The organism is Streptomyces shenzhenensis (genome assembly GCF_003688995.1).
GTDB classification, from domain to species: Bacteria; Actinomycetota; Actinomycetes; order Streptomycetales; family Streptomycetaceae; genus Streptomyces; species Streptomyces shenzhenensis_A.
The window spans coordinates 1-46179 of the sequence record NZ_PENI01000054.1; the positions used below are offsets into that span (position 1 = coordinate 1).

At 69.0% G+C, this 46179-nt stretch carries 38 protein-coding genes and 4 pseudogenes; 19 read left to right on the plus strand and 23 right to left on the minus strand.

Features of this window, described 5'->3' with window-relative positions; genetic code table 11:
• Both CTZ28_RS44035 and CTZ28_RS44040 read right to left on the minus strand, forming a co-directional pair.
• On the minus strand, positions 1-416 hold a 416-nt coding region (locus CTZ28_RS44035), incomplete at its 3' end, for an anthranilate synthase component II (protein WP_147481289.1).
• Between the two features lie 29 nt (positions 417-445).
• Positions 446-1024 (minus strand): putative antibiotic biosynthesis monooxygenase, encoded by a 579-nt coding sequence (locus CTZ28_RS44040; RefSeq protein ID WP_121895382.1) that lies wholly within the window; start codon positions 1022-1024, stop codon positions 446-448.
• Between the two features lie 208 nt (positions 1025-1232).
• Here CTZ28_RS44040 and CTZ28_RS44045 point away from each other — a divergent pair, with 208 nt between their 5' ends.
• Positions 1233-2012, plus strand: coding sequence for a DUF3050 domain-containing protein (locus tag CTZ28_RS44045; RefSeq protein WP_183154883.1), 780 nt, complete (start codon positions 1233-1235; stop codon positions 2010-2012).
• Between the two features lie 73 nt (positions 2013-2085).
• Here the strand turns inward: CTZ28_RS44045 and CTZ28_RS44050 are convergent.
• From CTZ28_RS44050 to CTZ28_RS44080, 7 genes and pseudogenes are all read right to left on the minus strand, one after another.
• A pseudogene (locus tag CTZ28_RS44050) lies at positions 2086-2688 on the minus strand (ion transporter); the annotation flags it as partial.
• Positions 2689-2947: 259 nt separating this feature from the next.
• Entirely contained in the window at positions 2948-4432 is a 1485-nt protein-coding gene (locus CTZ28_RS44055) for an MFS transporter (protein WP_121895383.1), read from the minus strand.
• Positions 4433-4539: 107 nt separating this feature from the next.
• Entirely contained in the window at positions 4540-5715 is a 1176-nt protein-coding gene (locus CTZ28_RS44060) for an NAD(P)/FAD-dependent oxidoreductase (protein ID WP_121895384.1), read from the minus strand.
• Positions 5716-5723: 8 nt separating this feature from the next.
• Positions 5724-5921, minus strand: coding sequence for a ferredoxin (locus CTZ28_RS44065; protein WP_121895385.1), 198 nt, complete (start codon positions 5919-5921; stop codon positions 5724-5726).
• Between the two features lie 68 nt (positions 5922-5989).
• A complete protein-coding gene (locus CTZ28_RS44070) occupies positions 5990-7216 on the minus strand; it encodes a cytochrome P450 (protein ID WP_121895386.1) in 1227 nt (408 codons plus the stop codon).
• A 121-nt stretch (positions 7217-7337) separates the two neighbouring features.
• A complete protein-coding gene (locus CTZ28_RS44075) occupies positions 7338-8321 on the minus strand; it encodes an SDR family NAD(P)-dependent oxidoreductase (RefSeq protein ID WP_121895387.1) in 984 nt (327 codons plus the stop codon).
• Between the two features lie 79 nt (positions 8322-8400).
• Positions 8401-9606, minus strand: coding sequence for a cytochrome P450 (locus CTZ28_RS44080; RefSeq protein ID WP_121895388.1), 1206 nt, complete (start codon positions 9604-9606; stop codon positions 8401-8403).
• Positions 9607-9781: 175 nt separating this feature from the next.
• On the opposite strand from CTZ28_RS44080, the gene CTZ28_RS44085 reads away from it, so the two are divergent.
• Positions 9782-10405, plus strand: coding sequence for a TetR/AcrR family transcriptional regulator (locus CTZ28_RS44085; protein WP_121895414.1), 624 nt, complete (start codon positions 9782-9784; stop codon positions 10403-10405).
• A 70-nt stretch (positions 10406-10475) separates the two neighbouring features.
• On the opposite strand, the gene CTZ28_RS44090 is transcribed toward CTZ28_RS44085, so the two are convergent.
• Positions 10476-10982: a nitroreductase family deazaflavin-dependent oxidoreductase gene (locus tag CTZ28_RS44090; protein ID WP_121895389.1), complete on the minus strand. Its 507-nt coding sequence runs from the start codon at positions 10980-10982 to the stop codon at positions 10476-10478.
• 701 nt (positions 10983-11683) lie between these two features.
• Between CTZ28_RS44090 and CTZ28_RS44095 the strand changes: the two genes are divergently transcribed.
• From CTZ28_RS44095 to CTZ28_RS49175, 4 genes are all read left to right on the plus strand, one after another.
• A complete protein-coding gene (locus tag CTZ28_RS44095; RefSeq protein ID WP_121895390.1) occupies positions 11684-14176 on the plus strand; it encodes an MMPL family transporter in 2493 nt (830 codons plus the stop codon).
• 105 nt (positions 14177-14281) lie between these two features.
• Positions 14282-15589: a sensor histidine kinase gene (locus CTZ28_RS44100; protein WP_121895391.1), complete on the plus strand. Its 1308-nt coding sequence runs from the start codon at positions 14282-14284 to the stop codon at positions 15587-15589.
• Positions 15586-16242 carry a response regulator gene (locus tag CTZ28_RS44105; RefSeq protein WP_121895392.1) on the plus strand — a complete coding sequence of 219 codons (657 nt, stop codon included), beginning with the start codon at positions 15586-15588 and terminating at the stop codon, positions 16240-16242. The genes CTZ28_RS44100 and CTZ28_RS44105 overlap by 4 nt, the downstream gene beginning before the upstream one ends.
• 270 nt (positions 16243-16512) lie before the next feature.
• A complete protein-coding gene (locus CTZ28_RS49175; protein ID WP_259472093.1) occupies positions 16513-16740 on the plus strand; it encodes a hypothetical protein in 228 nt (75 codons plus the stop codon).
• Positions 16741-17363: 623 nt separating this feature from the next.
• Here the strand turns inward: CTZ28_RS49175 and CTZ28_RS49180 are convergent.
• The 8 genes and pseudogenes from CTZ28_RS49180 to CTZ28_RS44150 all read right to left on the minus strand — a co-directional run bounded on the left by CTZ28_RS49180 (position 17364) and on the right by CTZ28_RS44150 (position 24258).
• Positions 17364-18002: a hypothetical protein gene (locus CTZ28_RS49180; protein WP_259472094.1), complete on the minus strand. Its 639-nt coding sequence runs from the start codon at positions 18000-18002 to the stop codon at positions 17364-17366.
• Positions 17995-18372: pseudogene (locus tag CTZ28_RS44120) on the minus strand (transposase); the annotation flags it as partial. The pseudogene CTZ28_RS44120 and the gene CTZ28_RS49180, both read right to left, overlap by 8 nt.
• A gap of 38 nt (positions 18373-18410) precedes the next feature.
• Positions 18411-18485: a hypothetical protein gene (locus tag CTZ28_RS49845; RefSeq protein WP_398657991.1), complete on the minus strand. Its 75-nt coding sequence runs from the start codon at positions 18483-18485 to the stop codon at positions 18411-18413.
• 241 nt (positions 18486-18726) lie between these two features.
• The gene (locus tag CTZ28_RS44130) at positions 18727-19248 is read right to left on the minus strand and encodes a pyridoxamine 5'-phosphate oxidase family protein (RefSeq protein ID WP_121895393.1); all 522 of its coding nucleotides are present in this window, start codon (positions 19246-19248) and stop codon (positions 18727-18729) included.
• Positions 19249-19512: 264 nt separating this feature from the next.
• Positions 19513-20568 (minus strand): threonine aldolase family protein, encoded by a 1056-nt coding sequence (locus CTZ28_RS44135; RefSeq protein WP_121895394.1) that lies wholly within the window; start codon positions 20566-20568, stop codon positions 19513-19515.
• Positions 20569-20708: 140 nt separating this feature from the next.
• Positions 20709-21155 (minus strand): cupin domain-containing protein, encoded by a 447-nt coding sequence (locus tag CTZ28_RS44140; protein ID WP_121895395.1) that lies wholly within the window; start codon positions 21153-21155, stop codon positions 20709-20711.
• A 17-nt stretch (positions 21156-21172) separates the two neighbouring features.
• Positions 21173-22228 carry a hypothetical protein gene (locus CTZ28_RS44145; protein ID WP_121895396.1) on the minus strand — a complete coding sequence of 352 codons (1056 nt, stop codon included), beginning with the start codon at positions 22226-22228 and terminating at the stop codon, positions 21173-21175.
• 227 nt (positions 22229-22455) lie between these two features.
• A complete protein-coding gene (locus CTZ28_RS44150; protein ID WP_183154884.1) occupies positions 22456-24258 on the minus strand; it encodes a helix-turn-helix domain-containing protein in 1803 nt (600 codons plus the stop codon).
• 146 nt (positions 24259-24404) lie between these two features.
• Here CTZ28_RS44150 and CTZ28_RS44155 point away from each other — a divergent pair, with 146 nt between their 5' ends.
• From CTZ28_RS44155 to CTZ28_RS50080, 3 genes and pseudogenes are all read left to right on the plus strand, one after another.
• On the plus strand, positions 24405-25601 hold the full coding sequence (locus tag CTZ28_RS44155) for an FAD binding domain-containing protein (protein WP_121895398.1): 1197 nt from the start codon (positions 24405-24407) through the stop codon (positions 25599-25601).
• A 67-nt stretch (positions 25602-25668) separates the two neighbouring features.
• Positions 25669-26703 (plus strand): alcohol dehydrogenase catalytic domain-containing protein, encoded by a 1035-nt coding sequence (locus tag CTZ28_RS44160; RefSeq protein ID WP_121895399.1) that lies wholly within the window; start codon positions 25669-25671, stop codon positions 26701-26703.
• 236 nt (positions 26704-26939) lie between these two features.
• A pseudogene (locus CTZ28_RS50080) lies at positions 26940-27392 on the plus strand (transposase); the annotation flags it as partial.
• On the opposite strand, the gene CTZ28_RS44170 reads toward CTZ28_RS50080, so the two are convergent.
• The 3 genes and pseudogenes from CTZ28_RS44170 to CTZ28_RS49860 form a co-directional block, all read right to left on the minus strand.
• The gene (locus CTZ28_RS44170; protein WP_121895400.1) at positions 27382-28503 is read right to left on the minus strand and encodes a DUF4037 domain-containing protein; all 1122 of its coding nucleotides are present in this window, start codon (positions 28501-28503) and stop codon (positions 27382-27384) included. The pseudogene CTZ28_RS50080 and the gene CTZ28_RS44170 sit on opposite strands and share 11 nt — an antisense overlap.
• A gap of 284 nt (positions 28504-28787) precedes the next feature.
• Positions 28788-28970 carry an integrase core domain-containing protein gene (locus CTZ28_RS49855; protein WP_398657993.1) on the minus strand — a complete coding sequence of 61 codons (183 nt, stop codon included), beginning with the start codon at positions 28968-28970 and terminating at the stop codon, positions 28788-28790.
• 25 nt (positions 28971-28995) lie between these two features.
• A pseudogene (locus CTZ28_RS49860) lies at positions 28996-29475 on the minus strand (IS3 family transposase); the annotation flags it as partial.
• A 332-nt stretch (positions 29476-29807) separates the two neighbouring features.
• Here CTZ28_RS49860 and CTZ28_RS49865 point away from each other — a divergent pair.
• From CTZ28_RS49865 to CTZ28_RS44205, 3 genes are all read left to right on the plus strand, one after another.
• Positions 29808-30083: a hypothetical protein gene (locus CTZ28_RS49865; protein WP_398657986.1), complete on the plus strand. Its 276-nt coding sequence runs from the start codon at positions 29808-29810 to the stop codon at positions 30081-30083.
• Between the two features lie 726 nt (positions 30084-30809).
• On the plus strand, positions 30810-31322 hold the full coding sequence (locus CTZ28_RS44195) for a SigE family RNA polymerase sigma factor (protein ID WP_121895403.1): 513 nt from the start codon (positions 30810-30812) through the stop codon (positions 31320-31322).
• A gap of 683 nt (positions 31323-32005) precedes the next feature.
• A complete protein-coding gene (locus CTZ28_RS44205; protein WP_121895405.1) occupies positions 32006-35326 on the plus strand; it encodes a S8 family serine peptidase in 3321 nt (1106 codons plus the stop codon).
• Between the two features lie 803 nt (positions 35327-36129).
• On the opposite strand, the gene CTZ28_RS44210 is transcribed toward CTZ28_RS44205, so the two are convergent.
• On the minus strand, positions 36130-37509 hold the full coding sequence (locus tag CTZ28_RS44210; RefSeq protein WP_183154885.1) for an FAD-dependent oxidoreductase: 1380 nt from the start codon (positions 37507-37509) through the stop codon (positions 36130-36132).
• On the minus strand, positions 37506-38864 hold the full coding sequence (locus tag CTZ28_RS44215) for an MFS transporter (protein WP_121895407.1): 1359 nt from the start codon (positions 38862-38864) through the stop codon (positions 37506-37508). Before CTZ28_RS44215 ends, CTZ28_RS44210 begins: the two co-directional genes overlap by 4 nt.
• A gap of 222 nt (positions 38865-39086) precedes the next feature.
• Here CTZ28_RS44215 and CTZ28_RS44220 point away from each other — a divergent pair, with 222 nt between their 5' ends.
• The 7 genes from CTZ28_RS44220 to CTZ28_RS49870 all read left to right on the plus strand — a co-directional run.
• Entirely contained in the window at positions 39087-40100 is a 1014-nt protein-coding gene (locus tag CTZ28_RS44220) for a LacI family DNA-binding transcriptional regulator (protein WP_121895408.1), read from the plus strand.
• Between the two features lie 419 nt (positions 40101-40519).
• The gene (locus CTZ28_RS44225; RefSeq protein ID WP_121895417.1) at positions 40520-41413 is read left to right on the plus strand and encodes a dihydrodipicolinate synthase family protein; all 894 of its coding nucleotides are present in this window, start codon (positions 40520-40522) and stop codon (positions 41411-41413) included.
• Positions 41414-41500: 87 nt separating this feature from the next.
• On the plus strand, positions 41501-42874 hold the full coding sequence (locus CTZ28_RS44230; protein ID WP_121895409.1) for an FAD-binding oxidoreductase: 1374 nt from the start codon (positions 41501-41503) through the stop codon (positions 42872-42874).
• 83 nt (positions 42875-42957) lie between these two features.
• Complete coding sequence (locus CTZ28_RS44235) at positions 42958-44271, plus strand: MFS transporter (protein ID WP_121895410.1); 1314 nt, start codon at positions 42958-42960, stop codon at positions 44269-44271.
• A gap of 55 nt (positions 44272-44326) precedes the next feature.
• Entirely contained in the window at positions 44327-45331 is a 1005-nt protein-coding gene (locus CTZ28_RS44240) for a dihydroxyacetone kinase subunit DhaK (RefSeq protein ID WP_121895411.1), read from the plus strand.
• Positions 45332-45922 (plus strand): DAK2 domain-containing protein, encoded by a 591-nt coding sequence (locus tag CTZ28_RS44245; RefSeq protein WP_121895412.1) that lies wholly within the window; start codon positions 45332-45334, stop codon positions 45920-45922.
• A 126-nt stretch (positions 45923-46048) separates the two neighbouring features.
• On the plus strand, positions 46049-46179 hold a 131-nt coding region (locus CTZ28_RS49870; protein WP_398657398.1), incomplete at its 3' end, for a transposase.

Consider the following 46179-nt stretch of genomic DNA (forward strand, 5'->3'; position numbering starts at 1 on the left):
GGCAGTGGCTCGGGCACGGCCAGCGAGTGGTAGCGGACGGCGGTGAAGTCCTGCGGCAGGCCGCGGAACAGGTCGCGTCCGTCGTGCCGGACCATGGACAGATGCCCGTGCCGGGGCTGTGGCGCGGCCGTCACCCGGACGCCCTCCCCGAGCGCGATGCCCTGGTGGCCCAGGCAGACCCCGAGCACCGGGAGCGGGGACCGGGCGAGCACGGCGGAGGCGATGCCGAAGTCGCGCGGTTCGCCCGGGTGTCCGGGGCCGGGCGACACCACGACGTTGTCGAATTCCGCGAGATCCGGGATCCCGCCCGGGGCGTCATTGCGGATCACAACCGGTTCCGTGCCGTTGACCTCGGCAATCAGCTGGAACAGGTTGTACGTGTACGAGTCGTAATTGTCGATGAGCAGGGTCTTCACCCGCCCACCTCCCTTGGTTCGCGGCGGACTTATGCGGTCCGTCTTTTATGCCGTCCACGAAATGCCTGGAGTGGCGGATACAGCCATTTCTTGAGGAAACGCTGGAGCCGCGGCATGAGAATCCAGGTGACGAGAGCCGTTACACACAGGCACAACAGGAACGTGCGGACGAGCGGATTGAGACCGTCAAGATAGGGAAGAATTATCAGATTGAACAGGAGTACCGGCGGAAAGACCGCGCTCATGTTCACGAACCACAGCTTCCATTTCGCCGGCGGAGTGAGTGTCTTCGGCGCAGCGGTCTGTGAGTCGAACCACACCTTGGAGCCCCGGACGCTCCGGCGTCCGGTCTGCCGGGCGAAGTCTGCGGCCCGGATGTCCCACTGGGCCCGGGCGGCGGAATCCTCCCAGGCCCGGGCCGTTCCTTCGCTGGCGAAGCGATAGACGACATGCCACTCCGCCTCTCGGTCGACGAGGACGCCACCGCCCATGAAGCCCGGCTGCTGAGCGCTCGCGTTCAGCATCGACCACCCCCACGAATGGAAGTCGGGTTCGCGACCCGACGCCACGTGATAGGCCACGGTGATGGTGACGGGATTACTGCTCACGGGGACAGGTACGCGGCATCTTCACGGCACGTTCAAATCTTCAACGAAGTTTTTTCGATAGCCCGAATCGTGACTTTTTATCAGGCTTTCGACTGCCTTGGGGTGCTCTGTCGAGACCTGCTCCGGGTAAGTTCCCCCAATTTCTTGGAAGCGCTTGCAGGCTCGACTTGAATTGCTGCATGATCGCTCCCCCGACCGGAGGAGGATCATGTCCAGGTACGACTGGGATATACGGAACGAGGGAATCGACAGGGCTCGTTCGGTGATCGAGAAGGCGCGGAAAGAAGTGACGGCGCACTCGATTTACCAGCGCATCGACACCCGCGAGAACATGGCGACGTTCATGGCGCACCACGTCTTCGCGGTATGGGACTTCATGTCCTTGCTCAAGTCCCTGCAACGTGAACTGACCTGTGTCGACGTCCCCTGGGTACCGCGCGGCTCGGAAGTCGGCCGACGGCTCATCAACGACATCGTGCTGGTCGAGGAGAGCGACGAACTGAACGGCGGATTCACCAGTCACTTCGAGCTGTACCGCGCCGGCATGATCGAGGCCGGGGCCGACACGACCCGGATCGACGCGTTCCTCGCCCTGCTGATCGAGGGCCACGGCGTGCCGGCGGCGCTGCGCGGCGCCCAAGTTCCCTCACCCGCCTCAGAGTTCGTGCAAACAACCTTCGGGATCATCGAGGACCGCCCGCTGCACTGCCGGGCCGCGGCCTTCGCCTTCTCCCGCGAGGACCTGATCCCCGACATGTTCGACCAGGTGATCAAGAAGGAGGGCACGGAACGCTTCCCGCTGTTCTGCGACTACCTCGCCCGTCACATCGAGGTGGACGGCGAGGAGCACACTCCCATGGCCATGCAGATGGTCGCCGACCTCTGCGGCACGGACGACACTCGCTGGGAGGAGGCGGCGGAAACGGCGACGCTCGCCCTGGAGGCACGGTCGCTGCTGTGGGACGGGATTCTGAAGGCCCTGGAGTGAACTCTGGGATCCTCCTCTCACGCCGTCGCCGACGCGGCGGAGAGACGTCGGCGGGACGACTCTCACCCGCGCGTCAGGGCGTACCGCTCGGGCCGACCGACTGCACGACATGGCGGCCGCCGGCGTCTTTGCCGGACAGCTCGCTCCGTCCCGCCGGTCCCGACTCCGGCCGGGCGAGGTCCTGTTCGAGGGCGTCCAGTGCCCGGCGGGCCGCGGCGACGCGCTCCAGCAGCAGCCGGCGGTCCTCGTCCTCCACTGCCCCTGGACGTTGATGCGCGGGCTCGTCCCGCTCCGTGGCGCGTGCGTCGTCCAGGGAGGTGAGGACCACCCCGATCAGGACGTTGACCAGGACGAACGAGGCCAGCAGCACGTACGAGGCGTAGTACAGCAGGCTCCAGCGGGAGATCTCCAGGCCCGTGTGGACGGCGTCACCGAAGCCGTCCAGGGTCATCAGCAGGAACAGCGTGAGGACCGCGCGGCCGATCGAGCCGTAGTGCTCGGGGTCGTGGCGGCCGAAGAAGACCCAGCCGGCCATCGCGTAGACGTACAGCACAAGACCACCGACGAGCAGGAAACTCAGCGTGCCGGGCAGGCTGCGGGCCACGGCGACCAGGACGACCCGCAGTTGGGGCAGGAAGCGGGCGGCGCGCAGGACGCGGGCCAGGCGCAGCAGTCGAGCACCGTATCGAGGCCTCAAAACGAGATCACCGAGTGACCGTCAATACACCACTCCAGCGGACGTGACCCTTGCTCTCACCGCTGTCCGCCCACTGATGCGGCACGCGAACCCAGTGCAGTTGCCTCGGGACTGATCGCGGCGGTGCTCCGAACGAGGAGGACACCTCATCGACCGAGAATTGATCGAACCGGAGCACACGGCCCGGCTCAGGTCAGCATCTCGTTCGCGAAGCGGACGACGGGTGGCGCCGTCCTTCCTACTGCGCGCCCTCGACCCGCCCAGCAGCCTGCTCGACGTTCGCGTCCGACGCCGTGTCCCGGGACAACGGCGTACGGCCGCCGGGGATGAGCGTCGCCAACAGGAAGGCGACCGTCGCGGCGCCGGCGCCCAGGACGAGGACGACACGCAAGCCGTTCTCCGTCGGCAGGGGCACGCCATGGAAGTCGGTGGTCATATGAGCCAGGATCAACCCGGCGACCGCGCTGGAGACGGTTGTACCGACGGCACGCATCAGGGCGTTGAACCCGTTGGCGGCCGCCGTTTCCGAGACTGCCACCGCTCCCATGATCAGTGTGGGCAACGCGCCGTAGGCGAAGCTCACACCGGTCGCGATGACGCTGGTGGCGAAGATGACCTCCCAGACACCGGACATCATCACCATGGTCAGCAGATAGCCTGCCGCCACGATCCCCGAGCCGGTCATGAGGGTCACCTTGGCCCCCTTGGCCTTCGTGATGCGGGCGCCGAACGGGGACACGGCCATCATGACCAGACCCTGCGGGGCCATGACGAGTCCGGTGACGACCAGGGACTTACCCAGGCCGTAGCCCGTCGCCTCGGGCATCTGGAGCAGAGACGGCAGTACCAGGTTCATGGAGAACAGGGCGACGCCGAGGGCCAGCGCGGCGAGGTTGGTGAACAGCACCTGGGGACGTGCTGTGGTGCGCAGGTCCAACATCGGTTGTGGGGCTCGGAGTTCGTACCAGCCCCAGAGCGGGAGCACGATGACGGCCGCGGCGAAGAGGCTGAGCACGGTGCCACTCCCCCACCCCCAGTCGGCGCCCTTCGACACGGCGAGCAGCAGACAGATCAGGCCCACGGCCATACCGGCCGCACCGGTCAGGTCGAAACGTCCGCCGGTACGGGTCCCGGACTCGGGCGCCATGACCAGGACCAGTGCGAAAGCCCCGGCACCGAGGGCGGCGGCGACCCAGAACAGCACGTGCCAGTCGAAGTTGTCGGCTATGACCGCCGCCGCGGGCAGCCCCAGTGCCCCGCCGACACCGAGCGAGCCGAGCATCACGGCGGTCGCCGCAGGCAGCTTCTCGGCGGGCAGCAGGTCCCGCATGACGCTCACGCCCAGCGGGACCACACCAGTCGCCAGGCCCTGCAGTACCCGGCCGACGAGCAGCGGCGCGAGAGACTCGCTGATCGCGCAGACGACCGAGCCAACCACCATCAGGGCCACGCCCAGCAGCAGCATCCGCCGCTTGCCGTGCATGTCGCCGAGCCGCCCCATGACCGGGGTGGCGACGGCCCCGCACAGCAGCGTGGCTGTGAGGGCCCATGCCGTGTCCGAGGCCTTGGCATCCAGCAGTTGCGGCAGCAGGGGAACTATCGGGATCACGAGCGTCTGCATCAGTGCGACCACGATCCCGGCGAACGCCAGGACCGCCACGACTGCACCCGGTCGTTGGGACGGGGTCGCGTTCCCGGTGGCCGGGGAATGGGCTTCGGACATGATTGGAACCTCCGTATGTGGGGGTACGGGTGGAGGAACGTCGCTACGGGGTGCGGAGCCCTGGAAGGCGGGGAACCAGGGGGGAGGGCGGGCAAGGCCGCCCTGCCTCAGAGCGCGGCGTGCGCCAGCGCGTCGTGCCAGGAAGTCCGGGCGGCGATGGCCTGCCGCCACGAACGGAGTGCCTTGGGCGGCATGCCGACTGCGAGCACACCGGTCAGCCGGTCTCCGGTGCGGTAGACGGCGGCGAACCGGCGCTCGGCCGGATCGCCGTCCACGACCAGGACCTCGTCGTGGCCGCGCAGGTAGCCGTATGCCTGGATCCGCATGTCGTACTGATCGGACCAGAAGTACGGAACCGGGGAGAACGCCTTGTCGGCCTCGGGCCGCAGCAGATTGCGCGCGGCAGCCACGCCCTGTTCGGACGCGTTGGTCCGGTGCTCGATGCGCATCGTCGTGCCGAACAGCGGGTTGTACCAGCGCGCCACGTCCCCCGCGGCGAACACACCCCTCGCGACCTCCAGGTACTGGTCACAGATGACGCCGTCGCCCAACGGCAGTCCGCTGTCGGCGAGCCATTCGGTGTTGGGCAGCGAGCCGATCGCGATCAGCACCTCGTCCGCGTCGACCAGTTCGCCGCTCGCCAGCCGCACACCGTCCTTGGTCACGGCGTCGACGGCGACGCCGGTGCGCAACGCGACACCGTGGTCGACGTGGGCTCGCGACAGCACATGCCCGACCTTCGCGCCCACCGCGTGGGCCAGCGGTACAGGGGCCGGTTCCAGCAGGACGACCTCCACGCCGAGTGTGCGGGCCACGGCTGCGGCTTCGGCACCCAGGAAACCGGCTCCGACCACGACCAGCCGGCTTGTCGGCTTCAGCTGTTCCCGCAGGGCGAGCGCGTCGTCGAGTGTGCGCAGTACATGGGCTCCGGAATCGCCGGAAAGCCGCTTCGGCCGTACGCCGGTGGCGATGACGAGCCCGTCGTACGGCACGGCCGTACCGTCCGAGAGCCGGACGACGCAGCTCACAGGGTCGAGTCCGGTGGCCGCGACTCCGAGACGGAGGTCGAGGCCCAGTGCATCGATGTCATCCGCCGTGCGCAGGGCCAGGGCGTCGACGTCCCACTCCCTGGCGAGGATCTGCTTGGACAGCGGTGGTCGGTCGTAGGGCAGGTGGGGCTCCTCGCCGACCAGGGTCAGCGTGCCGTCGAAGCCATCCCGGCGCAACGTCTCGACAGCCGCGAGCCCTGCTGCCGAGGCTCCGACGACGACGATCCTCTTCATCCTTCGGCTCATTCTTCGACCAGGCGGATCGCCGCGGCGGGACAGATCGCGACGGCCTCACGGACGCCGTCGAGGAGTTCTGCGCCGGGGTGCTCGTCCAGTACCACGGCGACCCCGTCCTCGTCCCGTTGGTCGAAGACGTCGGGGGCGGCCATCACGCACTGGCCTGCCGCGACACACTTCGGTTCATCCAGTTCCACGCGCATGGTTGGTCCTCGTTCTTCCTTGGATCTGCTTCGGTTCTTGTGTGGTGGGTCGGGTGGGCGGCAACCGGCTACCAGGCGACGGGCAGCACGTACACCCCGTAGGTGGCCGTGTCGTGCCGGAAGCGCACGTCCTGCAGCGGAACTGCTAGGCGCAGATCCGGCAGCCGGCGCAGCAGGGCGGGCAGGGCCTCCTGGAGTTCCACGCGCGCGAGGGACTGGCCGAGACACTGATGCACGCCGTATCCGAAGGCCAGGTGTCCTCGGGTGTCCCGGCCGACGTCCAGGGTGTCGGCGGCCTCGAAGACCGTGTCACGGTTCGCGGAGGGGACACTGACGGTCAGCATCTGCCCTTCTCGGACGAGCTGACCGCCTATGACCAGGTCCTCGGTGGCGACGCGAAACACGAGGTCCTGTGAGATCGACAGGTAGCGCAGCAGTTCCTCGACGGCCCGGGCCACCACCCGGGGATCGTCGGTTTCCCGGATGCGGTCGGCCTGTTGGGGGTTCCGCAACAGGGCAAGTGTTCCCAGGGCTATCAGGTTGGCCGTGGTGTCATGGCCGGCATGCAGGATGACCAGGCTGTTCATAGCCACCTCGCGAGCGGTGAACTCCCCGGTGGCAACCCGCTCCTTCATCAGCCTGCTGATCAGGTCGTCGCCGGGCTCGGTTTCCTTGCGTTCGACCAGGCCGACGAGGTACTGGAACAGCTCGCGGTGCGCGGTCTTCTTGTCCTCTGGTGAGGCCCCCGTGAACTGGAGCGTCGCACTGCGTGTCTGGAAGAAGGCACGGTCGCCGTAGGGCACTCCGAGCAGCAGGGAGATTACCGTCGACGGAATGGGCTGGGCGAAGTGGTGGACGAGGTCTGCCGGCTGTCCCGCCTCGACCAGCTCCGAGAGGAACCGGTCAACCACCGACCGCACGTGCGGTCGCATCGTCTCCACCCGTTTCACGGTGAACTCGCCGGTGAGCGTGAGCCGGATGCGGGCGTGCTCGGGGTCGTCCATCCGAGGGAAGGCCTGTGGCTGCTCCGTCCGGTCGCTGTTCATCAGCTGGGGGTAGCGCCGACCGTCGGCGCTGATGCGCGGATCGCTCAGGATCTTCTTGACGTCGTCGTACCGGGTGACGGCCCAGGCCGTCCGCCCATTGGTCAGCCGGACCTCCCGCAGACCGCGGGCGCGCCGCCAGTCGGCCTGTTGGGTCGGCGGGTCGAAGGGGCAGCGCGGGGAACGGGCGCCGGGGAAGTCAGGCGGATCGGTGATGTGATGACGGTCGGTATTGCCGGTCGTCGTGCTCATGAACACTCCTGTGGGGGGAGGAGAGTTGGCAGCGGACAGACGGGTGCCGGTCCGCTCGGGCCAGGGATTGGGGCGAGCCGCAGCGGACCCTGCCGTGGCCTGCTCGGCTCAGGCAGGGTGCCTAGCCGCCCAGAGGCCGGTCGGCAGCCGCGGCGACGGCGCGCAGCAGGTGGGCTATCTCCACGCCGGGATCGGCGGGCACAAGGCAGTCCGTCTCGTCGCGGATCGCGCCGAGATGATCGCGTACGTCCTCTGCGGACAGGGCCGCGTTGTAGTAGCCCCGGGTCCGGCCGACGAAGAACCGGGCGACCTGGCCACCGCCCGCGGTGTACACCTCGCCGGACACCTGGCATTCCTCGTGTGCGAGATAGGCCATCACGGGTGTGACGAGGGCGGGGTCGAGACGACGGGTGATGGCGTTCATCATCTCCAGGGCGGCGGGATCGAGGGGACGGCCGTTGGTGCCGACGCTCTGCGCGTCCGCCATGGAGCCAGCGAGCATGCGGGTGGCGGCGATCGGCGCGACGGCGTTGACCTTGATGCCGAGTTCGGCGCCCTCGACGGCGAGCGTCCGGGTGAGGCCGACCACGCCGGCCTTGGCGGCGGCGTAGTTGCTCTTGCGGGCCGACCCGAGGAGGCCCGCTGCCGAGGTGGTGTTGACCACTCGGCCGTACCCCTGTTCCCGCATGACGGACCAGGCGGGGAGGGTGACATGGAAGGCCCCGCCGAGGTGCACGTCGAGGACCGCGCCGAACTGGTCCGGGGTCATCTCGTCGAAGGGCTGGTCACGCAGGATGCCGGCGTTGTTGACCACGATGTCGACCTGTCCGAAGGCGTCGAGAGCGGTCCGGACGACGGCCCGCCCGCCTTCGGAAGTGGCCACGCTGTGGGTGTCGGCGACCGCCTCGCCGCCACTGTCACGGATCGCCTTCACGACAGCTGCGGCCGGGCCGTCGTCCGTGCCCTCCCCCGCCATGGAGCCGCCGATGTCGTTGACGACGACACGGGCTCCTCGTGATGCCAGGAAGGTCGCGTACTCCCGGCCGAGACCGCCCCCCGCGCCGGTGACGATCGCGACTCTGCCGTGGAATTCGAGCTCTGCCATGTCGACTCCCGGGTGATGAGCATCGGTACTGTGCGGAGCTGGGCGAAAGGCCCGCGTTGCTGGTGGGGACGCCTCTGTGTCACCAGGCCACGGGAAGCTCGTGGACGCCGTAGATGCTCATGTCGTTGCGGAACCTGATCTCGCTGAGGGGCACGGCGAGGCGCAGGCCGGGCAGCCGCCGCAGCAGGGTGGGCAGGGCGATCTCGAGTTCGGCGCGGGCGAGGACCTGGCCCAGGCACTGGTGAACGCCGTGCCCGAAGGCCATGTGACCGCGGGTGTCCCGGTCGATGTCGAGACGGTCGGGGTCGTCGTAGAACGCGGGATCGCGGTTGGCCGCCGGGAGGTTCATGACGAGGAGCTCGCCGGGGCGTACGAGTTGACCGCCGATCTCGATGTCCTCCGTGGCCACCCGGGCGACCAGGCTGTGCACGATCGAGAGATGGCGCAGGAGTTCCTCGACCGCTCCCGAGATCACCTTCGGATCGTCCGTGTCCCGGATCCGGGCGAGCGTGTCCGGGAGTCCCAGCAGCGCCAGCGTGCCCAGGGCGATCATGTTCGCGGTGGTCTCGTGCCCGGCGTTCAGCAGGATGAAGCCGTTCATTGCCAGGGTCTCGCGGTTCAGCTCGCCCGGTTCGACGTACTCCCTCAGGACACGGCTGATCATGGCGTCGTCCGGTTCGTGCTCCTTCTTCCCGATCAGGTCAAGCAGGTAGGCGAAGATCGTCGCGTTGGCCTTCAGCTTCTCCTCGACGGTGGTGGTACGGCTCATCAGGACGGAAGTGATGTCCTGGAAGAAGGCGTGATCGGAGTAGGGCACGCCGAGCAGCAGCGAGATGACCATGGAGGGGATGGGGAGGGCGTACGCCTGGACCAGGTCCGCCGCATCGCCGGAGGCCACCATCTCGTCGATGAATGTGTTCGCCATCTTCTCGATCTCGGGGCGAAGCGCCTGGACGCGTTTGACGGTGAAGTCCTTGGTCAGCATGCGACGCAGCCGGGCATGCTCGGGATCGTCCATCCGCGGGAAGACCGTGACGCCGGGGCCGTGGCTGCCCTGCTGCATCTCCACCTCGGCGCTGATCCGCGGGTCCGTCATAGCGACCCGGACGTCTTCGTGCCTGCTCACGGCCCAGGCAGGCAGGCCGTTCCAGTTGACGCGACGCAGTCCGTCCGTCCTGCGCCACTCCTGGTAGACGGGGGCGGGGTCGAGGGGGCAGCGCGCATCCCGGTCGCCGGGGAACACCGGCAGGCCGGTGACGTCGCTGTGCTGGGGTTTGGTGGTCATGAAGCCTCCTGGTGCGATGTGGGGAGACAAAGAGGCGTCGGCACGAACGCGGCCGCTGGTGCTTTCGCCGCCTCGACGGGCACTGCGAACACCAACTGGCAGCCAGCTGCCAATTACATGGTCACCGTAGCGCATCTGACAGTCAACTGTCTCTTGCTACTCTTTCCCCGTGGTCATGAATCCCGAGCGCCTCCTACGAGCCGACGCGGCCCGCAACGCCGAGCGCATCCTGCGCGCTGCGCGCACCGTGTTCGCCGAGAGCGGCCCCGACGCCCAACTCGAGGAGATCGCCCGCCACGCCGGGGTCGGGATCAGGACTCTCTACCGGCGCTTCGCCCACAAGGGAGACCTCGCCCGAGGCGCCCTGGAGCAGGCCATCGACGAGGACATCGCGCCGGCGATCGAGCACTCCCTGCACGACGACGACCCCCTGCACGCGCTGACTTCCGTGATGGAGGCCGCGATGGTGATGGCCGCCAGGGAGCGCAACACCCTGGCCGCGGCAAGGAACGCCGGCACCCTCACCTCCGAGGTCATCGGCCCGTACTACGAGTCACTGACACTGCTCGCCCGGAACGCACAGGAGGCCGGCCGCATCCGAGCCGACCTGGTCCCCGACGACCTGCCGAGGATCATGGCCATGCTGTTCAGCGTGCTCTGGAGCATGGACCAGGACAGCGACGGCTGGCGCCGCTATCTCTCCCTGGTCCTCGACGGCCTGGCCCCGGCCGCGGCGTCACCCCTCCCTGCGGCCGTCCCTCTGCGCAACTCGACGACACCCCATGACTGGCTGCTCTGACCCCTGGAACGGCAGAACGGTGCGCCGGCTTCTCGCCGGACGCGCCGTCAGCGGATCTCGCCCTGCCGGACTAGGGCACAGGCTCGCAGATGACCACGGGTATCTGCCGGTCCGTCCATGCCTGGTACCTGTCGAAGTCCGCGTACATCTCCACCAGTCGCGGCCAGAGCTCCTTCCGCTCTTCGGGATCGGCGGTACGGGCCCGCATCCGGCGCACCCGTCTGCGGATCTGAATACTGACCTCGGCTTCCACCTGGAGGTTGCGATACCACAAGGGGTTCTTCGGCAGCCCGCCCTGCGACGCCACCAGGATCACCCGCTCTCCGTCGACGAGTTGCAGCAGGGGCTGGGTCCGCGGCCGACCGCTCCTGCGCCCTGTTGTCGTCAGCAGGCAGACCGGCACTCCACGCGGGAAGGCGCTGCCGATTCTCCAGGTGCCGCCGATCCATCCACCCGTGGCGCGGTAGACAACAACGTTGAGCCGGGACGCCCACTTGATGATCCTGGGCACGATCGGCGCATCGAGACCGTCCGGCCGTTCGAATGAGGTACCTGAGATACGCGGGGTGTCGGTCATCCCGTCTCGACTCTCCCATCAGCGCTCGCTCGGGCACCGCCCTACGCCCATGCGCAGGGGCTCGCCGCCCCGGGTACGGCGGTCATGGTCATATGACGCACCGTCAGAATGTCGACAGTGAAACGGAGGGCGCCGAAGACCGCAAGGGCCGTGCCGCCTCGTGGTCCCACCGATGCCAGCTGCCCCCGCCCAGACCACGCACCCAAGTACGCGCGTCGCCGCCGTACAGCCCGGGCAACCCCCATCCCGGTTTGAACCGAATCGCATCGAGTCAATGCGCAATACGGGTTGTCCGGCCGACGGAACTCGGTGCGGCCGTCGCACCGCTGAGAAAATCCGCGAATTCCCGGATGCACCGTCAGGAATTCCCCAGAATTATCACCGCAGCACAGGGGGGGTTGGGAACTCCATGACCCATTTACCTTCAGCTTCGGACTGCCGAGACATTCCTGGTCATCGACGTTTCGCAGGAATTCCAAACACGTGGGTATCGGCATTCGCGGGCGCGGCGGCCCTGTCGCCCGCGCCACGTCTCCCCTCACACCTGTCTCACAGGAGGAGCACCACTAGTACCGTGGTACTAAGCCGCTGGTGCAATTGCGTCCCGCCGTGCCGAGAACGCACGGAAATTCGCTCCTAGCTTGAGACATGGGCCAGGCAGGCCCATTCGCACCAATGTCTTCCCTGCTGGGAGTAACACTGTGGCTACGTTCCTCTACCGGCTCGGCCGGTTCTCGTTCCGACGACGACGGCTCGTCCTGATGCTGTGGATCGTCGTTCTGGCCGCCGTCGGAATAGGGTCGATGAGCGTCAGTGGCAAGACCTCGGACGCATTCGCCCTCCCCGGTACCCAGTCGCAGCGGGCGATCGACCTCCTTGAGAAGGAGTTCCCGCAGGCTTCCGCCGGCGGCGCCACCGCCCGGGTGGTGTTCGAGGCGCCCGGTGGGCAGAAGCTGACCACCTCCGCAAACAAGTCGGAGGTGCAGTCCCTGGTCGCCGAGTTGCAGAAGGCTCCCCAGGTCGCGAGCGTCTCCGATCCGTTCGAAAGCCACCAGATCAGCAAGGACCACACCATCGGCTTCGCCGGTGTGACCTACAAAGTCCCGCAGGCGGACGTCAGCGCCGCCGCCGACCGGCTCAACGAGATCGCCGCCAAGGGTGAGGAAGCCGGCCTCCACGTGAGCCTCGGCGGCAACGCGGTGAAGGCCAAGGAGGCTAGCAAGGCAGCCGAGTTGATCGGTCTCGCCGTCGCCGCCGTGGCCCTGGTCATCACCTTCGGTTCACTGCTCGCGGCGGGGCTGCCCCTGCTGACCGCGGTCCTCGGTGTCGTCTCCGCCATCTTCTGCATCACCATCGCCACTTCGTTCTGGGATGTCGCCTCCACTGCGACCACGCTGGCCCTCATGCTCGGACTGGCCGTCGCCATCGACTACGCCCTGTTCATCGTCTCCCGCTACCGCAGCGAGATCCGCGAGGGCCGCGATCCGGAAGAAGCCGCGGGGCGTGCCCTAGGCGCCGCGGGCTCCGCCGTCGTCTTCGCCGGTCTGACCGTCGTCATCGCACTGGCGGGCCTGAGCGTCATCGGAATCCAGATGCTCACCTCCATGGGTCTGGCCTCCGCCTTCGCGGTAGTGATGGCCGTTGTCATCGCGCTCACCCTGCTGCCCGCTCTGCTCGGTTTCGCCGGGATGCGGATCACGAAGGGCAAGCTGCTCACGCGTCGGATGAAGGCCCAGGAACGCGGCGAGGGCGAGGCGATGGGCGTGCGCTGGGCCAAGCTCGTCACCGGCCACCCCGTCAAGACCCTCGTGCTCTCGGTGGCCGCCCTCGGGCTGCTCGCCATACCCGCGATGTCCCTGCGTCTGGCCCTGCCCGACGACAGCATGAAGGCGCCTGACAGCACCCAGCGAGTCGCCTACGACACCATCAGCAAGGGCTTCGGCCCCGGCTTCAACGGCCCGCTCACGGTGGTCGTCGACGCCCGTGACAGCCAAGCTCCGCAAGCCGCCGCCGATGACGCGACCGCCGCGCTCGCCAAGCTCGACGACGTCGCGTCCGTACGTCCTGCGGCCTTCAACCAGTCCGGTGACGTCGCCATCATCGGGGTCGTCCCGGAGAGCTCCCCCAGCAGCCAGGCGACCAAGGATCTGGTCTCCGTAATCCGTGACCAGAGCACCACCCTGCACAAGGACACCGGCGCCGAGCTCATGGTGACCGGTACGACCGCCGTCAACATCGACGTCAGCACCAAGCTCGGCCAGGCGATGGTGCCCTACCTCGCCATCGTGGTCGGCCTCGCGCTCGTCCTCCTGCTGCTCGTCTTCCGGTCCATCCTCGTTCCCCTCAAGGCCGCTCTCGGCTTCCTGCTCAGCGTGGCCGCCACTCTGGGCGTCCTCGTCGCGGTCTTCCAGTGGGGCTGGCTCGCCGACGTCTTCGGCGTCAGCCAGACCGGTCCCATCGTGAGCGTCCTGCCCATCCTGCTCATCGGCGTCGTCTTCGGACTCGCCATGGACTACGAGGTCTTCCTCGTCACCCGGATGCGCGAGGAGTACGTCCACGGGGCCGGGCCCACCGAGGCGGTCGTGGCGGGCTTCAAGCACGGAGCCCGTGTGGTAACCGCCGCGGCGATCATCATGATCTCGGTCTTTTCCGGGTTCCTTCTCGACGACACCGCGCTCATCAAGTCGATCGGTCTTGGCCTCGCCTCTGCCGTCCTCTTCGATGCGTTCGTCGTCCGGATGGCCATCATCCCGGCCGTCATGGCGCTCGTCGGCCACCGCGCCTGGTCCCTCCCCAAGTGGCTGGACCGGATCATGCCCAACGTCGACGTCGAGGGCGAGAAGCTGTACCAGAAGCTGGGGGCGGAGAAGGCGGCCGACACGACGAAGCCCCTCTCCGGACAACCCGGCCCGGTCACCGGCGCGAGCGGAACAATCAGCGGGACGAACGTCGACGGCTACCTCGGAGTTGCCCCCCATGGCCGCACTGCCACGGCCGTCATCACCACTGAGGAACCGCCTTCGGCACAGCCCGCTCGGACGCCCAAGGCCCGCGGCCTCCAGGGTCGGCTCCGGGAGCGGGTCGGACGCACCGACACCGCTGATTCCGACGCCGGACCTGAGGAGTCGCCTGCCGGCAGGGGGCGCAAGGATCGGTGCTCCAGCCTGCGCGACAGGTTCTCCCGCCGGAAGTAACGACGCGGGCCCAGCTGATTCGCTTACACCGGTCCGCCCGCCGACCCGCTGCTTTCCCCCAGGTCGGCGGGCGGTCCTCCCGCCACCATCACCGAAGGGCTCCCCGTGACCGCATCAGGCGCAACCGCGTCCACGCCTCGCTCCGCCGAGTCCACGGCGCAGCTGCCGGAGCCCCTGACGAGCGACCCCGAGCAGCGTGTGGTCGTCTCCATCATCTCCCGGCTGGCCGCGTTGCGGACAGCCGATCGAGCTCACCCCAAAGTCCGTCTATGGGGCACACCGGCTCTCTGTGCCCTCTTCGGTGTTCCCTCACTACTCAATCCCGCCAACGGCAGTGACGTACTGGCGCAGATCGCCGTCATGGTCGGCTTCACCGTGCCACTGCTGTGGCGGGAACGCCGCCCCGTACTGGTCTTCGCGCTCACCACAGCGGTCTCCCTCGTCGCTCTTCCGCTGGGGATTCTGAACGGTGCCGACGCCGCGCGAGTCGTCGCACTGTACAACGTGGGCCGACTGTGCGTGCCGCGTCAGATCGTCATCGCGGTGGGCGTCACGGTCGCGCAGCTGGCCGCATGGTCCGCTGTCTTCTACACCGGCGGCCAACTGCGGTACGTGACGCGTCCGGAAGTGGTGACAGTCCTCGCGATGGTCACCGTGGCGGCCTTCGCCGGCCTGGGGCTCGCCGCTCGGTTGGCCAACTCCTACATCACCGCCCTGGAAGTGGAACGCGACCAGCGAGCCCGGCTGGCGACGGCGCAGGAACGAGATCGGGTCTCCCGGGAGATGCACGACATCCTCGGTCACACCCTTGCGGTCATCGTCGGCCTCGCCGACGGCGGCGCCGCCCTCACCGCAACCCAGCCACAACGCGGTGCCGAGGCGCTGCGCATCATCGGTGGCAGCGGCCGTGACGCATTGGCGGAGCTGCGCCGTCTTCTCACGGCCGTCGGCGGCGACGACCTGCCACGCGGGGAGGCTCCTCTGGCCCCGCAGCCGGGGCTGGCCGATCTCGAGGCTCTCCTCGAACGGTTCCGGGCGGCGGGTCCTGCCGCGGCCTTCCATACCCGCGGGGACTTGGCAGGGCTCTCCCAAGGGCTACAGCTCACCGTCTACCGGATCATCCAGGAGGCTCTCACCAACACCCTCAAGCACGCCGCCTCCGACACCACCGTCACAGTCACCCTCACCGCCGACACCGGAGCTGTCCACGTCACCGTCGAGGACACCGGGCCGCGCCTGGCGCGAGGGAACGGCCGTCCAGGCAGCCGGAAGGGTCTCGTGGGCATGCGCGAACGCGCCGCCCTCTATGAGGGCGAGGTCACCTCCGGCCCCAACTCTCACGGCGGCTGGACCGTCCACGCCCGTCTCGTCCCCACCGTCCCCACCACGCACCCGGAGGGTCACCCGGCATGACCACCGTCCTCATCGTCGACGACCAGACCCTGCAACGCCTCGGCTTCCGCATGCTCCTGGAGGCCCAGCCCGACATGACCGTCTCGGGCGAGGCCACCAACGGCAGCGAGGCCGTCCGCATGACCGCCGAACTGCGCCCCGACGTCGTCCTGATGGACGTCCGCATGCCCGGCATGGACGGCATTGAGGCCACCCGCCGCATCGTCGAGTCCGGCGGCCGCTCCCGCGTCCTGGTACTGACCACGTTCGATCTCGACGAGTACGCCTATGAAGCCCTGCGGGCGGGAGCGAGCGGCTTCTTCCTCAAGGACGCCCGCCCGGACGAACTCGTCGTCGGTATCCGCGCGGTCGCCGCCGGCGACTCGGTCATCTCTCCCGGCCTCACACACAAGCTCATCGATGCGTACACCAGGAGACGCTCAAGGCAGAACGTCGAACAAGAGCGCAAGCTGGAGGAACTCACGGAACGCGAACGCGAGGTGCTGACCGTCATCGCGACCGGCGCCACCAACGCCGAGACAGCCGAACACCTGCATCTGGCGGAGTCGACGGTCAAGTCCCACTTCAGCCGGATCCTCACCAAGATCGGCGCCCGGGACCGCGTACAAGCCGTGATCTTCGCGTACGACGTCGGCCTGGTCCGACCTTCCTGAACCACCGACGGGCAGCCTCCGCTCCCCCAGCGGGCAACTCGACCAAGTCCGTCTCGCCTGCCCGGACATCGCCCGCGCCTGCGACCTGACCCGGGTCTTCCAGGACCTGGTCCGAAACCGCCCTTCATCAAGCCCGACCTCACACCTTTCGTCCGCGGGGAGCCCTACCAGGAGGCTTCCTCTGGCGCCCGCACGCTTCTGACCCTGGCCTGGCAGCTGGCTGTCTTCGAGATCGCCGTCGAAACCGGCGCCGCGCACTCTGGCTTCCTCATGATCGACAGCCCGCAGAAGAACCTCGGCCACGGCGTCGGCAGCCTCGATGCGGTGATTGCCGATGCCCTCGCCATCGACGACTTCTACCGCCACCTCTCTGTCTGGTTGGCAGACCGAGGCACCAAGGCTCAGCTCATCGTCGTCGACAACAGCCCGCCGCTGCTCGCGGAAGGCAGCGTGGTGGCCCGCTACAGCCGCAATGAGGATCAGCCCCCTACGGGCTGATCGAGGACGAGACCAGCGCAGAACCAGAAGAGGCCAGAGAATAGGACTCCACGACACTGCAGCATGACCTTGGCCCGTCCGAACGCTCTATTCCGGCACAGACGGCGATACAGGACCACAGTGAGCACGCCCTTGCCACCGTCATCGATCGACCGCAGGTGGTTCCGGCGCCGACCTACCTCTTGTTGCGGCTGGCTGAGGACGTCATCCTCCCCGTGACGGACCTGGCAGCCGATGTCCGATCCGTGCGCGGGCTCCTTCGCCCTGGACGAGGTCGGGGCGTCCTGCTGGCCGCGTTGGAGGAGTGGACACGTGAGTGCGTCCCCAGCGCTGTCTGAAGCATCGCACCATCATCCGGTTCACTGACAACGTCCTCCGGCAGGGGGGCGAGGACATCGTCGACACCCTCAAGACGATGCGCACCGAGCACCTGGAGCGGGCCCGCGCGGCGTCGGTGCGCATCGGTGCGGTGCACTGGTGCACGCGATGCCGTGCGCTCCCGGCCTGTGGACTCCACCCGGTGGAGGCGATGTCGGGCATCGTCGGTGCGCACTGCGGCATTGGGTGCGCGGCATCAGGTGCACTCAGTGGCCGGCCTCCCGGCCGCGGTGCGGCCCGGGCTGCTACGGGCGGCGCGCCTGCCCGTCGGCCTCGCGCACCGAGCGCGGTCCATCGGCATCGTCCCGGTCGGCGTAGCGGTTCATGGCGGCGCGGACCCGGTCGGCCGCCGCGGTGAAGGCGCCCTGGAGGTGGCGCAGCCGTTCGGCCGTGAGACCGAGGGCTTCCACGTCCGTACGGAACTCCCTCAGGGCCCGCACCGCCATCAGGTCGATCGCCTCCCGGGGGCCGGCCTCCGGCTCCTTGCCGCCGCTCTTGGGATCGGCGGCCGGGGGCGCGAGCAGCTGCTTGGGCAGTGCCGCCTGCTGGTGCTGGACGCCGTACGCCCGGCTCCGCGCGGCAACGGTGGTGCGCAGCGTCTCGCGTACCACCGCGCCAGCGAGGACGACCCGGTCGTACTGCAGCGGGACGCGGGGCATCGCCCACTCCCCCGGCTCCAGGCCCGAGGGCCAGCGTGCGGCCGGTGTACCCGGGTCGGCCGGCGGCTGACAGTCCGGGTCCGGGACAGGAGTCGGCGGGCGTCGGTCGGGTTCCAGGTCAGCCAGCAACCAGCGGGCGGTGTAGAGGCGGTAGGCGGGCATCCGGCCGCGCAGTGTCTTCGGCTCGCTGATGTCCAGGCAGTACGTGGCAAGCGCGGCGTCCACGATCCGCTCGTCCAGGCCCGGTCGCCGCCGCTGCGGCGCGGGCGTACTCGAGGAGGGAGTTGATGACGTCGACGAGGCCGGCGCCGTCCAGGCGGTGCAGGACGGCCTGGTGCAGGCGGCTCCAGACGCCGGCTCTGGAGCAGATCAGGAAACGGCGGCGGGCGGTCGACTTCGAAATGCCGAAGCAGGGAGGCAGTACCCGCCAGGCGCAGCCGCTGACCAGCACGTAGATGATCGCCGCGAACAACGTCTCATCAGGCGTTTCCTGCGTCCCGCCGCCCTGCGGCCGAACCCTCGACGGAGGAATCAGCGGCTCCGCGATCTCCCACAGCCCGTCCGGAACAATCCAACTCCACGCACCCCGCCCCATACACAGCCCAACGTCCTCCTCACCACGTGGGACACGGTCTAAGTCAGGAGTTCCCCCAGCACGCGCAGGACGAAGTAGACGACGACTCCCGCGATCGCGTAGCAAGCGATCACGCTGGGGCCGGTGGCGGCGATGACCGTGCCGGAACCGTAAAACAGCCCGGTACCCGATGGCGCCAGCGATCGCCATCATCTCTCCCTCTTGTAGCCTTCGTGGGGCCGAGCTTTCTGGTGCGCTGTCGAGCGGACGGGATTCCCCGGGTCCGGTTGCATGTAAATCGTGCTCCTGTCGTTGTCCGGAGGGGCATGGGGGTCTTGCAGCGGGACAGGCCGCCGCGCGGTGGCTTCGGCCGTCTCAGGGGCGGCCGAAGGTGGCGACGCTGTCGACGCGCAGCTCGAACAGGATGCGGCGCTCGTTCCGCCCTGGCTCGCGCAACGGGTACGAACCGCTGTTGCCGGTGTACTTGGTCCACATGCGGTTCAGTTGCTCGGTCACGCGGGTGCCCTCGTCCGGATCGTCCTCGGAGACCTCCCGGATCACCGTGGCCTTGATGCTCAGCCAGTGGTAGGCGTTCTGCGGGTTCATCAGCAGGAACGAAGCCTGCGGCGTGCTACGCAGCCACTCCACCTTCTTGCGATGGGACGCCAGGTTGAGCAGAACCTTGTCGTCCTCGTAGTCGAACCAGACCGGAGTCAGGTTCGGCCGCCCCCTGCTTCCCGTCACCGCCACGACGGCAGTGACGGGCCCGTTGAGCAACTGCTTGTACACCGGGTCCAGGTCATTCAGGCCGCGCACGGCCGCGCGATCGCCGACCTCGAACTGGCCTGCCTGTGTGCCCTCGGCGACGTCCCGGAACTTCGATACAGCGATGGACATCGTGCTCTCCCTGATCTCGGCCCATCCGGTTGCGTTGACCGTAGGCCGCGGCTCAGTGCGTTATGGATGGGTGCGGGAACAGTCCTTGTCGGAGATGCTGTGGCTGGCCACAGGTTGCAGCGGACGCTCAGGGCGGCGGTGCTCTCGCGCATGCTCGCGCGCGCCCTGTGGGGCTGCGGCCCTGGCTTTTACCAGTTTCGTCCACGTCGAAGACGTCGAGTCAGACGGTACCTCGACGTGGAGGCTCTCGGCTGCGCGTGGTGGTCAGTCGGCGGAGTGCCGACGGATGGCGTCGAGCAAGTCGTCGACATCCTGTTCCGACGTGGCGAAGGAGGTTACGAAACGGGCGACGCCGGGGTCCCAGCGGTCGTGGTAGAAGACGTATCCCTCGGCGAGGAGCCCCTTGGTGACCTGCTCGGGCAGGTGGCAGAAGAGCATGTTGGCGTCGACCGTGCCGAGGCGGCCGATCTCGGGGATCTTGTCCAGGCCCTCCTGGAGGCGGGCGGCCATGGCGTTGGCGTGAGCGGCGTTGCGGAGCCACAGGTCGTCGGCGAGGTAGGCGCCCACCTGGGCTGAATGGAAGCGCATCTTGGCGGGGAGTTGGCCTGCGCGTTTGGCGCGGAAGGTGAGTTCGGTGGTGAGCGAGCGGTCGAAGACGACGATCGCGTCGGCGGTCATCGTGCCGTTCTTGGTGGCCCCGAATGACAGCAGATCGACGCCGGCCCGCCAAGTCAGCTCGGCGGGCGTACAGCCCAGGGACGCGACGGCTCCGGCGAAGCGCGCGCCGTCCATGTGCAAGCGCAGGCCCGCGTCCTTGGTGATGGACCCGAGGACCGAGAGCTCGTCGAGGGTGTAGACCGCTCCGGTCTCGGTGGCCTGGGTGACGCTCACCGCGGATGGCTGCGCGCTGTGTTTGTCTCCGGCCATGTGCCCTACGGCCGTCCGGAGTTCACCGGGATCGATCTTGGCGTCGCCACCGCCGAGCAGAACGAGTTTGGCGCCCGCGGTGTAGAACTCGGGTGCCCCGCACTCGTCGTGGTTGATGTGGCTGTCGCGGTGACACAGCACGCTGCCCCACGGCGGGGTGAGGGCGGCCAGGCTCAGGGCGTTCGCAGCGGTTCCCGTGGAGACCAGCAGGACGTCGACGTCCCGCTCGAATATCTCGCTCAGCTGGCGGTTGACATCGGCCGTGTAGGCATCCGCGCCGTAGGGCAGGGCGGGACCGGACGCTGCCCGCGCGACCGCTTCCAGGATTTCCGGTGAGGTGGGGGCGGTGTTGTCGCTGCTGAAAGTACGTGTCAGAGGCCTTGTGGAAGTCACGGTCGGGTCCTTGTGTCGTTTCGTCGGCGGGCGAGCGTTGTTTCTGCCGGGGCCTGGAACCTCGGTCCCAGAGGACGCGACGAGCCGCCGCAGGCTGTGGAGCCTACGGCGGCGTGGTCGCTGTCCTTGTTGCACAGGGATCAAGGATGTGTGTAGTCGACTGCGGCGGGCTCGGCGTACTCGTCGAGTTCGGGGAGGTTCACCACGATGGGGTCGATGCCGGAGCGGACGACGGCCCAGACGGTCTCGAACTCCGGGGAGGCGTTGATCTCCTGGTGTACGACGTGGGCCGGGATGAACACGAAGTCGCCGGGCCCGGCTTCGGCGACGTTCTCCAGCTTGTCGCCCCAGCGGTATCGGGCGGTGCCGCTGATGACGTAGAGGACGGTCTCCTGGTCGCCGTGGTGGTGTGCGCCGGTGGCGGCACCTGGCCGTACGGTGCTTTGGAAGGCCGACAGATGGGCCGCGCCGGGGTTTCGGCTGTCGAAGGCGACCTTGCGGATCAGGCCGGGTGTCTGCGGGGTGTTGCCGTCGAGCTGGTCCTGGTGCACGACGCGGATCTGGGGTTCGGAGTGGTTCTCGCCCATGAGGTACTTCTCCTCGGTCAGGTTGTGCGGTGGGTGCCGGCCAGCGGCCAGGAGTCTCCTCCGATGACGAACAGGAGGAGCCAGACAATGGCCAGGTCCATGAAGCCGAGGGCGTTGCCCGCGATACCGGGAGCGATCGTCGGCTCATGGAGGATGTGGGCGGCGACCAGCCGGTAGTACACCGTGAAGGTGACGACCGCGAGCGCCAGCGTGACAAGGATGCGCAGGCACCGGTTCCGTGCCGGGCTGAGGTGATGGGGTCTGTTTCCCGCGCAGTTGGCCCAGAAGATGATCCAGAAGACCCAGCAGACTCCGAGCTGGGCGGGAAAGAGACTGAGTCCGTCAGAGCCGATGGCGGCTCGTGCGTCGCCTCCCAGCAAGAGGCGGCTCACTCCCGAGAGCGCGAAGTAGAGGCAGGTTCCGACGACCACGTTGCCCACGGTGGTGAAGAGAAACCAGCGGGCGCCACCCTTCATCGCCTTCCAGGGCTGGTTGTCGGTGAGATTGCCGGTGACGATGATCGATACGACCATCGAGTAGAAGAGGCCGACGACCTCGTTGACGGTCAGCGGCGCTTCCCTGACGCTGGTCCAACTGGCCAGCACAGGAAGGGCGAAGACGCTGTAGAGGACGATGCTCGCGACCGTGGAGACGGCGATCTCGGCGATCCCGGCCCATGGCTGGGCGAGACCGAGCGTCTTCCATGGGCGATGCTCGAACACGGTCGCGGAGGGCACATTCGTCACGAAGACGAAGAGGACGAAGATCGCTCCGATGAAGTAGCCCACGCCACCGGCGCGTTCTGGAGCGAAGCTGCGGTCCACCGAACTCCACACCAGGGCGAGCAGGGACGTGAGCCCTACGCCCGAGCCGATGGTGACCACGGCGAATGCCAGGCCCCTCAGGGGCTGTGCGAGCCGGTCGAAGCCCTTCAGTTCCAGGTTGAAGGCAAGACAGACGACGGCGAAGAGAGTCCAGAAGATCACGGCGTTCGCCGGGTTGCCGTAGACGTCCAGCACGCTCCACCGGGGGTCGATGAAGAGCCACCAGGAAGCGAGCGACAACACGGTCACGATCAGCAGGGTCGCACCAGCTTTTCGCGCTTCCGCGGAGGGCGGGGCAGTGGGTTCGGGAGCGATGCCGGGTGTCGGCGTGGCCACGGGTATCGCCGCTTGTGGGCTGTCGTGCATGGGTCCTCCCCGCGTCGTTGCTGGGTGAGGACATGGTCATCTCCGCGCCACACAATCCGTGCTGTGGCGATGCACAGTCTTTGCCGCGATCGCTGTGCCCTATGACATGGTCAGAGGAAGCGGGTGATGTCGTCGATCGCCAGCGCCATACGCAGCGTGGTGAGGTCGCCGACGCTGCTCAGGGAGATGTTCAGCAGGCTCTCGATGCGCTTGATGCGCAGACCGACCGTGTTGGCGTGGATGAAGAGCGCCTCCGCGGTGGCAGAGGTGCTGAGATCGTGGTCGAGGTAGGTGCGCAAGGTGCCGACCAGTTCCGTGCCCCGCTGCCGGTCGTAGTCGTGCAGGGGACCGATCCAACGCGCGGCGAGGACCCCCACGCGATGGGGGTCGACGTCGGCGAGGAGCATGCCGAGCACTCCCGCTGAGGCGACGGTGAGGATGTCCTCGTCGGGCGTGTGGGGAAGGAGCCGGAGCAGCCCGGTGACCTGGCGGAACGCCCCCGACAGGTGTCCGGGCTCGGGGCAGGTCTCGCTCATGGCCACGCGTACGCCGCCCTCCATCGCCTGGCACGCGACAGTGTGTATGTGCCGCGCCAGCTCCTCGACCTCTGGGGCGTCCCCCGCCGGCGCCACGATCGTGATCACTCCGTCGCGCAGCGCGAGAAGCGGTTTCGGCCGGGCTCGGGACAGCACGAGGGACTGCACCAGGCGGAGCAGTTCGGCGGTGACCGTCTCACCTGCCTCCCCGGCCTCTTCGTGTCGGATGGCCAGTACGCGCTGAGGGAGCCGAAGATCGCTGCCCAGCCGGTCACCGCGTGCGATCAGCACCTCCGGGTCGGTGACGCTGCCGGCGGCGAGTTCGGAGACCAGATCTCCGCGCAACTGCCACTGGGCGTCGACCACGGCCCGCCGGCGCAGCATCTCCAGGCCGAGCACGACCGCGGCCTGCGCGATGGCGCGCAGACGCACGTCGTCGTCCTCCGCCTCGCCGGCCAGCCACAGCACGCCCAGTGTTTCCTCGCCCACGCGAACCGGCCCCGCCAGGAGACCGGGAAACGCCTCGGAGGAGACCACCGGAGAAGCGCCGGCCACAAGGCTGAGGAGTGATGCGTGCGGCTGCTGCCCGGACAGCCAGTCCGGCGGGCGTACGGAAACCCCGGCTCGGGGCACGCTGGCGAGGATCTGCCCGGAGACGTCCTGGACCACGACGGCACGGTCCGCGATCTCGGCCAGCGCGGCGGCGATGTCACTGACCCCGCCGCCGCGCCGGGCCACGCCGATGAACCGGTCATGGATGGCGGCGTGCTGCCGCAGCAGGTCGTTCAGCGAACTCAGCTCACGCAGACGACTGCGGTCACGGACCAGCTGGGCGCTGGTCTCCAGGGCGATGCCGGCATGGCTGGCGAGGACCTGCAGCAACTGCAGCCCCCCAGGACCCAGGCGGCGCGGATCGCTGCCGTAGACGTTCATCGTGCCCACGGTCTCGCCCTGGTTGCGCAGGGGCACCGCCGCCATCGAGCGGTGTCCGTGCTCCTGGGCGGCTCTGGCCCATGGACCGTAGGAGGGGTCGCGGGAGATGTCCTCGACGATCACCGGGGAGCCCTCTATGAAGGCCCTGCGGGACGGACTTCCGGTGAAGGTGTCTTCGGGGACCAGGAACAGCGGTGACTCCTCGTTCACCAGCCGGACATAGCTCAGGCTCAGCCCCCAGCATCCTTCGATGCGCAGGACTTTTCGGTCGTCGTCGACCAGCAGCACGGCAGCGCTCTCGTAGCCGAGCAGATCGCAGGCGGTGCGGGCGATCTGTTCCAGGAGTCCTGGCAGGTCACGCCGCTGGTTCACCGCGATGGCCAGTTCGTCGATGGCGCTCATCCAGCGCAGCAGATCCGGTGGTGCGGACGACACGGACGTCATCGATACCTCCCAGCAGACACCTTTCGGGGGTATCACCCCTGTGTTCGTTCCCATTCTATTGGTGAAGTCCTGTGGTGCTACACATCGGGTGTCTCGCTACGGCGGGGTGACCATGGCGTTCACCACCCCCTGGGCGAGAGGAATCCATGGTGGACAGCTACAAGGGCTTGCGTGCCGCCGTCGTCGGCGGCTCCATCGGAGGGTTGACCAGCGCGCTGCTGTTGCGCGGGCTGGGTTTCACCGTCGACGTCTACGAGCGCACGCCGACCCCTCTGGAGAACCGCGGCGGCGGGATCGTGCTGCAGCCCACCACCATGAAGTGGTTTGGTGAACGCAGCGCCCACCGCATCGAGGAACTCAGCACGGTCACTCACCACGTCCGGTATCTCGGCAAGGGCAATGACGTGCTCCACGACGATCCGGTCGAGTGGCGCTACTCGTCATGGTCGACGATCTACCGGTCCTTGCTCGACGACTTCGGAACGGACCGCTATCACCTCGGCGAGTTCTGCGCCGGCTTCGACCAGGACGCCGACAGCGTGACTCTGCGGTTCGTGTCGGGCCGAAGTGAGCGTGCCGACCTGGTCGTCTTCGCCGACGGCATCACCTCGACAGCTCGCCGACGCATGTTTCCGAAGCTTCAGCGGCTCTACTCGGGGTACGTCGGCTGGCGCGGCACAGTGCCGGAGCGTCATGTGAGCGAGGAGACCCGGCGGCTGCTGGGCGACGCGCTGACCTACAGCGTGGCCCGCGACGCGCACATCGTCCTGTACCCCATCCCGGGACTCGATGGCGGACTTCAGGAGGGGCAGCGCCTGCTCAACTACGTCTGGTACCGCAATGTTCCCGACGGGCCGCCGCTCCATGAGCTGACCACGGACCTGCGGGGCTTCGACTGCCCTGTCTCCGTGCATCCCGGCCAGGTGCAACGACGCTACGTGGACGAGATGCGAGCGGCGGCCGAGGAGTTGCTTGCGCCCGCGGCGGCCGAGACCGTTCTTCGGACGGAACAGCCCTATCTCCAGGTCGTCTTCGACACACGGATACCGGCGATGGCCGAGGGCCGGGTAGCGATCATCGGAGACGCCGCCTTCGCCGCCCGACCGCACGCCGCCGCCGGCACGGCCAAGGCCGCGGACGACGCGTGGACGCTCTACGAGCACCTGAGCACGGCCGGCGGCGATATCCCCTCCGCTCTCAAGCGTTGGGAACCAGCCCAGTTGCAGCTGGGCAACCAACTGATCGACCGCGTGGCGGAGATGGGACATCGCTCCCAGGTGGCAGGCACCTGGACGCCCGGTGACCCGGACCTGCGCTTCGGCCTGTACGGGCCGGGTGTCTGACACCGGAACAGCCGCTGCTCTCCTTCGCCATTCGGCACAACCACATTATTCAACAAAGGAGTTGGACATGAAGGCGCTCGTCTATGACGGACCGGGCAAGATCGAGTTCCGGGATCACCCGATGCCCGTGCTGACCGAGAACACCGACCTGCTCATGCGCGTCAGTCACACCACGATCTGCGGCACGGACTCCCACATCATCAAGGGCGGCGTGCCCACGGTGAAGCCGGGTACGGTCCTCGGTCACGAGGCCACCGGCGTGGTCGAGGAGGTCGGGTCGTCGGTGACGAACATCCGGCCGGGCGACCGGATCCTCGCTGTCTGCGTCAGCGCCTGCGGGTTCTGCCGGTTCTGCACGACTGGCATGTACGGTCAGTGTGTCAGCGGAGGCTGGGCCCTGGGCAACACCATCGACGGCGTGCAGGCGGAGTACGCTCGTATCCCCTTCGCCCGCAACTCCGTCTACAAGATCCCTGACACCCTCTCCGACGAGCAGGTTCTGTTCCTGACCGACATCCTCGCCACCGGCTACGAGGTCGGCGTCCTGAACGGGCAGGTCCGCCCCGGCGACACCGTCGTCATCGTCGGAGCGGGACCGGTGGGCCTGTCCGCCACGGTCACGGCCAAGCTGTTCTCGCCCCGCAACATCGTCGTCGTCGAACGCACCCCCGCCCGCCGCGAGATGGCCCTCAAGCTGGGCGCCACCCACGCGGTCGGCGAAGACGAGGTCCACGAGCTGGTCGGCAAACTCACCGACGGCTACGGCGCCGACGTCACCATCGAGGCCGTCGGCTTCCCGGACGCCTTCGAACTCGCCGCTGACCTGGTCCGCTCCGGCGGACACATCGCCAACATCGGCGTGCACGAAGGACCCGCCACCCTCCACCTGGAAAAGCTCTGGGCCAAGCAGGTGACCATCACCACCGGCATCCCCTCCGGCCTCACCATCCCCCAGCTGATGAACTCCATCGCCACCGGCGCCCTCGACGCCACCCAACTCATCAGCCACCGCCTGCCACTGGCCGACACCATGCAGGGCTATGACATCTTCACCAACAGCGCCGACACCGGCGCCCTCAAAGTCGTCCTGACCAACAACTGACAGCTGCGCAGCCTACTGTCGGCAGCAGATAGCCAATCGTGGGGCTGGGTCCCATGGGACCCGGCCCCACGATTTTCTGTTCCACTTGAGGCAGTTGGTTCGCAACGAGGAGAGCCGCTGCCCTGAGCGATTGCGGGCACAGCGTCATTCGTCGCAGATGGTGCGTTACGGGGTGTTCGGGATGTAGGTGCGCCACTGGGTCTCGGTCAGCGCTACTGGAGGCCAGGCGAGAGCAGCGCCGCCTGGCCCGCCAGGGCTGGGACAACGTCGCCACGGCGTCAAGCCCGTCTACGCTCCGCCCAGCGAGGACGCGGCGACGGAGCGGTTCCTGGAATTCCAAGAGTCCCCGGGGCCGAAGTATCCGGCGATCGTGAGCTGCAGTTGGACGCCTGGGCCGAGTTCGTGCCCTTCCTCTCGTTCGGCGTCGAGTTACGCAAGGTCATCTGCGGTACGAACGCGATCGACAGCGTCAACGCCCGCATCCGCAAGGCCGTCCGCACCCGCGGGTACTTCCCCGACCAAGCCGCCCTCACGTGCATCTGCATGGCACGGGTGAGCCTGGACCCGACGGGGAAGGGCCGCACCATGGGGACCGCGCGCTGGAAGGCCCCCTGAACGCGGTCCAGATCGCCTTCGACGGCCGGCCCGGAGCAGCAGCTGACCACTCACCAACCAGGATCAGCCGTTAAGTGGCACACCCAGCCGTGGCCGTGTGGTGGGGGTCAGGGCCCGGGCTGCGGCCCGTGTCAGGTCCGGCCGGCCCAGGACGTCTGTGCTGTCGATGAACTGGTCGACCGCCCCGACCACCGGCAGGTCCCGCAGGACCGGGTCCTCGATGCGCGCCTTCAGCGCCCGTGTGAAGCGTTCGGCATGCAGGACGCGGAACGGTCTGGAGCGGTAAGGGCGCGTGCCCGGGTCGACATAGTCGGTGAGCTCCAGCTGGTTGTGCATCTGGGCGACGATCTCGTACGCCTGGGCGAGATGGTGTTCGCGGGTGTGCCAGTCCGTGGCGGCAAGGGTCGCGGTGAGTACGGGGGTGAGCCGAGGGGCCGTGGGGGTGCGGGCGAAGGCACTGCCGAGCCATTTGGCGTACGGAGGGTAGCGCCGGTCCATCAGGAGGCAGAGCCGCATCAGGTCACGGACCAGGCGCGCGGCGACAACGGCGGAACCCAGTTCGTCGCCGACTTCGCCACAGCGGCCGACGAAAGCTTCCTCTTGGGACACGCGCTGCCATTGGCACGCGAGGAGGTGGAGCCACACGTCGCGGGGGTACCAGCGCAGGGCCGTGCGTAAGGGCGAGAGGACGTGGAGACCGTCATGGAAGACAGCGCCGGCGGTCACCTCGGCGAAGAGCTGAGTGGGTGTGGCGAGCCAGTCGGCAGGGGTGATGCCGGACGCCGGGTCGAAACCGAGGGCGGCGGTGAACCAGGAGGAGACGCCGGTCACTTCGACGCGGTGGCGAACAGGGCCGTCGGTGAACTGCATGACGCGGACGTCCCCGTCACCTGTGGGAGCGAAGTGGGTCGGATAGCCGTGGAAAGTCTTCGGGAGATGTTCGGCGAGCGTGTGTCTGATGCGTGCCGCGTGACGGGGCACGTCATGAGGGTGGAGGAAGAGCTGGAGACGCGGGCCCCATTCGTGATCGGCGGAGCGTGCGGTGTCGTAGCCGAGGACCTCGGAGCCACCGCCGATGCGGGCTGCGGAATGCGGGGTTGCGGGGGCCGCTTCCTCCAGCAGAGGACGTACGGCCTCGGTGTAGAAGCGGCGGCTGAGTTCAAGGCCGGGTATGAAAGCTGGCATATGTTCATGGCGCATGCCACGACACCTGCCCCCGTCGCACCCGGTCAAGCACAGAGCTTTCACGACATCACCACATCGTTGCCGCCCCGAGCCTGCCCCAGTCAGGGATCCCGGGCGGCCGAGGTCACTTGCCGAGGGTTCGCCAGGACTTCGACCGGCGGATCACATGCTGGTCCAGGAAGTTCTGGAACTCGTTCGGCGGCCGGGACCGGGACGCCTCGCCGGTCGGCGGCAGACCGCTGAGGTGGGCCGTACCAAGTTTCGTAGAGTCCGGTGATCTTGATTCAGGCGGCCTGTGGGGTGTGCTCCTGGCTTTGCCGGAAGCCGGATTCGTACTCGACAGGCGGCATGTAGTCGAGTGCAGAGCGGAGGCGCTCTTCGTTGTACCAGGTGACCCACTGGAAGATCCCCCGCTCGACCTGGTCGATGCCCTTCCAAGCGTCTCCACAGGGCCGTCTCCCGTGCATCCAGTGGGAGTTCGGTCCGCATGTGGTTCGCGATCTGCCAGCCGACGATCATGCGGGAGTACACGTCCAGGACGAAGGCGACGTATGCCCAGCCCGGCCAGGTCCTGACGTAGGGCATATCGACCACCCACAGCTGGTCGGGCCGGCTCGCAGTGAAGTCGCGGTCGACCGGGTCCGGCGGCCGGGGCGCCGACGGCTCCGGGACCGTGGTCCGTCGCCGCTGTCCGCGGATGACACCCTCCAGGCCCAGCTCGGCCATCAGCCGCTCGACGGTGCAGCGGGCCACGCCGACGCCTTTGCGCAGCAGCGCGCGGGTGATCCGGCGCACACCATAGCTGCGGCCCGATTCCGCGTGCATCTCCTCGATCAGCGGCATGAACTGTTCGTAACGGAGCCGACGGGCCCGCCTCGGCCGCTTCTTGCGGGCGAAGTACGTCGACGGCGACAGCTCAAGGACCCGGCAGACCGGATCGACCCCGAGACCTCTGTCACGCAGGTGGTCCATCACCTGCTCAGCCTCGTCCGGCTGACACCGTTGGCGAATTCAGGTCTGCCTGCTGATCTCCTGTCGGCGGGATGACGGGACCGGCCGGCGTGGGGGCCGCGGTGAGGTGATCGACATGTCGCTGCATCCCCATGAGCCCGCAGAGGTTCCAGCCCGTACGGCCGAGGTGGCCCATCTGGCCTTCCCGAAGGGCTGTTTGTGCATGCGGGTCCGGGATGTGCTCGGTCCGCTGTTCCACGACGAGGAGTTCGCGGATCTCTTCCCGCGCCGCGGGCAGCCCGCGTGGCTGCCCGGTACCGATCCTGGTCAGTCTCGGCCTGCCCATCGCCGCGGTGGCCCCGGCCGCACTCGCCGCCGCCTTCCTCACCTCCGTCGTCGACGCCACCACGTACGCGCTCCCGGCCCTCACCACCACCGGCCCGATCGCGCCGGACCGGCTCCTCGGCCTGGCCTGCGGACTGGGCGGCATGCTCGGCGGCTACCCCGGCGCCCACCGCGACCACCGGCCGGCTCGCCCACCCCCGGGCCGGGATGCGGGTAGCCGTGCACCGCGCGCGGGGACAGGCAACCTGAGGTGGCCTGCCGACCGCTCAACCGGATCCCGGTGAGCGCCCGCCGGCCCTGTGGCTGCGCTGTGCCAAGGCAGTTCCGGGCAAGACCAGCACGCAGCTCACGGGGCACGCAGCCGCACAGCCAGCTCTTCTGCAGGCCGCCTGACGACTGCTCACGCGAGGAGCCTGCGCGTACATGGCTACCTGGCCGACCGGCAGGCCGCGGCGATGGGAATGCGGGCCATCGGCTGGACGTACGCGCCCGAGGCTGAGTTCACCGCCACCGGCTTCGACGCCGGCGTACTCAGCGAGTTCAGCACCCGGTTGGCCGGTCACGGTCTGGAGCGGGGACTATCAACCGGCTCCTGGAACTCCACAAGGACGCGCAGCTGGTCGATACCGTGGGCAAGGAGCACACCGATGCCACACACGTGATCGGCCCTGTTCGAGACCTGAACCGGCTGGAACCGGCCGGGGAGAGCACGAGGGCCGCCCTGGAGGCCCTTGCCGTGCGGCTCCCGGCCGGACAGCCCGATCGACGTCACAAAGATCGCCGCCTATCGCTACGCTACGCGTCAACGGTTGGACCATGCCGTCGTCGACGACCGCACGCCATCGGCTCACGGTGGTGTTCGGCCAGGACGGCCTTGCCCTGTACCCGGCCGACTGGGCCGTCAACAACCCCGGTGTGATGGAGAGATGGATGCCGTCGCTGTCCTGCGGCAGGTCCTCGTGCAGACCTGTTACGCAGCGTGAGAAGAGAGAGAAGAAGGTCGGCGTGCGGTGGAAGCAGCCTGGGAACGGGAGTTCAGGGAGTTCGCCGAGGCGCGGCAACGGGATCTCAGACGTAGCGCCTATCTGCTGTGCGGAGACTGGCACGAGGCGCAGGATCTGACCCAGACGACTCTCATGAAGCTGTACGTCACCTGGAGACGCGTCCGGCGCCGCGGCGATGTGGAGTTGGAGGCGCGCACCATTCTCATGCGCACCTTCGTCGACCAGTATCGCCGCCCCAGGGCGACGGAGGAACCTGTTCGCGAGGTGCCGGAGGTCCAGGCCGGAGACGCTGCGGCTCCCGAGCCGGAACTCCGCCTCGTGCTGCAGGCGCAGCTCATGCAGCTGCCCCCGCGTTACCGTGCGGTGCTGGTCCTGCGGTACTGGGAGGACTGGAGTGTGGAACAGACGGCACATGCGCTCCGCGTGTCCACGGGCACGGTCAAGAGCCACAGTGCCAAAGGGCTGAGCCGCCTGCGTCGGCTCATCGAGCGAGGAGAGGGTGAGGTGAGCCGGAGATGACAGGTGCCACGGAGCGGTCAGATGGCGACGAGTTGCGCGGTGCGTTTGAGACGATCCTCGTGGGCGAGCCGGAGCCGCCCTTTCACGACACCGTCTCCGCAGCGATCGACGGCGGGCGCCGGTTGCGCAGGCGGCGCAGGGCCGCGACAACGGCGGGGCTCGCCACGACGTTGGTCCTCGCGGTCGTGAGCTTCTGGGCGCTCGGCCGCTACGAGTCGGAGCCCATCCGGCCGACCGGACCTGCCCGCAGTCCCGTCTCGAGCCCCAGTAACGCCTCCACAGGCAGTCCTGTCCCCACGGTCAGTCCCAAGGCGAGCCACAGCCCCGTCCCCACGGTCAGTGTCGAGCCGAGCTATGACCCATGGGGAGTACCAGTGGCCGAGAGGACACCGTGAAGCGGTCCCCCGGCAACAGGGTCGACGCGCCGGGAAGGAGACGGGGAGCGCCCCCGCCGTAGGACCGACGCTCCCCGTATGTGTATCCGAAGCGTCCTGGGCGTACGTCCTCGGCGTCGCGCATGCGCCCGTCCACTGTGGCCGATTAGCGGCCAACCAAACCTGACGTGCCCGGTCAGCGGCTAGCGTCCGGCAGCGGTCAGTGGGACCGACATGCGTGACGGAACGTCGTGTGCCCAACGGGACTGCGTAGGAGGCTTCTTGAGCACGTCGAGAATGAGAACGGGTGTGGCTGTCGCCGCCATGGCGATGGTGCTGGGTGTGACAGCCGGGCCGGGTGCCGCGGCTGCCGCCCCCTTGGTCCGAGACAGCGGCACAGGTACGGGGTCGGCCGCCGCGGGCGTGACCTCGGTGACGCTCATCACCGGCGACCGGGTGACACTCGATGCCAAGGGGAAGGTGTCGGCAGTGGTCCGCGCCAAAGGCCGGGAGAACATACCGATACGTGTCTACCAGCAGGACGGCGAGCGGCTGGTGGTGCCGTGGGACGCCCAGCCGCTGATCGACGCAGGGACGGTGGACGAAGCGCTGTTCGACGTCACCGAACTCTCCCGGAAGGCGTACCGGGCGTTCCGCGGTATCCCCGTGATCGTCAGTTACGGCGATGGCTCACGGCCCGTGGCCAGGGCCTTGCGTTCCGACGACGACATCGATGTCCGGGCCCGGTTCGACACGGTGAAGGCAGACGCCCTCACCGTGCCCGACGAGCACACCGAGTCGCTGTGGGAGACCCTCACCGCTCCCAAGGGCAAGGACGAGATGTCCCTGACCGCCGCCCCGGGCATCCGCGCGGTCTCCCTGGACCGCATACGGCAGGCTCCGGTGGACCGCAGTGCCGGGAAGAGCGTCGGTCGCAGGAACCCCCAGCAGGCCACCGTGAGCGACAACGCCCGTCAGGTGGGCGCGGACCAGGCGTGGAAGGAGGGGTATGACGGCGCAGGGACGACAATCGCGGTCCTGGACACCGGGATTGACGCGGATCACGGCGACTTCGAGGGCAAGATCCGCGACACGGCGAACTTCACCGACGAGGGAACCGATGACCCTGTCGGGCACGGTACGCACGTCGCCTCCTTGGCTGCCGGGTCCGGTGCGCGTTCCGCCGGCACCTACCGTGGCATCGCGCCGGGCGCGGACCTGCTGGTCGGCAAGGTCCTCGGGGAGTACGGCGGCCTCGACTCATGGATCATGGCGGGCATGGAGTGGGCCGTCGGCAAGGGAGCCCGCATCGTCAGTATGAGTCTGGGCAGTGCCGCGCGCCCGGGGTACGACCCGGTGGTGGAGACGCTGAACGAGTTGTCGGAGAAGAACGGCACACTCTTCGTCGTCGCTGCGGGCAACGAGGGACCGGGCCAGGAGAGCGTGGGCTCGCCGGGTGTGGCGGCATCGGCACTGACCGTCGGTGCGGTCGACGGCAACGACCGGGTCGCCGACTTCTCGTCGGTGGGTCCGAGCAACGTGGACCAGACGCTCAAGCCGGATCTGTCGGCACCGGGTGTCCAGGTCGCGGCCGCCGCTGCCGCCGGCAGCGAGATGGAACTGCTGGGCACGCCGGTCGCGGACGGCTACGTGGCCCTCGACGGGACCTCGATGGCCACCCCGCAGGTCGCCGGGGCCGCTGCCCTGCTGCTGCAGAAGCATCGTGACTGGTCCGGCGCACAGATCAAGTCCGCACTCGTCGGCTCCGCAACCAAAATCAACGCCACACCCGCCCAGACCGGCACCGGACGGCTGTACGTCCCCCGGGCTCTCGACCAGGCCGTCACTGCCGACTCCAACAACCTCAACTTCGGCGCGGTCAGCTATCCCTACGGCGGTGCCGATCGCATCGTCCGCAAGGTCACCTACCGCAACAGCGGAGCGGACGACATCACACTCGGCCTGGGCCTTGCGGCCAACACGCCCGACGGGGACGGCGCTCCGAAGAAGCTGTTCTCACTCAGCGAGCAGAAACTGACCGTTCCCGCCGGCGGCACCGCCGCGGTTGACGTTGTCGCGGACCCCAGCGTCGTCCCGTCGTCCGGAGCCGGCACCTACGGCGTAGTCGTCACCGGAACCGCCGGTGACCAGTGGGTCCGCACCGCCGGCAGCATGACCTTCGAAACCAAGAAAACCGACATCACCCTCCAGATCACCGACCGGGACGGCAAGCCCGCCAACGGGGCACGTGCGTATGTCCTCGGTGAGTCCGCGAACGGCTTCAACGCCCTGAGCAAGGACGGCACCGTCAGCAGGCAGATCGAACCCGGTGACTACTTCATCGAGGTCGTCAACCCGGACATGGGCGACGGCCGTGGCGAGAGAATCGACTGGGCCATGGCGCCACGGCTGACGATCGACGGGCCGACGACACTCAAGGTAGACCTGCGCGACGCCAGGAAACTCGACTTCACCGCCCCCGATCCCGACGCTGCGCTGGAGGACATGGCGACGTCCTACGACTCCCCCGGTCTCTCCGGATGGGGCTGGTACTTCGGTGCCCCGCGGGACGGTGTCCACAGCCTCTCGGTCGCCGATCCCCCAGCCGGTGACCCTTTCCTCCTCTCACTGCGCTCCCACCACCTGGGCACGGGCGGGCAGCAGTACCACGGGTACCGCGAGATCAACGGCCAGTTCCCCACCGGTCTCGTCAACCATCCCGACACGACGGACATGGCCCATGTCGTCGCCACCACGGGCACCCGTGCGGAGGGCGCGCAGGGCTGGATCGGCGCCGCGCCCGCAGGGAAGGGGCTGGATCTTGGCAGTATGGTGCGGCTCCCGGCCAAGACCGACCTCTGGCTGCAGCAGGGCACGCAGTGGCAGTTGAACAGCACGCAGTACGACGCGGATGGCGAGCTGGTCCAGACAGCGAACCAGCGCCCGGAGACGTACGCCCCGGGCACGGTCCACGAGCGCCTGCTCAACGTCGGTGTCTTCGGCCCCGCCTACCCCGCCGGCGCCGCGTTCCTGCGGGAGGCCAACCTGATCGAAGGAAACCTGAGCCTGTTCGCGCCCGGTACCGCCGCCTCTGGCTGGGCCGCCACCGACAAGGGCAGCACGAAGGTCTACCGCAACGGCGAACTCGAGCGTGACCTGAACATCGCCGTCGACAACCTCCTCTTCGGCGTCCCTGAAGGAGGGGCGGAGTACCGGATCGTCTCCACCGCCTCCCGCGCCGGGGTGAGTTACACCGACGTCTCCACCGAAGTCACGGTGGACTACACCTTCACCTCAGCGGCCCCCGCCGCGGGGCCCGCTCCCATCGCCGGCCCGCTGGCCGTGCGCTACACACCCGCCCTCGTTCCGGACAACACGGCCCCCGCCGACAGGGAACGATTCCGCGTTCCGGTGACAGTCGAGGGCGGCACAGCCGCCCACCTGAAGATCGAGACATCCATCGACCGCGGGAAGAACTGGACCACCGTCCACGACGGTTCAGGAAACATCTCCGACGCCGAGGTCGACAACCCGCTCGCCGGCGGCTCCGTGTCCCTGCGCGCCACCGCCGTCGACACCCACGGCAACCGCACCGTCCAGACCGTCCTCAACGCCTACCTCACCCACTGATCTCCAGCCCTCCCCGCGGTGCGTTGCGAACGCACCGCGGGGAGCGCGCCTGCGGCTCTCGTGCAGTACAGGTCAAGAGCGCCTTCTGGCCGTGTGGCTGCGTCTACATCGTGCAGGGGCTGGACGGGCCGGACTGGGTGTCCGGCCCGCTGCTCGCCCTGAACAAGGTGTTGCCGGCCACCTGCACGGCCGCGATCACCCGTTTCGTGCGGCGCTGCGGCAGCCGGGTCCGCGCCATGGCCTCGGCCGGCGGCCTGTGGTGCGCCGCGTCTGCCGCGGCCGTTCTGGGGCCCTCCTCGCTGCTGGTGCCGTACCTGGTGCTCGTCGTGGTGTGCTTCTCGGTCGCGGAGATGACCTACGGACCCGCGTCCAACGCGCTCGCGGCGGACGCCGCACCGCCCGAGTCACGGGGCACGGGGCACGTACATGGCTGCCTTCCAGTACTCCTTCGCCTGTGCCGGCATCGTCGCGCCGAGCCTGTTCGGACTGCGCTTCAGTCGGGACCGGCTGTTCCCGTGACTCGCCCTCGGGCTGCTCGCGGCGTCGGGGGCGCTGCTGATGCTGCGTCTGGAGCACCGGCTGCCGCGGGCGAGCGGGGCGCCGGAGCGTGAGGGCAGCCCTCAGGAGGCCCTGAGGTGAACGGTCCACCAGACCGTGCTGGTTGATGAGGTGACCGGCGTGGAGACGATTCTTCGCGCCGATCTCCTCATGATCTCGGAGACGGGGGCGCTGAAGGGTCCGGAAGGGGCGTCCCTAGTGGCCGACCGGGCTGCCCCCTCGTACACCGGCGCCCCGTCACGAGATCAGCCCGCCCCCACCCTCGCCCCGCAGCCCGCCGCCCGCCCGGCCCCCGTCGGCAGCAGGACCCCGCGGTCGGCGAGTCGTTCCTGGAGGCGGGTGGTGTCCACTTCGGCGGGGACCACGCCGTGGTGTGCCGCCATCGCCGCGGCCACCCCGGCGGCCTCACCGGTCACGAAGCAGGTGCCGGTGATCCGCAGGGTGCCGTTCGCCTCGTGGGTGGACGACACGCAACGCCCCGCGACCAGCAGGTTGGCCGGGTCCGGGACGAGCAGGATGCGGTAGGGGATCGCGTACCCCGCCCCGACGGCATCGGTGTGCGAGAGCCCGGCGCCGTCCGCCGCGTGGATGTCGATGGGGAACGCGCCACGTCCGATCGCGTCGGCGAACGGCGTACCGTCGCCCACCTCGGCCGCGGTCATCGTGTGGACGCCGCGTACCCGGCGCGACTCCCGAACCCCGACGCGGTCGGCCACCGCGACGAGACGGCAGTCGCCGAATCCCGGGACGTCGGCCCGGAACCACCGCACGAACTCGAGCACCTGGCGGGAGAGGACCGCGTGCGCGGCACCGAGCCCGTCGGCCCCGGTGGTGCGCGTGACGTTCACGACCGCCTCGCCGCGGGTCGGCCACAGCGCGAGATGCATCTCGGTGCGCCGCAGACTCAGCGCGCCGCTCGCGTGCCCCGCCGACAGCAGCGCCCCCAGCCCCCAGACGTTGGCGTGGTCGTCCGTGCCGGACCCAAGGACGCTGCCGGGCCGGATCTCGTCCGGGTTCTCGCTCAGATACGCCAGCAGGGCGCCGATGTCCGCACCGCCCAGCTTGAACGTCAACGACACGGGCTGGACGGCCGTCGTGTCGTTCTGGAAGGGCGCGCCCGCCAGCGCCGCGATCGCGGCGTCGCCCGTGGCGTCCACGACGGCGGCGGCGCGGACGGTGCGCCGGCCGTGCGAGGTGTGGACGTGCAGCGCCGCTATCCGGGATCCGTCGCGGTCCAGGCCGACGGGCACGGACTGGAGCCAGACGTCCACGCCCGCCTCGGCGAGCATGACCGACTGGGTGAGCGCCAGTTCGGCATGGTCGACGGGGGTGCGCGTGGCGGTGTAGCCGACATCGTCGCGCACATGACCGGGGGAGGCGCCCGCCGCCGTGAGGCGGTCGACCAGGCGCTGGCCGAACCCGGCGACCACCTGCTCGCCGTGCACGTCGTGGAATCCGGCCGAGTGTTCGAGCAACTGCCAGGACAGGGTGCCGCCGACCGAGCCGGAGGACTCCACGAGCAGGACCCGCGCCCCCTCCTCGGCCGCCGAGACGGCGGCGGCGACCCCGGCGGAGCCACCCCCGGCGACGACGACGTCGTACGTGATGTCGGTCGGTGCGTTCACAGCGGCAGCCTCTTCCGGACGAGGAACCCGTAGCTGACGACGGTGACCATCAGCAGCGCGGCGGAGATCAGGAGTGCGGGCGTGAAGCCGCCCATCGTGTCGACGATGACGCCGGTGGCGATCGGGGCGAAGGCGCCGCCGAGGAAGCCGCCGAAGTTCTGGATGCTGCCCACCGAGCCGACCATGCGGGTTGTCTCGACGACGTCGGAGGCCAGGGCCCAGTAGGACGCGGTGGAGAGGCTGTAGCAGAACATGCCGACCGTCAGCATCGTGACGGCCATCGCGGGCCCGGTGCTGACCGCGGTGAGGCACAGTGACACCGCGGTCAGCAGCGCGCCGCCCGCGATCACGCGCCGCCGGGCGTCCATGGCGCGCATCCCGCGCTGGACCAGGGAGTCGGAGAACCGGCCGCCGATGATCACCGCGACGCCGCCGGCGATGTAGGGCAGGGAGGCGAGCAGGCCCGCCGTGCCGAGGGAAAAGCCCTGGGCGGATTCGAGGTAACTGGGCAGCCAGGTGATGTAGAACCAGAACACGTACTGGAGGCAGAAGGCACCGGCCACCATCGCCCAGATCGTCGGGTACCGGAACAGTCGCAGCCACTGCCTGCCGATGTCGGGCCGCTCCCGCGCCTCGTCGTGCGGGGAGCCGGCAGCCACCGCGTCGGCCTTCTGGTTGTCGCGGATGTAGGCGAGTTCCTCGGCGCTGAGCCGCTTGTGCTCCTCCGGCTTGCGGTAGACCAGCGCCCAAGCGGCCACCCCGAGGAAGCCCGCCAGGCCGATGATGACGAACATCAGCTCCCAGCCGAAGGAGATCATCAGCGCGGTCGTGATCGGGGGCGCGATGGCGAGCCCGACCTGGGTGGCGGCCACGTAGATGCTGGTGGCGCGCCCCTTCTCGTGGTCGGGGAACCACTCGCCGGTCGCCTTCACCGCGCCGGGGAACAGCGGCGCCTCCGTGATCCCGAGGACGACCCGGAGTCCGAGGAAGACCCCGATCGTGCGGGCGAGACCGGTGAGGGCTCCCGCGATCGACCAGAGGGTCGCGGCTATCGTCATGATGAACCGGGGGCCCCACTTGTCGATCGCCCAGCCGCCCGGCAGGTTCATGACCGCGTACGGCCACACGAAGGCGGACAGGATGAGCCCCATCTGCGTCGCGCTGAAACCGAGGTCCTCGCGGATGGCGGGCGCGGCGACGGACAGGTTCCCGCGGTCGAGGTAGTTCGTGATCGTGAGAACGGTGATCACGGCGATGACGGACCAGCGGACGTTGCGCCCCTTGGGCCGGTGAGGGGTTTCCGGGCGCTCGGCGAGTGCGGCGCCACCGGACGTGCTCGTGCTGTGGACTTCCATAACGCGACCTCATTGTGCGTTGACCAGAAGGCCGACCGGAGAGCCGACCGAAGGATCGACCGGAAGGCCGACCGGAGGGTCGGCCAGCAGGTTGACCAGGTGGAGTGCCAGACAGAATGTCACCGGTTACATAATTAGCGGGCAGTGTCGTCCCCGCCACGTCCGATGTCAATCGCGGCCTAGACTTGAAGCGCATGCCGAGCACGCGCCCAGGAGGAACCGATGGCGAGCATCCGTGACGTGGCCCGCCTGGCGCAGGTGTCCACGGCCACCGTCGTACGGGTGCTCAACGGCGGTGCCACCGTGAGCCCCGCGCGCACCGAGCGGGTCATGAAGGCCGTCGCCGAACTCGACTACGTGACCAACGGGGTGGCGGCGAGCCTCTCCCGTGGCAGCACCCGGCTCCTGGGCCTCCTGGTCTCCGACATCGCCAACCCCTTCACCGCCCAGGTGGCGCGTGGGCTCGAGGACGAGGCGGTCCGGCACGGCTATCAAGTGCTCATCGCCAGCTCCGACTTCGACCGCGAGCGGGAGGCGGCGATGCTGGCGTCCTTCGCGAGGCGCACCGTCGACGCCGTCGCGCTCCTGTCGGCCGACGGCGCCACGGAGAGCGTGTCGCGCCTGGTGCGGAGCGGGATGCCGACGGTGTTCGTCGACCGCAGGCCCCCGAACACGCCGGCCATCCCGCTCGTGCGCACGGACTCCCTCTCGGCCGCCCGCGAGGCCGTCCGCTACCTGATCGGCCTGGGCCACACCGACCTCGGCATGATCTGCGGCCCGGTGTCGATGCCGACCGCCGCCCAACGGGCCGCCGGGTTCCGCGAGGCGTGCGCCGAGGCCGGACTCGTGGTGCGCCCGGAGTGCCTGCGTGAGGGCTTCCTCGGCACGGAGGGCGGCTACGCGGCGATGTGCGAGGTGCTCGACCTGCCGCGCCGCCCCACCGCCGTGTTCTCCTTCAACAACATGCTCGCGATCGGCGCCCTGCGGGCGGTCCGTGAGCGCGGCGTGCGCATTCCCGCCGACCTCTCCCTGGTGACGTTCGACGACATGGAGCTGTTCCCCTTCGTCGACCCGCCGCTCACCGCCATCGCGCAGCCCGCCTACGAGATCGGAGCGGAGGCCGGCCGCGTGCTGTTCGACCTGCTGGAGAACGGCGCCGACGCCGAGCGGCCCGACGTCGTGCTCTCGACCGAGCTGCGCATCAGGGAGTCCTGCGCGCCGGTGGGCGGAGTCTGAGCAGTTGGTGGGTTGTCAGTCCTGGGCGCCGGTGGGCGGAGTCTGAGCGGTGGGTGGGTTGTCGGTCCTGCGCGCCGGTGGGCGGCGTCTGGCCAGCCGGTGGACCGTCAGCCCTGCGTGCGGTGTGCGGAGCCCGGCCGGTCGGTGGGCCGTCAGCCCTGTGCGCCGGCGGGCGGCGCACGACCGAACGACGGCGGGCCGTCGTCCAGTTGCCCAGAACCTCCGGCCGTCCGAGCGTCCGGTCGGTCCGAAGGCGTGGGATCGACAGCCGTGATGTAACCGTTGACATCCATCGGGTGATGCCTCACAGTCACGAATGTCACCGGTTACATTCTGTCTGCCACGCCCTGCCCGTGCTCTTTCGCCCGCCGGGCGGGCTCGGCGATTCCGCCTTCGAACGACCGAAGAGGTTCGAGAACATGACACTCGACATCCACGGCATCATCCCGCCGCTGGTCAGCCCGTTCACCGCCGACGAGGAGCCCGACCTCGACGCGCTGCGGGCCGAGGTCCGCCACCACCTCGACCTGGGCGTGCACGGACTCTGCGTCACCGGGAGCACCGGCGACGGCCAGATGCTCTCCATCGAGGACTCGGTCGCCATCGCCCGAGCCGCCGTCGAGGAGACCGCCGGCCGGGTACCGGTGATCGCAGGCATCATCCGCGACAGCACCAAGGACGTCATCGCCTACGGCAGGGCCATCGCCGCCACCGGTGTCGACGCCCTCCAGGTCACGCCCGTGCACTACCTCTTCCAGCCCGACGAGGACACCACGGTCGAGTACTACCGGCGGGTCACCGACGAGACCGGCCTGCCCGTCGTCATCTACAACGTCATCCCCTACGCGCTGATCCCGGCCACCACCGTGGCCCGCGTGCTCGACGAGATCCCGAACGTCATCGGCGTCAAGCAGTCCGGCGGCAACATCCACCAGCTCGCGGACCTGTTGCACATGGCGCCCGAAGGCGGCAAGGTGTTCACCGCCGTCGACGACCTGCTCTACCCGAGTTATCTGCTCGGCGCGCAGGGCGCGATCTCGGCCACCCTCACCGTCGTCCCCGAGCTGTGCGTGGCCCAGTGGGCCGCCGTGCAGCGCGGCGACCACGCCGCCGCCCTCGAGATCCACAACAAGCTGCTCCCCGTGTGGCGCGCGATCGACGGCCCCAACATGACCGTGCGCATCAAGGCCGCGCTGGCCATGCAGGGACGCAACGGAGGGCACAGCCTGTCGCCGCTGACCCCGCTCGGCGACGCCGAGCGCGAGGCCGTCCGCGGCGCCCTGGTGGCCGCGGACGTCAAGCTCGTCGACTGAGCGAGGATCCTGCCGTACGGCCTCGCGCCGGGTGTGTGCCGCACGCCCGGCGCGTCCCCCTCAACAGCGTCGTTGACCGGAGGACCGATGTCATCACCCCTCGCCCGGCTCCCCGCCGAGATCGTGACCACCGATCCGGACGTGCTGGAGAGCCACGCGCGCGACAACGCGCCGCTCTGCGCCCACGGCACGGCCGCGGCACTGCTGCGTCCGACATCCACCGCCCAGGTGGCGGCGGTCCTGGAACTCGCCTCCCGCCATGCCATTCCCGTCGTGCCCCAGGGCGCGCGCTCGGGACTGGCGGGCGCCGCCAACGCGGTCGACGGCTGCTGGCTGCTGTCGCTGGAGCGGATGAACGCCGTCCTCGAGGTGGACCCGGTCGACCGGATCGCGGTCGTCCAGCCCGGCGTGCTCAACGCCCGGCTCTCCCGGGCGGTCGCCGAGCGGGGGATGTTCTACCCGCCCGACCCGTCGTCGTGGGAGTTCTCCACGCTGGGCGGCAACGTCGCCACCAACGCGGGCGGACTGTGCTGCGTGAAGTACGGCGTCACCGCCGACTTCGTGCGCGGCCTGGAGGTCGTGCTGGCCGACGGCCGCGTCCTGCGCACCGGCCGGCGGACGGCCAAGGGCGTGGCCGGCTACGACCTCACGCGGCTGTTCTGCGGATCCGAGGGAACCCTCGGCGTGATCACCGAGATCACCCTCGCGCTGCGCCCCGCGGCCAGGGAACCGCTGACCGCCATCGCGTTCTTCCCGGGCACCGCCGCCGCGTGCGCGACCGTCACGGCCTGCATGGCGTCGGGGGTCGTGCCCTCGATGCTGGAGCTGATGGACCGCCCGTCCATGGACATCGTGCGCGGATACCGCGACCTCGGCTTCCCGCCCGACGCGGGCGCCATGCTCATCGTCCAGTCCGACAGCGGTCCGCCCGCCTCCGCCGACCTGGCCCGGTTCGCGGAGATCGCCCAGTCCCACGGCGGCGAGACCGTCGTCGCCGACGACCCCTCGGAGAGCCGCCTGCTGCTGGAGGCCCGCCGCTCGGTGGGCCCCGCCACCGAACTGCTCGGCGCCTACCTCTCCGACGACGTCTGCGTACCGCTGGGCCGGCTCGTCGACCTGGTCGACGGCGTCGAGAAGATCGCTGCCGAGCACTCCGTGCTGATCACCTGCACCGGCCACGCGGGCGACGGCAACATGCATCCGACCGTCGTCTTCGACCCGAGGGACGCCACCCAGGTCCACCGGGCCGAGCGTGCCTTCGACGCGGTGATGGAACTGGGACTCGCCCTGGGTGGAACGATCACCGGGGAGCACGGGATCGGCCTGCTGAAGGCCGCCTGGCTCGAGAAGGAGCTGGGACCGGTCTCCCTCGCCGTCCACCGGGACATGAAGGCGCTGTTCGACCCGGCCGGGATCCTCAACCCCGGCAAGGTCGTCCGCTCCCGCGCCGCACGTCCCTGACCACCCCCGCGCTCTGACAGCCGGGCTCCTTCCCCTCCCCTTCCTTTCCTTTTCCCCTCAGACCCTCAGAGCAGAGGTGAGCCATGTCCGTCAACGTCGACGGCGCGTCCGGCGTGACCAGACAATCCACGGGGAGCGGCCGAGCGCCCCGGGCCGCGGCCGGGCGCGGACGGATCGTGATCCTGGCGCTGCTGTTCGCCGTCACCGCGATCAACTACCTCGACCGCAGCAACCTGTCGATCGCCATGCCCCACATCAAGGAGGAGTTCGGGCTCAGCGCCACCCAGCAGGGACTGCTGCTGTCGTCGTTCTCCTGGGCCTATGTCGTCGCGCAGTTGCCGGGCGGCCTCTTCGTCGACCGCGTCGGACCGCGGGTCGCCTACGCGTGGGCGATCGTCACCTGGTCGGTGGCCACCGCCGCCACGTTCCTCACCCGGGGGTTCGCCTCCGTGCTCGGCGCGCGGCTCGCCCTCGGCGCAGCCGAGGCGCCCTCGTACCCGGCCAACAACGCGCTGGTGACCAAGTGGTTCCCCAGCTCCGAGCGGGCCCGCGCCACGTCCGTCTACATCGCGGGGCAGTTCATCGGGCTGGCCGTGGCGCTCCCGCTGCTGTCGCTGATCGTCGCCTCCTTCGGCTGGCGGTCGGTCTTCGTCTTCACCGGCATGCTCGGGATCGTCTTCGTCGTCCTGTGGCTGAGACTGGCCCGGGACACCCCTCCCGCCGACGGGACGGAGGCCGCCCCCGCCCCCGAGTCGGCGAAGGCCAGGATCTCCCGGTCCGACGTACGCTACCTGCTGTCGCGCAAGCGGCTGTGGGGCCTCTACATCAGCCAGTTCTGCAGCAACGGCGTCATGTGGTTCTTCCTCACCTGGTTCCCCACCTACCTGGTGGAGGCGAAGGGCATCACCTTCATCCGCGCCGGGTTCATGGGCATGGTCCCCTACCTCGCGGCGCTGTGCGGTGTGCTGCTGTCCGGCTGGTGGTCCGACCGGCTCCTGCGCTCAGGGGCGTCGACGACACGGGCCCGGAAGGTGCCGATCATGACGGGCTTCACCCTCGCCACGGTGATCGTGCTCGCCAACTACACCAGCGCCCCCGGCCTCATCATCACCGTCATGTCGGTGGCGTTCTTCGCCCAGGGGCTCAGCGCCATCGGCTGGACGCTCGCCTCGGAGGTCATCCCGCTGCGGATGATCGGCACCGGCGGCGGCATGTTCAACCTGTTCACCAACATGGGCGGCGCCCTCGTCCCGCTGGTCATCGGCGTGATCCTCGACGCGACCGGCTCGTTCAACGGCGCCCTGGTGTTCATGGCCTGCCTGACCGTCTGCGGACTGCTGTCCTACCTGCTACTGATCGACCGCGTCGAGCGCCTCGACCCCGACGCGAGCCGGTAGCCGATCACGGCACACGCCCACGACACAAGGACCACCCGACCCAGGAGTCCCACCGATGCCCCTGCCCTTCCTCCCCGCCGACGGCGACCCCGTCCCGCCGGCGCTCCGCGGCTTTGCCCGCGCCCACGCCGACCTCGTCGAACTCGTCGAGGAACCGGCCCACCTGCTCGCCCGCGACCGGCACCCCGACCGGAGGGTGGGCCTCGTCTCCGGCGGCGGCTCCGGACACGAGCCGCTGCACGCCGGGTTCCTCGGCCGCGGCATGCTCGACGCCGTCGCCCCCGGCAAGGTCTTCGCCTCACCCCACAACAGGCAGGTCCTGGAGGCGTCCCGCCGGGCCGCGGGACCGGGCGGCGTGATCCACGTCGTCAAGAACTACACCGGCGACCGGATCAACTTCGGGATAGCGGCCGAGCGGCTGCGACTTGAGGGCATCGAGGTCCGCCGGGTACTCGTCGACGACGACCTCGCCACGGAATCCGACGAGACCGCCACCGGCCGTCGCGGCACCGGCGCCACCGTCGTCGTCGAGAAACTCCTGGGCGCGGCGGCCGACACCGGGCTCGGCATCGACGAACTGAGCGCGCTCGGAGCCGAGTTCGCCGCGGCTTCGCGCAGCCTCGCGGTGGCAGCACGGGCGCAGACCTCCCCACACACCGGCCGGCCGTCCTTCGAACTCGCCGACGGTGAACTGGAGTACGGGGTCGGCATCCACGGCGAGCGCGCCCGAAGGACGATCGAGCGGCCGTCGAGCGGGGAACTGGTCGCCCGCTTGACCCACGAACTGCTCACGGGCCTGCCGGAGGGCCCCGACGACGTCATCACCGTGGTCAACGGCCTCGGCGGGACCACCCTGTTGGAGCTCTACGGCATCCACGACCTGCTCGTCGACGCGCTCACCGAGCGCGGTCTGACGGTGTCCGGCGCACTGGTCGGCACCTATGCGCCCGCGCTCGACATGGCCGGGTTCTCGCTGACCCTGACCCGCGTGCGACCGGCATGGCGGTCGTACTGGACCGCCCCCGCCGCCACCCCCGCCCTGACCGTGAGGACCAAGTAGATGATCGACCAGGAGGCGGTTCTGCGCCGCTACGCACGGGCCGTCGAGGACGCGCACACCACGCTGACCGAACTGGACCAGCGCAGCGGCGACGGCGACTTCGGTGACAACCTGCGCGGCGGGCTGCGGGCCGCCCTCACCCGCTTCGACAAGGGCGGGACCAGTGCCTTCGGCGCTCTCGGCGAGGTGTTCCTCGACGAAGTCGGCGGAACCAGCGGCCCGTTGCTCGGGCTTCTGTTCACCGAGATCGCGCGGGCCCTCGACTCCGGGGCCGGCTTCGCCGACGGGGCCGGGGCCGGGCTGACGGCGATCCAGCGCGTCGGCGAGGCCCGGGTCGGCGACCGCACCCTCGTCGACGCCCTCGCTCCCGCCGTCGACGCCCTGGTCACGGGCGGGCCGGTCGAGGCGGCGAACGCCGCGAGGGCCGGCGCGGACCGCACCGCGCTGCTGCGTGCCCGGATGGGCCGGGCAAGTTATGTCGGCGACCGGGCGAAGGGGGCACCGGATCCCGGAGCCGTGGGCATCGCCCTGTTCTTCTGGGCGGCGGCAGCCGTGGCGTCACCCGAGGCGGACCTCCCCGCCCCCGCGTGACCGGGACCACCGCGCGCCGCGGCACGGGCCCCGACGTCCGGTGCACCCGGCCCCCGGGCACCGGCACGTGGTCCAGACGACCGACCTAGGCGGTTTCGTTTGGATCAGTTGGTCGTTGGTCCGGGTGTGTCGTTGAGTGATGCGCAGTGGGCGCGGATCGAGCCGTTGCTCCCGGACCGGACGCCCAGACGGGGTGGTCGCTGGCGTGATCATCGGGAGGTGATCGACGCGATCGCCTTCAAGTTCCAGACCGGCAC

Bases quoted from the DNA above. Each gene is read 5' to 3' on its own strand.
- CTZ28_RS44045 (WP_183154883.1), top strand. From the start codon at position 1,233: ATGTCCAGGTACGACTGGGATATACGGAACGAGGGAATCGACAGGGCT.
- CTZ28_RS44055 (WP_121895383.1), bottom strand. From the start codon at position 4,432: ATGTCCGAAGCCCATTCCCCGGCCACCGGGAACGCGACCCCGTCCCAA.
- CTZ28_RS44060 (WP_121895384.1), bottom strand. From the start codon at position 5,715: ATGAAGAGGATCGTCGTCGTCGGAGCCTCGGCAGCAGGGCTCGCGGCT.
- CTZ28_RS44065 (WP_121895385.1), bottom strand. From the start codon at position 5,921: ATGCGCGTGGAACTGGATGAACCGAAGTGTGTCGCGGCAGGCCAGTGC.
- CTZ28_RS44070 (WP_121895386.1), bottom strand. From the start codon at position 7,216: ATGAGCACGACGACCGGCAATACCGACCGTCATCACATCACCGATCCG.
- CTZ28_RS44075 (WP_121895387.1), bottom strand. From the start codon at position 8,321: ATGGCAGAGCTCGAATTCCACGGCAGAGTCGCGATCGTCACCGGCGCG.
- CTZ28_RS44080 (WP_121895388.1), bottom strand. From the start codon at position 9,606: ATGACCACCAAACCCCAGCACAGCGACGTCACCGGCCTGCCGGTGTTC.
- CTZ28_RS44085 (WP_121895414.1), top strand. From the start codon at position 9,782: ATGAATCCCGAGCGCCTCCTACGAGCCGACGCGGCCCGCAACGCCGAG.
- CTZ28_RS44090 (WP_121895389.1), bottom strand. From the start codon at position 10,982: ATGACCGACACCCCGCGTATCTCAGGTACCTCATTCGAACGGCCGGAC.
- CTZ28_RS44105 (WP_121895392.1), top strand. From the start codon at position 15,586: ATGACCACCGTCCTCATCGTCGACGACCAGACCCTGCAACGCCTCGGC.
- CTZ28_RS49175 (WP_259472093.1), top strand. From the start codon at position 16,513: ATGATCGACAGCCCGCAGAAGAACCTCGGCCACGGCGTCGGCAGCCTC.
- CTZ28_RS44130 (WP_121895393.1), bottom strand. From the start codon at position 19,248: ATGTCCATCGCTGTATCGAAGTTCCGGGACGTCGCCGAGGGCACACAG.
- CTZ28_RS44140 (WP_121895395.1), bottom strand. From the start codon at position 21,155: ATGGGCGAGAACCACTCCGAACCCCAGATCCGCGTCGTGCACCAGGAC.
- CTZ28_RS44150 (WP_183154884.1), bottom strand. From the start codon at position 24,258: ATGACGTCCGTGTCGTCCGCACCACCGGATCTGCTGCGCTGGATGAGC.
- CTZ28_RS44155 (WP_121895398.1), top strand. From the start codon at position 24,405: ATGGTGGACAGCTACAAGGGCTTGCGTGCCGCCGTCGTCGGCGGCTCC.
- CTZ28_RS44160 (WP_121895399.1), top strand. From the start codon at position 25,669: ATGAAGGCGCTCGTCTATGACGGACCGGGCAAGATCGAGTTCCGGGAT.
- CTZ28_RS44170 (WP_121895400.1), bottom strand. From the start codon at position 28,503: ATGCCAGCTTTCATACCCGGCCTTGAACTCAGCCGCCGCTTCTACACC.
- CTZ28_RS49855 (WP_398657993.1), bottom strand. From the start codon at position 28,970: ATGCACGGGAGACGGCCCTGTGGAGACGCTTGGAAGGGCATCGACCAG.
- CTZ28_RS44215 (WP_121895407.1), bottom strand. From the start codon at position 38,864: ATGGAAGTCCACAGCACGAGCACGTCCGGTGGCGCCGCACTCGCCGAG.
- CTZ28_RS44220 (WP_121895408.1), top strand. From the start codon at position 39,087: ATGGCGAGCATCCGTGACGTGGCCCGCCTGGCGCAGGTGTCCACGGCC.
- CTZ28_RS44225 (WP_121895417.1), top strand. From the start codon at position 40,520: ATGACACTCGACATCCACGGCATCATCCCGCCGCTGGTCAGCCCGTTC.
- CTZ28_RS44230 (WP_121895409.1), top strand. From the start codon at position 41,501: ATGTCATCACCCCTCGCCCGGCTCCCCGCCGAGATCGTGACCACCGAT.
- CTZ28_RS44235 (WP_121895410.1), top strand. From the start codon at position 42,958: ATGTCCGTCAACGTCGACGGCGCGTCCGGCGTGACCAGACAATCCACG.
- CTZ28_RS44240 (WP_121895411.1), top strand. From the start codon at position 44,327: ATGCCCCTGCCCTTCCTCCCCGCCGACGGCGACCCCGTCCCGCCGGCG.
- CTZ28_RS44245 (WP_121895412.1), top strand. From the start codon at position 45,332: ATGATCGACCAGGAGGCGGTTCTGCGCCGCTACGCACGGGCCGTCGAG.